This window comes from Streptomyces sp. NPDC002403 (assembly GCF_053593015.1).
On the sequence record NZ_JBSFBQ010000008.1, the window covers coordinates 113,828 to 169,390 of the forward strand.

The 55,563-nt window shown below is 71.7% G+C and carries 54 protein-coding genes and 7 tRNA genes (2 of these 61 only partly in view); 44 read left to right on the top strand and 17 right to left on the bottom strand.

All coding sequences use genetic code 11. The annotated features are described in order from the left end of the window. Positions 1 to 151 carry the end of an MFS transporter gene (locus tag ACWCPY_RS12480; protein WP_451264266.1) on the top strand. 1,394 nt of this gene lie to the left of the window's left edge, so the window shows 151 of its 1,545 coding nt (coding positions 1,395-1,545); its start codon lies off the left edge, out of view; its stop codon occupies positions 149 to 151. An 89-nt stretch (positions 152 to 240) separates the two neighbouring features. Here the strand turns inward: ACWCPY_RS12480 and ACWCPY_RS12485 are convergent, their stop codons facing one another. Further along, on the bottom strand, positions 241 to 912 hold the full coding sequence (locus ACWCPY_RS12485; RefSeq protein WP_451264267.1) for a lysophospholipid acyltransferase family protein: 672 nt from the start codon (positions 910 to 912) through the stop codon (positions 241 to 243). Positions 913 to 1,146: 234 nt separating this feature from the next. Between ACWCPY_RS12485 and ACWCPY_RS12490 the strand changes: the two genes are divergently transcribed. The 3 genes from ACWCPY_RS12490 to ACWCPY_RS12500 all read left to right on the top strand — a co-directional run bounded on the left by ACWCPY_RS12490 (position 1,147) and on the right by ACWCPY_RS12500 (position 3,520). Beyond that, entirely contained in the window at positions 1,147 to 2,319 is a 1,173-nt protein-coding gene (locus ACWCPY_RS12490) for a glycerophosphodiester phosphodiesterase (RefSeq protein ID WP_451264268.1), read from the top strand. A gap of 94 nt (positions 2,320 to 2,413) precedes the next feature. After that, positions 2,414 to 2,980 (top strand): sigma-70 family RNA polymerase sigma factor, encoded by a 567-nt coding sequence (locus ACWCPY_RS12495; protein ID WP_451264269.1) that lies wholly within the window; start codon positions 2,414 to 2,416, stop codon positions 2,978 to 2,980. A gap of 36 nt (positions 2,981 to 3,016) precedes the next feature. After that, positions 3,017 to 3,520, top strand: coding sequence for a GNAT family N-acetyltransferase (locus ACWCPY_RS12500; RefSeq protein ID WP_451264270.1), 504 nt, complete (start codon positions 3,017 to 3,019; stop codon positions 3,518 to 3,520). A gap of 4 nt (positions 3,521 to 3,524) precedes the next feature. Here the strand turns inward: ACWCPY_RS12500 and ACWCPY_RS12505 are convergent, their stop codons facing one another. Further along, entirely contained in the window at positions 3,525 to 3,962 is a 438-nt protein-coding gene (locus tag ACWCPY_RS12505; protein WP_451264271.1) for a hypothetical protein, read from the bottom strand. A 2-nt stretch (positions 3,963 to 3,964) separates the two neighbouring features. After that, positions 3,965 to 4,324 (bottom strand): hypothetical protein, encoded by a 360-nt coding sequence (locus ACWCPY_RS12510; protein WP_072484474.1) that lies wholly within the window; start codon positions 4,322 to 4,324, stop codon positions 3,965 to 3,967. 619 nt (positions 4,325 to 4,943) lie between these two features. Between ACWCPY_RS12510 and ACWCPY_RS12515 the strand changes: the two genes are divergently transcribed. From ACWCPY_RS12515 to ACWCPY_RS12550, 8 genes are all read left to right on the top strand, one after another. Further along, entirely contained in the window at positions 4,944 to 6,005 is a 1,062-nt protein-coding gene (locus ACWCPY_RS12515) for a methionine ABC transporter ATP-binding protein (RefSeq protein WP_451264272.1), read from the top strand. After that, on the top strand, positions 6,002 to 6,673 hold the full coding sequence (locus ACWCPY_RS12520; protein WP_451264273.1) for a methionine ABC transporter permease: 672 nt from the start codon (positions 6,002 to 6,004) through the stop codon (positions 6,671 to 6,673). Before ACWCPY_RS12515 ends, ACWCPY_RS12520 begins: the two co-directional genes overlap by 4 nt. A 75-nt stretch (positions 6,674 to 6,748) precedes the next feature. Beyond that, positions 6,749 to 7,615: a MetQ/NlpA family ABC transporter substrate-binding protein gene (locus tag ACWCPY_RS12525; RefSeq protein ID WP_451264274.1), complete on the top strand. Its 867-nt coding sequence runs from the start codon at positions 6,749 to 6,751 to the stop codon at positions 7,613 to 7,615. 140 nt (positions 7,616 to 7,755) lie between these two features. Beyond that, positions 7,756 to 8,403, top strand: a complete 648-nt coding sequence (locus tag ACWCPY_RS12530; RefSeq protein WP_451264275.1) for a GNAT family N-acetyltransferase — start codon at positions 7,756 to 7,758, stop codon at positions 8,401 to 8,403. 106 nt (positions 8,404 to 8,509) lie between these two features. Continuing rightward, the gene (cbiE, locus tag ACWCPY_RS12535; RefSeq protein ID WP_451264276.1) at positions 8,510 to 9,748 is read left to right on the top strand and encodes a precorrin-6y C5,15-methyltransferase (decarboxylating) subunit CbiE; all 1,239 of its coding nucleotides are present in this window, start codon (positions 8,510 to 8,512) and stop codon (positions 9,746 to 9,748) included. Between the two features lie 333 nt (positions 9,749 to 10,081). Further along, the gene (gene cobT / locus ACWCPY_RS12540) at positions 10,082 to 13,597 is read left to right on the top strand and encodes a nicotinate-nucleotide--dimethylbenzimidazole phosphoribosyltransferase (protein WP_451264277.1); all 3,516 of its coding nucleotides are present in this window, start codon (positions 10,082 to 10,084) and stop codon (positions 13,595 to 13,597) included. A gap of 237 nt (positions 13,598 to 13,834) precedes the next feature. Further along, the gene (gene cobA / locus ACWCPY_RS12545; RefSeq protein WP_451264278.1) at positions 13,835 to 15,091 is read left to right on the top strand and encodes a uroporphyrinogen-III C-methyltransferase; all 1,257 of its coding nucleotides are present in this window, start codon (positions 13,835 to 13,837) and stop codon (positions 15,089 to 15,091) included. A 102-nt stretch (positions 15,092 to 15,193) separates the two neighbouring features. Further along, on the top strand, positions 15,194 to 16,012 hold the full coding sequence (locus tag ACWCPY_RS12550) for a TrmH family RNA methyltransferase (RefSeq protein ID WP_451264279.1): 819 nt from the start codon (positions 15,194 to 15,196) through the stop codon (positions 16,010 to 16,012). A gap of 4 nt (positions 16,013 to 16,016) precedes the next feature. Here the strand turns inward: ACWCPY_RS12550 and ACWCPY_RS12555 are convergent, their stop codons facing one another. Next, on the bottom strand, positions 16,017 to 17,354 hold the full coding sequence (locus tag ACWCPY_RS12555; RefSeq protein ID WP_451264280.1) for a serine/threonine-protein kinase: 1,338 nt from the start codon (positions 17,352 to 17,354) through the stop codon (positions 16,017 to 16,019). 606 nt (positions 17,355 to 17,960) lie between these two features. On the opposite strand from ACWCPY_RS12555, the gene ACWCPY_RS12560 reads away from it, so the two are divergent. From ACWCPY_RS12560 to ACWCPY_RS12570, 3 genes are all read left to right on the top strand, one after another. After that, positions 17,961 to 18,167 carry a hypothetical protein gene (locus ACWCPY_RS12560; protein WP_451264281.1) on the top strand — a complete coding sequence of 69 codons (207 nt, stop codon included), beginning with the start codon at positions 17,961 to 17,963 and terminating at the stop codon, positions 18,165 to 18,167. Between the two features lie 208 nt (positions 18,168 to 18,375). Then, positions 18,376 to 19,338, top strand: coding sequence for a phosphotransferase family protein (locus ACWCPY_RS12565; protein WP_451264282.1), 963 nt, complete (start codon positions 18,376 to 18,378; stop codon positions 19,336 to 19,338). 68 nt (positions 19,339 to 19,406) lie between these two features. Beyond that, entirely contained in the window at positions 19,407 to 19,691 is a 285-nt protein-coding gene (locus ACWCPY_RS12570) for a TFIIB-type zinc ribbon-containing protein (protein WP_329817793.1), read from the top strand. A gap of 139 nt (positions 19,692 to 19,830) precedes the next feature. Here ACWCPY_RS12570 and ACWCPY_RS12575 read toward each other — a convergent pair. The 5 genes from ACWCPY_RS12575 to ACWCPY_RS12595 form a co-directional block, all read right to left on the bottom strand. Continuing rightward, positions 19,831 to 19,905, bottom strand: a tRNA-Val gene (locus ACWCPY_RS12575). A 23-nt stretch (positions 19,906 to 19,928) separates the two neighbouring features. Beyond that, positions 19,929 to 20,000: transfer RNA gene (locus tag ACWCPY_RS12580), tRNA-Val, on the bottom strand. 19 nt (positions 20,001 to 20,019) lie between these two features. After that, positions 20,020 to 20,091: transfer RNA gene (locus ACWCPY_RS12585), tRNA-Val, on the bottom strand. Position 20,092: 1 nt separating this feature from the next. Then, positions 20,093 to 20,166: transfer RNA gene (locus tag ACWCPY_RS12590), tRNA-Cys, on the bottom strand. A 39-nt stretch (positions 20,167 to 20,205) separates the two neighbouring features. Further along, positions 20,206 to 20,278: transfer RNA gene (locus tag ACWCPY_RS12595), tRNA-Gly, on the bottom strand. 163 nt (positions 20,279 to 20,441) lie between these two features. Here ACWCPY_RS12595 and ACWCPY_RS12600 point away from each other — a divergent pair. Genes ACWCPY_RS12600 through ACWCPY_RS12610 form a run of 3 tightly spaced genes read left to right on the top strand, consistent with a single transcriptional unit; the run spans position 20,442 to position 23,176 of the window. After that, positions 20,442 to 21,476, top strand: a complete 1,035-nt coding sequence (locus tag ACWCPY_RS12600; protein ID WP_451264361.1) for a chorismate-binding protein — start codon at positions 20,442 to 20,444, stop codon at positions 21,474 to 21,476. Then, positions 21,476 to 22,297, top strand: a complete 822-nt coding sequence (locus tag ACWCPY_RS12605) for an aminotransferase class IV (protein WP_451264283.1) — start codon at positions 21,476 to 21,478, stop codon at positions 22,295 to 22,297. Before ACWCPY_RS12600 ends, ACWCPY_RS12605 begins: the two co-directional genes overlap by 1 nt. Positions 22,298 to 22,339: 42 nt before the next feature. Next, on the top strand, positions 22,340 to 23,176 hold the full coding sequence (locus tag ACWCPY_RS12610) for a GNAT family N-acetyltransferase (RefSeq protein WP_451264284.1): 837 nt from the start codon (positions 22,340 to 22,342) through the stop codon (positions 23,174 to 23,176). A 12-nt stretch (positions 23,177 to 23,188) separates the two neighbouring features. Here the strand turns inward: ACWCPY_RS12610 and ACWCPY_RS12615 are convergent, their stop codons facing one another. Then, complete coding sequence (locus ACWCPY_RS12615; protein ID WP_451264285.1) at positions 23,189 to 23,704, bottom strand: DsbA family protein; 516 nt, start codon at positions 23,702 to 23,704, stop codon at positions 23,189 to 23,191. Between the two features lie 202 nt (positions 23,705 to 23,906). Here ACWCPY_RS12615 and ACWCPY_RS12620 point away from each other — a divergent pair, with 202 nt between their 5' ends. From ACWCPY_RS12620 to ACWCPY_RS12630, 3 genes are all read left to right on the top strand, one after another. Next, on the top strand, positions 23,907 to 24,362 hold the full coding sequence (locus ACWCPY_RS12620; protein WP_451264286.1) for a hypothetical protein: 456 nt from the start codon (positions 23,907 to 23,909) through the stop codon (positions 24,360 to 24,362). 115 nt (positions 24,363 to 24,477) lie between these two features. Beyond that, positions 24,478 to 25,488: a LacI family DNA-binding transcriptional regulator gene (locus ACWCPY_RS12625; protein ID WP_451264287.1), complete on the top strand. Its 1,011-nt coding sequence runs from the start codon at positions 24,478 to 24,480 to the stop codon at positions 25,486 to 25,488. Positions 25,489 to 25,627: 139 nt separating this feature from the next. Then, positions 25,628 to 25,783: a hypothetical protein gene (locus ACWCPY_RS12630; RefSeq protein ID WP_177328061.1), complete on the top strand. Its 156-nt coding sequence runs from the start codon at positions 25,628 to 25,630 to the stop codon at positions 25,781 to 25,783. Positions 25,784 to 25,787: 4 nt separating this feature from the next. Here the strand turns inward: ACWCPY_RS12630 and ACWCPY_RS12635 are convergent, their stop codons facing one another. Next, on the bottom strand, positions 25,788 to 26,375 hold the full coding sequence (locus ACWCPY_RS12635) for a CGNR zinc finger domain-containing protein (RefSeq protein ID WP_451264288.1): 588 nt from the start codon (positions 26,373 to 26,375) through the stop codon (positions 25,788 to 25,790). Between the two features lie 310 nt (positions 26,376 to 26,685). After that, positions 26,686 to 27,099: an SsgA family sporulation/cell division regulator gene (locus ACWCPY_RS12640; RefSeq protein WP_003959770.1), complete on the bottom strand. Its 414-nt coding sequence runs from the start codon at positions 27,097 to 27,099 to the stop codon at positions 26,686 to 26,688. 190 nt (positions 27,100 to 27,289) lie between these two features. Here ACWCPY_RS12640 and ACWCPY_RS12645 point away from each other — a divergent pair, with 190 nt between their 5' ends. Together ACWCPY_RS12645 and ACWCPY_RS12650 are read left to right on the top strand one after the other, a co-directional pair. Beyond that, positions 27,290 to 27,778: a TIGR02611 family protein gene (locus tag ACWCPY_RS12645; protein ID WP_451264289.1), complete on the top strand. Its 489-nt coding sequence runs from the start codon at positions 27,290 to 27,292 to the stop codon at positions 27,776 to 27,778. Between the two features lie 54 nt (positions 27,779 to 27,832). Beyond that, a tRNA-Val gene (locus ACWCPY_RS12650) sits at positions 27,833 to 27,904 on the top strand. A 370-nt stretch (positions 27,905 to 28,274) separates the two neighbouring features. On the opposite strand, the gene ACWCPY_RS12655 is transcribed toward ACWCPY_RS12650, so the two are convergent. Further along, positions 28,275 to 30,764, bottom strand: coding sequence for an SCO7613 C-terminal domain-containing membrane protein (locus ACWCPY_RS12655; RefSeq protein ID WP_451264290.1), 2,490 nt, complete (start codon positions 30,762 to 30,764; stop codon positions 28,275 to 28,277). Between the two features lie 83 nt (positions 30,765 to 30,847). On the opposite strand from ACWCPY_RS12655, the gene ACWCPY_RS12660 reads away from it, so the two are divergent. Both ACWCPY_RS12660 and ACWCPY_RS12665 read left to right on the top strand, forming a co-directional pair. Beyond that, entirely contained in the window at positions 30,848 to 31,294 is a 447-nt protein-coding gene (locus ACWCPY_RS12660) for an SRPBCC family protein (RefSeq protein WP_451264291.1), read from the top strand. A gap of 39 nt (positions 31,295 to 31,333) precedes the next feature. After that, positions 31,334 to 31,405, top strand: a tRNA-Val gene (locus ACWCPY_RS12665). A gap of 55 nt (positions 31,406 to 31,460) precedes the next feature. Here ACWCPY_RS12665 and ACWCPY_RS12670 read toward each other — a convergent pair. Beyond that, positions 31,461 to 32,186: an exonuclease domain-containing protein gene (locus tag ACWCPY_RS12670; protein ID WP_451264292.1), complete on the bottom strand. Its 726-nt coding sequence runs from the start codon at positions 32,184 to 32,186 to the stop codon at positions 31,461 to 31,463. 191 nt (positions 32,187 to 32,377) lie between these two features. Here ACWCPY_RS12670 and ACWCPY_RS12675 point away from each other — a divergent pair, with 191 nt between their 5' ends. From ACWCPY_RS12675 to thrS, 3 genes are all read left to right on the top strand, one after another. After that, positions 32,378 to 32,944, top strand: a complete 567-nt coding sequence (locus ACWCPY_RS12675) for a DUF4365 domain-containing protein (protein WP_329817750.1) — start codon at positions 32,378 to 32,380, stop codon at positions 32,942 to 32,944. Further along, complete coding sequence (locus ACWCPY_RS12680) at positions 32,944 to 34,218, top strand: hypothetical protein (protein WP_451264293.1); 1,275 nt, start codon at positions 32,944 to 32,946, stop codon at positions 34,216 to 34,218. Before ACWCPY_RS12675 ends, ACWCPY_RS12680 begins: the two co-directional genes overlap by 1 nt. 138 nt (positions 34,219 to 34,356) lie before the next feature. Beyond that, positions 34,357 to 36,333, top strand: a complete 1,977-nt coding sequence (gene thrS, locus ACWCPY_RS12685; RefSeq protein ID WP_451264294.1) for a threonine--tRNA ligase — start codon at positions 34,357 to 34,359, stop codon at positions 36,331 to 36,333. A 28-nt stretch (positions 36,334 to 36,361) separates the two neighbouring features. Here thrS and ACWCPY_RS12690 read toward each other — a convergent pair whose 3' ends face one another. Then, positions 36,362 to 37,039 (bottom strand): potassium channel family protein, encoded by a 678-nt coding sequence (locus ACWCPY_RS12690; RefSeq protein WP_451264295.1) that lies wholly within the window; start codon positions 37,037 to 37,039, stop codon positions 36,362 to 36,364. 66 nt (positions 37,040 to 37,105) lie between these two features. On the opposite strand from ACWCPY_RS12690, the gene ACWCPY_RS12695 reads away from it, so the two are divergent. After that, positions 37,106 to 37,666 (top strand): HIT family protein, encoded by a 561-nt coding sequence (locus ACWCPY_RS12695; protein WP_329817745.1) that lies wholly within the window; start codon positions 37,106 to 37,108, stop codon positions 37,664 to 37,666. Between the two features lie 81 nt (positions 37,667 to 37,747). On the opposite strand, the gene ACWCPY_RS12700 is transcribed toward ACWCPY_RS12695, so the two are convergent. Next, the gene (locus ACWCPY_RS12700; RefSeq protein ID WP_451264296.1) at positions 37,748 to 39,418 is read right to left on the bottom strand and encodes a hypothetical protein; all 1,671 of its coding nucleotides are present in this window, start codon (positions 39,416 to 39,418) and stop codon (positions 37,748 to 37,750) included. A 147-nt stretch (positions 39,419 to 39,565) separates the two neighbouring features. Next, positions 39,566 to 41,791, bottom strand: coding sequence for an elongation factor G-like protein EF-G2 (locus ACWCPY_RS12705; RefSeq protein WP_451264297.1), 2,226 nt, complete (start codon positions 41,789 to 41,791; stop codon positions 39,566 to 39,568). A gap of 265 nt (positions 41,792 to 42,056) precedes the next feature. Here ACWCPY_RS12705 and pgsA point away from each other — a divergent pair, with 265 nt between their 5' ends. The 15 genes from pgsA to ACWCPY_RS12780 form a co-directional block, all read left to right on the top strand. Further along, complete coding sequence (pgsA, locus tag ACWCPY_RS12710; RefSeq protein ID WP_451264298.1) at positions 42,057 to 42,725, top strand: phosphatidylinositol phosphate synthase; 669 nt, start codon at positions 42,057 to 42,059, stop codon at positions 42,723 to 42,725. Then, entirely contained in the window at positions 42,722 to 43,657 is a 936-nt protein-coding gene (locus ACWCPY_RS12715; protein WP_451264299.1) for a phosphatidylinositol mannoside acyltransferase, read from the top strand. The genes pgsA and ACWCPY_RS12715 overlap by 4 nt, the downstream gene beginning before the upstream one ends. After that, the gene (locus ACWCPY_RS12720) at positions 43,654 to 44,814 is read left to right on the top strand and encodes a glycosyltransferase family 4 protein (RefSeq protein WP_451264300.1); all 1,161 of its coding nucleotides are present in this window, start codon (positions 43,654 to 43,656) and stop codon (positions 44,812 to 44,814) included. Before ACWCPY_RS12715 ends, ACWCPY_RS12720 begins: the two co-directional genes overlap by 4 nt. Before the next feature lie 61 nt (positions 44,815 to 44,875). Continuing rightward, positions 44,876 to 45,421 (top strand): LemA family protein, encoded by a 546-nt coding sequence (locus tag ACWCPY_RS12725; RefSeq protein ID WP_072484505.1) that lies wholly within the window; start codon positions 44,876 to 44,878, stop codon positions 45,419 to 45,421. Between the two features lie 169 nt (positions 45,422 to 45,590). Beyond that, positions 45,591 to 46,511, top strand: coding sequence for a pyridoxal 5'-phosphate synthase lyase subunit PdxS (gene pdxS, locus ACWCPY_RS12730; protein ID WP_451264301.1), 921 nt, complete (start codon positions 45,591 to 45,593; stop codon positions 46,509 to 46,511). Positions 46,512 to 46,517: 6 nt separating this feature from the next. After that, positions 46,518 to 47,111 (top strand): pyridoxal 5'-phosphate synthase glutaminase subunit PdxT, encoded by a 594-nt coding sequence (gene pdxT / locus ACWCPY_RS12735; protein WP_451264302.1) that lies wholly within the window; start codon positions 46,518 to 46,520, stop codon positions 47,109 to 47,111. Between the two features lie 61 nt (positions 47,112 to 47,172). Further along, on the top strand, positions 47,173 to 47,925 hold the full coding sequence (locus tag ACWCPY_RS12740; RefSeq protein ID WP_072484508.1) for a YebC/PmpR family DNA-binding transcriptional regulator: 753 nt from the start codon (positions 47,173 to 47,175) through the stop codon (positions 47,923 to 47,925). A gap of 124 nt (positions 47,926 to 48,049) precedes the next feature. After that, the gene (gene ruvC, locus ACWCPY_RS12745) at positions 48,050 to 48,622 is read left to right on the top strand and encodes a crossover junction endodeoxyribonuclease RuvC (RefSeq protein WP_362442168.1); all 573 of its coding nucleotides are present in this window, start codon (positions 48,050 to 48,052) and stop codon (positions 48,620 to 48,622) included. After that, a complete protein-coding gene (gene ruvA, locus ACWCPY_RS12750; RefSeq protein ID WP_451264303.1) occupies positions 48,619 to 49,245 on the top strand; it encodes a Holliday junction branch migration protein RuvA in 627 nt (208 codons plus the stop codon). The genes ruvC and ruvA overlap by 4 nt, the downstream gene beginning before the upstream one ends. 83 nt (positions 49,246 to 49,328) lie before the next feature. Further along, positions 49,329 to 50,402, top strand: coding sequence for a Holliday junction branch migration DNA helicase RuvB (ruvB, locus tag ACWCPY_RS12755; RefSeq protein WP_451264304.1), 1,074 nt, complete (start codon positions 49,329 to 49,331; stop codon positions 50,400 to 50,402). Between the two features lie 165 nt (positions 50,403 to 50,567). Next, on the top strand, positions 50,568 to 51,047 hold the full coding sequence (yajC, locus tag ACWCPY_RS12760; RefSeq protein ID WP_451264305.1) for a preprotein translocase subunit YajC: 480 nt from the start codon (positions 50,568 to 50,570) through the stop codon (positions 51,045 to 51,047). Positions 51,048 to 51,193: 146 nt separating this feature from the next. Beyond that, the gene (secD, locus tag ACWCPY_RS12765) at positions 51,194 to 52,915 is read left to right on the top strand and encodes a protein translocase subunit SecD (RefSeq protein WP_451264306.1); all 1,722 of its coding nucleotides are present in this window, start codon (positions 51,194 to 51,196) and stop codon (positions 52,913 to 52,915) included. Between the two features lies 1 nt (position 52,916). Next, entirely contained in the window at positions 52,917 to 54,020 is a 1,104-nt protein-coding gene (gene secF / locus ACWCPY_RS12770) for a protein translocase subunit SecF (RefSeq protein ID WP_451264307.1), read from the top strand. After that, a complete protein-coding gene (locus tag ACWCPY_RS12775; RefSeq protein ID WP_451264308.1) occupies positions 54,017 to 54,568 on the top strand; it encodes an adenine phosphoribosyltransferase in 552 nt (183 codons plus the stop codon). Before secF ends, ACWCPY_RS12775 begins: the two co-directional genes overlap by 4 nt. 169 nt (positions 54,569 to 54,737) lie before the next feature. Next, positions 54,738 to 55,563, top strand: partial view of a RelA/SpoT family protein gene (locus tag ACWCPY_RS12780; protein WP_451264309.1) — the start only. Its footprint extends 1,754 nt past the window's final position; only the first 826 of its 2,580 coding nucleotides appear in the window; the start codon lies at positions 54,738 to 54,740; its stop codon lies off the right edge, out of view.

A 55,563-nucleotide genomic window follows, 5' to 3' on the forward strand; every position in this document is an offset into this window, starting at 1 on the left:
ACAGGCGCTGCTCGCCGCGGCGCAGGAATCGTTCGTCGAAGGACTGCGGCTCGCCGCGGGAGTCGGCGCGGCGGTCCTGCTGGCGACGGCCGTCGCCGCCTGGTTCCTGTTGCGCGGTCAGAAGCTGGAGGACGGCATCGTGCACCAGTAGCCGCCCGGACGCGCGAAAGGGCCCGTACCACCGGAAACCGGGGTACGGGCCCTTCCGTACGTCCTGCCGTCGGCGCCTCGCGCCTCAGCTCACGCGGCCTTGGCCTTCGTGGCGTACATGTCGACGTACTCCTGACCGGACAGCCGCATCACCTCGGCCATCACGGAGTCGGTCACCGCCCGCAGCACATAGCGGTCGCGGTCCATTCCCTCGTAGCGGGAGAACTCCATAGGCGTACCGAAGCGGACCGTCACCTTGCCGGGACGGGGCAGGCCGGCGCCGCCGGGCTGCAGCTTGTCCGTGCCGATCATCGCGAACGGCACCACCGGCGCGCCCGTCATCAGCGTCAGCCGGGCGATGCCCGTACGGCCCCGGTACAGACGGCCGTCGGGGGAGCGGGTGCCCTCGGGGTAGATGGCGAACGCCTTGCCCTCCTCCAGCACCCGACGGCCCGTCATCAGCGCCGCGACACCGCCGCGGCCGCCGTCGCGGTCCACCGGGATCATGCCGCAGCCGGTGAAGAACCAGGCCATCGCCCGGCCCTTGATCCCCTTGCCGGTCACGTACTCGTCCTTGCCGATGTAGAACACCGGCCGGTCGCAGCAGATCGGCATGATCATCGAGTCGATGAACGTCAGATGGTTGCCCGCGAGGATCACCGGACCGTCCCCGGGGATGTTCTCCACACCCTCCACCTGGGGGCGGAACATCAGGCGCAAGATCGGTCCGAGCACTGCCTTGATGAGTGCGTGTCGGGACAACGGTTCCTCCGGTGTAGTGGCCGGGCCGGCCGAGGAGCGGGATCGTGACGGTCCATGCAGGTGAGGACGATACTCGCGGGTTCTCGCTGATCGCACATCGGGTTCACGGAGCGGATACGCGGTGTTGACATGAGTTTCCGCCATGTTCGTCCAGGAGCTGCCCCCACGACGGTACCGCTGCCTACGCTCGGGCCTCGCCCGACAGGTGCCAGACATCACACGTGAGGAGCATTCATGACTGAGCGCGCGCAGGCCGGTCCCGGCCGCAGAACCATGCTGGGAGCGGGAGCCGCCGTACTGGGCACGGCCGCCCTCGGCCTGGCCGGCGGCCCGGCCACCGCCGACACCGCGGCCGGCGCCGCGGGACGCCACGGCGGTCACGGCTTCCGCCTCGACCTGCCGGTGCCCACCGTCATCGGACACCGCGGCACCAGCGGCTACCGGCCCGAGCACACCCTCGGCTCCTACCAGCTGGCCCTCGACATGGGCGCGCACATAGTCGAGCAGGACCTGGTGCCGACCAAGGACGGCCATCTCGTATGCCGTCACGAGAACGACATCACCGCCACCACCGATGTCTCCGAACACCCCGAGTTCGCGAGCCGCAGGACCACGAAGAAGGTCGACGGCGTCTCCCTCACCGGCTGGTTCACCGAGGACTTCACCCTCGCCGAACTGAAGACGCTGCGCGCCAAGGAACGCATCCCCGGCACCCGCCAGAAGAACACGCTCTACGACGGCCGCTGGGAGATCCCCACCTTCGAGGAGGTGCTGCGCTGGGCCGACCGCGAGGGCCGCAGGCGCTCCAAGCCCGTCTGGCTGTACGTCGAGACCAAGCACCCCACCTACTTCCGCGGTCTCGGCCTCGGCCTCGAAGAGCCGCTCGCCAAGCTGCTGCGCCGCTACAACCGGCACCGTCAGCAGTCGCCGCTCATCCTCCAGTCCTTCGAGCCCGGCAGCATCCAGCGGCTGGCGCGGCTCGTGGCGACCCCGCGCGTCGTGCTGCTCTCCGGCGCGGGCGAGCGCCCCTGGGACTTCGTCACATCCGGTGACCCGCGCACGGTGGCGGACCTGGTGAAGCCCGAGGGGCTGAAGTGGATGGCCTCCTTCGCGCAGGGCATCGGCCCGACCCTGGACCTGGTCATCCCCAAGGACACCTCGGGGCGGCTCACCACGCCCACCACCCTGGTCGCGGACGCGCACGCCCAGGGCCTGGTCCTGCACCCCTACACCATGCGCAACGAGAACACCTTCCTCCCCGCCGACTTCCGGCGCGGCACGGACCCCAACGCCTACGGAGACGCGTTCGGCGCGTTCCAGGCGTACTTCGCGACGGGCATCGACGGAGTCTTCTCCGACAACCCCGACACGGCCCTGCTCGCCGCGGCGGACTTCGCCGCGAAGTGACAACCGCGTCAGGACCCGGCCGGGGCGTGCCCCGGTCGGGTGGTGCTCGCCCGGTGCGGCAACCGGCCGCGGGCGCGGGCGCGTCGGCCGGGACATGACGCTTCTCGATCTCGTTCCCGCAGGACCCTCGCCCGCCCCCGCGTCCCTGGTCCGTGATCTGCACCCGCTGGTCAGCGCCGAGGCCACGGCGGAGGCGGCCGCCTCGGTCACGGGCGCGGCGATCGAACCGGCCGATCTCGAACAGGCCGTCTGGCTGCGGCTGCTGGAGCGGCTCGCGGGGGAGGGGCCACCGGCCGACCCGGCCCGCTGGGTGCGCGAGGCCGTACGGGGAGAGGCCCGCAGGGCCCGCCGCACCGCCCGGCGTGAACGTCCCTACCGCGACGACACCGCAGCGGACCCGGCCGGCTGCCCCGAGCGGCTGGCCCTCGGCGCCGACGAACGCCGGGCGCTGCGCGCGGCGGTGGACCGGCTGCCCGGCAGGTGCGCCCGGCTGATGACTGCGATGCTCGCGCCCAGCGATCCGACCTACCGGGAAATCGCAGGGAAGTTGGGTATGTCACAGGGGAGTTTGGGCCCGATCCGTTCCCGTTGCCTTGGATGTCTGCGCAGAATGCTCGCGGCGGAGGTTGCTGCTCCTGAACTGCGGGGAAAGGAGCGTTAGACAACCGGTGGATCAGGTGGGCGGAGGCATGCGCGGATGGGCATGAGCGTGATCATCTCGACGGCGACGGCACAGGACGCCGAACAGATCTTGAAACTCCAGTACCTCTGCTTCCAGAGCGAGGCGGAGCTGTACGGCAACTACCGGATCGACCCGCTCGTCCAGACCCTCGACTCGCTGCGCACCGAGATCGCCACCAACCTGGTGTTCGTGGCGCGGCTGGGTGACGAGGTCGTGGGCTCGGTCCGGGGAGCCGTCGGCACGGACGGCGCGGGGGAGATCGGCAGGCTCTGCGTCCACCCCCGGCTCCAGGGCCACGGCCTCGGTGCCCGGCTGCTGCGGGCGGCGGAGTCGGGACTCGCCGACGAGCGCTCGGCCACCCTGTTCCGCCTGCACACCGGTCATCGCAGCGAGAGCAACCTGCGGCTCTACCGCCGGGCCGGCTACGCCCCCGTGGGAAACGAGACCGGCCGGGACGGCGTCCGGATGATCCTGCTGGAGAAGGACGCCACCGAGCCCGCGTACGTGGCCAGCGCCTGAGCCGCTAGTCCTTCCTGGCCCGGCGCAGCCAGATCATCCCGGTGATCGGCAGGATCACCGGGATGAACAGGTACCCCATGCCGAAGTCGGACCAGACGGTGGCGTCCGCGAACGCCGAAGGCTCCGCCATCGTCCAGGTCCCGACGACCAGCACGCCCAGCAGCTCGGCGGCGCAGCACACCAGCGCGGTCCGGCGCGCCTTCTCGCCCCCGCGCACCAGCGAGTACGTGATGAACCCGTACACGAGCGCGGCAACGGCGGACAGTACATAGGCGAGCGGCGCCCTGCCGAAGTCCAGGATCATCTGGACGATCGAGCGGGAGGCGGCCGCGACGGTGAACACCCCGTAGAACCAGACCAGTACCCGGCCGGGACCCGTGCCGAGATCGAAGGGCTGCTTCTCGCCGGTGGCCGCCGCGGGAGTGCGTTCGGTGTCGGTCACGGTCAGTTTCCCCAGATGTCGTAGAGCCGTACTTCGAGGACGGCCAGCACGACCGCGCCCGCCGCCACCGTCACCGAACCCCACCGGGTCCGCTCGGTCAGCGACAGGAAACCGGCCGCGGGCACCGCGAGGAACGCCCCGATCAGATACGCGATGAAGATCGTCATGCCCTGCTCGGGCCGTTCGCCCCGGGACAACTGCACGATGCCCACCACCAGCTGGGCCAGCGCCAGCAGCGAGACCACGGCCATCCCGATGAAGTGCCAGTCCTTGGTCGGCTGATCGCGGTACGCGGCGAATCCGCACCAGGCGGCGAGGGCGAGCGCGGTCACGGCGACCGCGACCGTCAGGGCGTCAAGCATGAGCCGAGGGTATTACGGAGCGAACGCCCCCCTGTGTGCGCCCCCGTCCCCGTCCGTGTGCGCTCCCCGCCGCCGGGCCGCGAGGGCGGACGGGCGGCGGGGAGGAGGACCGTGGCCTTGGCCACAGCCCGGCGCCGCTCCGGACCGGTCGCGGATGCGGTCGTCGATGCCCTCCCTGCCGTATCGGTGCAGGTCACAGCGGTGCGTGCGGAAAATGCGACGACCGGCCGAGCCGGCTCGCGTCACCATCCACGTCTGTCCGCTATTCGGACAGACGGATCGGGCGGAACGTTACGTCTGTTTTACTTGGGGCATGACCACGACGAGCAGCCGCATCCTTGCGACCGAGGCGATCACGACGCCCGGTGCTCGTTGTATGTGTCGAATGCGCACCTTCTGAGGGCCCCCCGCTCCTCGCGCCCCGAAGCGAGACCGAGCCCGGCCGTCCGCATCCGGCGGAACGAGTCCGCCCCGCACCGCCGCCCGGCCGCCTGCCGCCCCGGCCCGTGCCGGGACTCCGCTCGGAACGTCCGATCGAAACGTCCGAAACAGTCTCATCAGACGAATGCCCCGTGCCCGGCGGACACCGCGCCGCGCACTCGACAGTGACGGAAACCCTGTGATCACCACTTCGGGCCTCACGAAGGTCTACCAGTCGCGCGGCCGGGAGGTCACCGCCCTGGACGGCGTCGACCTGCACGTCCGCGAGGGCGAGGTGTACGGCGTCATCGGACAGAGCGGCGCCGGCAAGTCCTCCCTGATCCGCTGCATCAACCTCCTGGAACGTCCCACCTCCGGCACCGTGACCGTGGCAGGCCAGGACCTCACCGCACTCGCCGGACGCGGCCGCCGGGCCGGCCGGGAACTGCGCGAGGCACGCAGCCGCATCGGCATGGTCTTCCAGCACTTCAACCTGCTGGCCTCCCGCACCGTCCAGGACAACGTCGAACTCCCGCTGGAGATCCTCGGGGTCTCCGGCCGGGACCGCTCCCGCAAGGCCCTCGAACTCCTCGGCCTGGTCGGCCTCGCCGACAAGGCCAGGGCCTACCCCGGTCAGCTCTCCGGCGGCCAGAAGCAGCGCGTCGGCATCGCCCGCGCCCTGGCCGGCGACCCCAAGGTGCTGCTCTCCGACGAGGCGACCTCGGCCCTCGACCCCGAGACCACCCGCTCCATCCTCCAGCTGCTGCGCGACCTCAACCAGCAGCTCGGCCTGACCGTCCTGCTCATCACGCACGAGATGGACGTCGTCAAGACGATCTGCGACTCCGCCGCGCTGATGCAGAAGGGACGCGTCGTCGAGTCCGGCACCGTCGGCGAACTGCTCGCCACCCCGGGCTCCGAACTGGCCCACGAACTGTTCCCCGTCGGCGGCACGGCCTCCGGCCCCGAGTGCACGGTCGTCGACGTCACCTTCCACGGCGACGCGGCCGGCCGGCCGGTGATCTCCCAGCTGTCGCGCACGTACAACATCGACATCTCGATCCTGGGCGCCGCGATGGACACCGTCGGCGGCAAGCAGATCGGCCGGATGCGCATCGAGCTGCCCGGCCGTTTCGAGGAGAACGTCGTCCCGATCGGCTTCCTGCGCGAGCAGGGCCTCCAGGCCGAGGTCGTGACGGACGGCGACCCCGCCGTCCCCGTACAGACCCCCGCCCCGCTCACCGAGGAGGTGGCGAAGTGACCTGGTCCGAAATGCAGCCGCTGCTCACCCAGGGGACCATCGACACCCTCTACATGGTGCTCTGGTCCACGGTCGTCACCGTGCTCGTGGGACTGCCGCTCGGGGTCCTGCTGGTCCTCACCGACAAGGGCGGACTGCTCCGGAACACCCTGGTGAACAAGGTCATCGGCGTGATCGTGAACATCGGCCGCTCGCTGCCGTTCATCATTCTGCTGATCGCGCTGATCCCCTTCACCACCTGGGTCGTCGGCACCTTCATCGGCCCGTCCGCGATGATCGTTCCGCTCTCCGTCGGCGCCATCCCGTTCTTCGCCCGGCTCGTCGAGACCGCCGTCCGCGAGGTCGACCACGGGCTCGTCGAGGCCGTCCAGTCGATGGGCGGATCCATCCCGACGATCGTCCGCAAGGTCCTGCTGCCGCAGGCTCTGCCCTCGCTCATCTCGGGCGTCACCACGACCGTCATCGTGCTGATCGGCTACTCCGCGATGGCCGGCGCGGTCGGCGGCGAAGGGCTCGGCTCCAAGGCCGTCACCTACGGATTCCAGCGCTTCGACAACCAGTTCATGCTCATCACCGTCGCGCTGCTGATCGTCATCGTGACCGTGATCCAGCTGATCGGCGACCTGGCCGTGCGCCTGCTCGCCCGCCGGGGCCGCACCGCCTCCTGAGACTTCCTCTCCCCTCACAAGCCCGAACTCCTTGTCCGGGCGCACCACCCTCACCACCGGAAAGAGGCACTTTTCGTGCGTAAGAACATCAAGATCACCGCGGCTGCCGCCGCCACCGCCGCCATCGCCCTCGGCCTCACCGCCTGCGGCACGTCGTCCGACCCGGGCGCCAAGGGCGAGACCGGTGCCAAGGCCGACACCTCCAAGGCACTCGTCGTCGCCGCGTCCCCGACGCCGCACGCCGACATCCTGGACTTCGTCAAGAAGAACCTGGCCGAGAAGGCGGGCCTCAAGCTGGAGGTCAAGGAGTTCACGGACTACGTCCTGCCGAACACCGCCACCGAGACCGGCCAGGTCGACGCCAACTTCTTCCAGCACCAGCCGTACCTCGACGACTTCAACAAGAAGAAGAACACCCACCTCGTCCCGGTCGGCACCGTTCACCTGGAGCCCCTCGGCCTGTACTCCAAGAAGGTCAAGGACCTGAAGGACATCAAGGCCGGCCAGACCGTCGCCGTCCCCAACGACACGACCAACGAGGGCCGCGCCCTCCAGCTCCTCGCCGAGAACGGTCTCATCACCCTCAAGGACGGCGTCGGCACCAGCGCCGGGCTGAGCGACATCACCGACAAGAAGGGCCTGGAGTTCAAGGAGCTGGAGGCCGCCACCGTGCCCCGCGCCCTGAACGACGTCGACGCCGCCGTCATCAACGGCAACTACGCCATCGAGGCCGACCTCAAGCCCGCCAAGGACGCCCTCGTGCTCGAAAAGGCCGACGGCAACCCCTACGCCAACATCATCGCCGTGAAGAAGGGCAACGAGCAGGACCCCCGCGTCCAGAAGCTCGTGAAGCTCCTGCACTCCGACGAGGTCAAGAAGTTCATCGAGGACACCTACCAGGGATCCGTCGTCCCGGCCTTCGGTACCGCCGCCAAGTCCTGACACCCGTACGGCATTTGTCCGAGGAGCCCCGCGCACCCCACCGAGGGGGCGCGGGGCTCCGTCGTGCGGACCCGACCATGCACGGCATCGGGCCGATGCTGCATGCTGTGCCTTTAACGGTCTTCGGTATGGAGCTGCGCATGACTTCCACCTTTCCGGACATCTCCATCAGCACGGATCGGTTGGTGCTGCGCCCCTTCGACATGGCGGACGTTCCCGCGTACATCGAGATGATGAACGACGAACTCGTCGTAGCCTGGACGGAGGCACCCCACCCCTACACCCAGGTCGACGCCGAACGCTGGGTCCGCAGGATCGCCCCCGCCCAGCGCACCACCGGTGACGGCATCGTCCTCGCCGTCACCGAGTTCCTCACCCAGCGGCTCGTCGGCTCGGTCCGGCTCCGCAACACCGACTGGCGCACCCTCTCCACCGAGGCCGCCTACATCACCGCCCCCTGGGCCCGCGGCGAGGGCTACGCCACCGAGTCCCTGCTGGCCGTGGCCCAGTGGCTCTTCCGCGACCAGGGCTTCGAGCGCATCGAACTGCGCACCGCCGCCGACAACACCGCCTCCCAGCAGGTCGCCCAGAAGCTCGGCTGCATCAGCGAGGGCGTCCTGCGCAACGCCCGCATAGCGCGCACCCGGACCGAGAACGGCACGGACGGCGGCTGGACCGACATCAGGACCGACCTGATCGTCTGGGGCCTGCTCCCCGAGGACCTCGAAGGCGTCGCCGAGCAGCTCGCCGACGCGGGCGGCTACGGCGCCTACAACGACTGGAACTGACCCCTGGAAGGGGCCCTGACACCCTTTTGGTAAGGACCGGGTACTCTCGCTCTGCCTCACCACGCTTCCATCCCCACCTGCGACGACTCCAGGAGACTGACGACAGATGGCCGATCGGGTCACCGTGATCGGCTGGGACGGCTCGCCACTGACCGGAGCGGCCACGGCCGCCCTCTCGGCCGCCACGCTCGTCGCCGGAGCCGCCCACCACCTCGCACTCCCCGAAGTCCCGGCGAACGCCGAACGGATCCGCCTGGGCTCCATCGACCTGGCCGCCCGCCGGATCGCCGGCCACCGCGGCAGCGCCGTGGTCCTCGCCGACGGGGACCCCGGCTTCTTCGGCGTGGTACGCAACCTCCGGGCACCCGAACACGGCCTGGAGGTCGAGGTCGTCCCCGCCGTGTCCTCCGTCGCCGCCGCGTTCGCCCGCGCCGGAATGCCGTGGGAGGACGCCCAGACGGTCGTCGCCCACCCCCGCACCCTGCGCCGCGCCGTCAACGTCTGCCGTGCCCACCACAAGGTCGCCGTGCTCACCTCGCCCGGCGCGGGCCCCGCCGAACTCGCCCTGCTCCTGGAAGGCGTCCACCGGACCTTCGTCATCTGCGAGGAGCTCGGCACCACCCGCGAGCAGGTCACCGTCGTCACCTCCGACAAGGCCGCCGACCACGTCTGGCGCGACCCCAACGTGGTCATCGTCATCGGCAGCGGCCCCGAACCGCAGGCCACCGGCGCCTGGATCGCCGGCCGCCACCCCGCCCTCCCCCATGGCGTACGCGGCTGGGCACTGCCCACGCAGGCCTACGCGAGCAGTGCCGCCGAGGGCGGCCGGGACAGCGGCGAGGGCGAGTCCCCAGGGCTGCGCGCCGCCCAACTGGCCCACCTGGGACCGCGGACCGGCGACCTCCTCTGGGACATCGGCTCCGGCAGCGGGGCCCTCGCGGTGGAGGCCGCCCGCTTCGGCGCGGCGGTCCTGGCCGTCGACAGCGACCCGGCAGCCTGCGCCCGTACCGCGGCGGCGGCGCGGGCGTTCGGAGTCCAGCTCCAGGTCGTCGAGGGCCGGGCCCCCCATGTGCTGGAACGGCTGCCGGAACCCGATGTCGTACGGATCGGGGGCGGCGGGGTCCCCGTCGTCACCGCCGTCACCGAACGGCGGCCGGAACGCGTCGTGACCCATGCCTCGACGCGGGACGAGGCCGAGGCACTCGGCGCCGCCCTGGGCGCGAACGGGTACACCGTCCGCTGCTCGCTCCTCCAGTCCGTCGAACTCGACACGGCCGCATGGTCGGAGCGTGAACGCTCGGTCGTGTTCCTCCTCTCGGCGCTGCGCTCCGACCTCGCCCCGTGACCCGGTCGGCGTACAGCGGGAGGTAGGCTGGCCGATCGTTGTACCGCGCCCGGACGTTCGTCGCTTCGTTCGTCAATGTCCGGAAAAGAGGACCGTTTTGGCCCCCGTTGTGGTACGGCGGAACCGGGGGATGCGCGACGTGGCGCAGTCCACAGCGGGCCGTGGCGAAATGAGCTGCCGCGGCGGCGAACGGCCGCGAGAATGCAGTATGTCCGCGACCGGTTCGTGCCGCGCGGCGAGCCCGCTCGTTCTTGTTGACGAGCGCCGGCGTGCCGTGTTCGGGCGTCCCGGGCGAAGGGCCGAAGGAGCACTGACGATGGGCGAGGGGTACGCATGAGTGACACCGGCCAGATCCCGGGTGAGGGACTGCCGGAGAACGCAGGCACGGTGGAGCAGCCGGGCGTCGCCGCCCCGGATGCCTACACCTACCTCGCTCCCTCCGAGCATGTCTCCGAGGACGACGACCTCCTCCTGATGCCGAGCCCGCAGGGAGCCTGGAGCGACCCGCAGGCCGTACCGGCCCCGGGCCAGTACCCCGAGGGCGTCGCCGCCCAGGCTCAGGTGCCCGGGCAGGCCGCCTACCAGGCCCCGCCCGCGGCACAGCCCTATGCCCAGCAGGCCGGCGAGACCGCCGCACAGCCCCAGGGGCCCGTCCAGGTCCAGGTGCAGGAGCTCCCGGTCCAGGCGCAGGCCGCGGACGTGTACGCGGCCCAGCAGGCGGTGGCGGAGCCACTGCCCGGGACCGGCCAGGGGACCCATGAGTCCGGTGGCCGCGACTCCGGTTCGGTCGACCTCAGGGGTGTCCGGATTCCGTCGCCCGCCCAGGCCCCCGCTCCGGCGGCCCAGCCGCAGCCCCAGGCCCCGGTGCGCCGTCCGCTGCACCGCGGCCCGGTCGCCGCCGACGGCTCGCCTTCGTACGGGGGCACGCCGACCGGCGGAGTGGTCCGTTCGCTCGCCGACCGCGGCCCGGCGGGCGCGCCCCAGACACAGGCCCGGCCCCAGGCCCCCGCGCGCCACGCCGGTCCACCGACCACCGGCCCGGAGTACTTCGAGATGCCGGCCGAGGACGCGTCCGCGCTGCCGGGCCCGCAGCTCGGGGAGATCCTGCCGCAGGGCGGCAGCCCTTGGGCGGCCCAGGCACCGCAGCCGGAGGCCGCACCGGTGGCGGCGGAACCGGCCGTAGCGGAACCGGCCGTCGTCGTCGAACCGGCCGTCGTCGCGGAGCCGGCCGTCCTCGCGGAGCCGGCCGTTGTGGAACCTGCCGTCGTGGAACCTGCCGTCGCGGAGCCGGTCGCTCCGGAACCCGTCGCCGAGCCGGCGCGGGAGGCCCAGCCGGTTCGGACCGCTCCGGTCGTGGAACCGGAGGCCGCGGCCGCCCCGGCCGCCGAGCCGGTACCGGCAGTGGCCGGAACCCCCGCCGAGGCCACCGCCGACCTCCCCGCCGGAGTTCCCGCCGGATCCGGGGCCCCCGCCGAAGCGATCGCGCCGCAGGACACCGCGGAAGCCGTTCCCATGGGCCAGTTCGTGCCCGTGGAGGGTTCGGTGCCGACGACTCCGCACCTGGCGCCGACGCCCGTCGTCGAGCAGACCGTCGAGGCGGAGCCCGCGACCGGACCCGAGCCCGAGGCCGAGCGCGTGCCGATCGCCATGGAGCCCGTGCAGGTGCCTCGGCCGGAGATCGCGGAGGCCCAGCAGGCGGTGGAGGCCGGGGAAGCCGTCGAGCCCCCCGTGCACGCCGAGCCCGTCGCGAACGCCGAGGCGGTCGAGGCTGCCGAGCCCGTCGTGCATGGCGACGCGGTCGCGGACGCGGACGCCGTGCCCGCGGAAGCCCCCGCGCCCGTCCCCGCTCCCGAGGCCGAGGTTCCGACGGTGCCCGAGCCGGAGGCCGGACAGGGCCCGGAGGTCATCGAGACCCCGGACACCACGGCCCCCGCGGACATCGCGGAAGGCGTGGAAGCCGCTCCGCTCGCGGAACCCGCAGCGGCGACGGCCGTGGCGACGGATGCCCCCGAGGCGCCCGGGGCCGGGCACACGGAATCCGTACAGCCCGGGGCAGAGCCCCAGGAGCCCGCCGAGGCGGACGCCCCCGAGGCGGCCGAGGCCGAGGTTCCCGCCGGCCCCCCGGCCCCCGGCTACGACGACGCCGAGCGCGAGGCGGTGCTCCGTGTCATGCGTGAGCGCCGCGACATCCGCAACGGCTTCCGCAGCGACCCCATCCCGCACGAGGTCCTGCTCCGCGTCCTCGAAGCCGCGCACACGGCGCCCAGCGTCGGCCACTCGCAGCCCTGGGACTTCGTCGTCATCCGCTCGGCGGAGACCCGTCGCTCCATGCACGAACTGGCACAGCGTCAGCGCGACGCCTACGCCAAGTCGCTGCCCAAGGGCCGGGCCAAGCAGTTCAAGGAACTGAAGATCGAGGCCATCCTCGACACCCCGGTGAACATCGTCGTCACCGCCGACCCCACCCGGGGCGGACGGCACACCCTCGGCCGGCACACCCAGCCGCAGATGGCCCCGTACTCCTCCGCGCTCGCCGTCGAGAACCTCTGGCTCGCCGCGCGCGCCGAGGGACTCGGCGTCGGCTGGGTCAGCTTCTTCGACGAGCGCGAGATGGTCCGTGCCCTGGGCCTGCCCGAGCACCTCGAAGTCGTCGCCTACCTGTGCGTGGGCTACGTCGACGAGTTCCCCGAGGAGCCCGAGCTGATGCAGGCGGGCTGGTCCAAGCGCCGCCCGCTGTCCTGGGTCGTCCATGAGGAGACGTACGGCCGCCGCGCCCTGCCCGGCGAGGAGCCGCACGACCTGCTCCAGGAGACCATCTCCAACATCCGCCCGCTGGACGCCAAGGCGCTCGGCGAGGCATGGGAACGCCAGAAGCGGATGACCAAGCCGGCCGGAGCGCTCGGCATGCTGGAGATCATCTCGGCACAGCTGTCCGGGCTCTCCCGGATGTGCCCGCCGCCGATCCCCGAGCCCGCGGCCGTCGCGATCTTCGCGGGCGACCACGGAGTGCACGCCCAGGGCGTCACCGCCTGGCCGCAGGAGGTCACCGGCCAGATGGTCGCCAACTTCCTCGGCGGCGGCGCGGTCTGCAACGCCTTCGCGGCCCAGGTCGGCGCCGAGGTGTGCGTGGTCGACGTCGGCGTGGCCATGGAACTGCCCGCGACACCCGGCCTCCTGCCCCGCAAGGTGCGCGCCGGAACGGCGGACTTCACGACCGGTCCCGCACTCACCCGCGAAGAGGTGCTCGCGGCGATCGAGGTCGGCATCGAGACCGCCCGCGATCTGGTCGCGGCCGGCAACAAGGGCCTGCTCACCGGTGAGATGGGGATCGCCAACACCACGGCGTCGGCCGCGCTGATCTGTGTGTACACGGGCATGGACCCGGCCGAGGTGACCGGACGCGGTACCGGCATCAACGACGAGATGCACGCCCGCAAGGTGGACGTGGTCCGTCGTGCCCTCGAACTCCACCGGCCCGACCCGGCCGACCCGATCGGTGTCCTGGCAGCGGTCGGCGGCCTGGAGCACGCCGCGATGGCCGGCTTCCTGCTGGGCGGAGCCTCGCTCCGTACGCCCGTCATCCTCGACGGCGTGAGCGCGGGCGCCGCGGCCCTGGTCGCCCGGGCGATCGCCCCGGAGGCCCTGGCCGCCTGCATCGCGGGCCACCGCAGCGCCGAGCCCGGCCATGTGGCCGCGCTCAACAAGCTGGGCCTGCGCCCGCTGGTCGACCTCGACCTCCGCCTCGGCGAGGGAACCGGTGCGCTGCTGGCGCTCCCGATCGTGCAGAGCGCGGCGCGCGCGATGCACGAGGTGGCGACGTTCGACTCGGCGGGTGTGACGGAGAAGTAGACCGGACCCCGCTCCTCAAGCGCCTCCGGCGACCGAGGAGCGGGGTCCGGGGCGGATCCCGGTTGTCGGGAAGGGGCGAGGAGGAGACGGCCCGTCGCCGACGCCCGCCTCCGCAGCGCCCGCCACACCCCCCGGCGCACCCCGTATCGTGGACCCGCACCCATAAAACCGCACGTCACAGCCGCTCCACCGTCGCAGCGGCCCGCACTTCGCATCGCACGAGGAGTCCGCACCGCCATGGCCGAGCACGCCGATCACCCCGCGTACCCCGTCGGACTGCGTCTGAGCGGGCGCCGCGTCGTCGTCGTGGGCGGCGGCCAGGTCGCGCAGCGCCGACTCCCGGCGCTCATCGCGGCGGGCGCCGACATCACCCTCGTATCGCCGTCCGCGACCCCGTCCGTCGAGGCGATGGCCGACGCCGGAGAGATCCGCTGGGAGCGCCGTCGGTACGAGGACGGCGACCTCACCGACACCTGGTACGCGCTCATCGCCTCCGACGACGACGCCGCGAACGACGCCGCGTCCGCCGAGGCCGAGCGCACCCGTACCTGGTGCGTGCGCAGCGACAACGCCGATGTGGCCACCGCCTGGACCCCGGCCACCGGCCGCAGCGAGGGCGTGACCGTCGCCGTCCTGTCCACCGACGCCCAGGGCCGCGACCCGCGCCACTCCGCCGCCGTCCGCGACGCCATCGTCGAGGGACTGCGCGACGGCACGCTCGCCGCCCCGCACCACCGCACCCGGCCCACCCCCGGTGTCTCCCTGGTCGGCGGCGGCCCCGGCGACCCCGACCTGATCACGGTGCGCGGCCGCCGTCTCCTCGCCGAGGCCGACGTCGTCATCGCCGACCGCCTAGGCCCCCGCGACCTGCTCGACGAACTGCCGCCGCACGTCCAGGTGATCGACGCGGCGAAGATCCCGTACGGCCGCTTCATGGCGCAGGAGGCGATCAACCAGGCGCTCATCGAGCACGCCAAGGCCGGCAAGGCCGTCGTGCGGCTCAAGGGCGGCGACCCGTTCGTCTTCGGCCGGGGCATGGAGGAGGCCCAGGCGCTCGCCGCCGAAGGCATCCCGTGCACCGTCGTCCCCGGCATCTCCAGCTCGATCTCCGTACCCGGCGCGGCCGGAATCCCCGTCACCCACCGCGGCGTCGCCCATGAGTTCACCGTCGTCAGCGGTCATGTCGCGCCCGACGACGAGCGTTCGCTGGTCGACTGGGCGGCGCTCGCGCAGCTGCGTGGCACCCTGGTGCTGCTGATGGCCGTCGACAAGATCGGCGCCATCGCGAAGGCCCTCGTCGCCCACGGCAAGTCCCCGGACACCCCGGTCGCCCTGGTCCAGGAGGGCACCACGGCATCCCAGCGCCGCGTCGACGCGACCCTGGCGACCGTCGCCGAACGGGCCGCCGCCGAGGACGTACGCCCCCCGGCCGTCATCGTCATCGGCGACGTCGTCGCGGTCGGCACCGGCGCCGCACCGCTCCCCGCCGAGTAGCCGGCCCGGACACCGCCCGCACCCCCCCGCAGAGTAACCAGCGGTAACGGATCTTCTCCCGAGCCGTTGGCACCACACACCGGACAAGGCAGTATCGAACCCGTGGCTGATCTCATCACCGTCGACGACCCCGACGACCCCCGCCTGAGCGACTACACCGGGCTGACCGATGTCGAACTCCGGCGCAGGCGGGAGCCCGCCGAGGGCCTCTTCATCGCCGAGGGGGAGAAGGTGATCAGACGCGCCAGGCACGCCGGGTACGAGATGCGGTCGATGCTGCTCTCGGCGAAGTGGGTCGACCTGATGCGCGACGTCATCGACGAGGTCCCGGCCCCGGTGTACGCGGTCAGCCCCGAGCTCGCCGAGCGCGTCACCGGCTACCACGTCCACCGCGGCGCCCTCGCCTCGATGCAGCGCAAGCCGCTGCCGACCGCCGACGAGCTGCTGACGACGGCCCGCCGGGTGGTCGTCATGGAAGCCGTCAACGACCACACCAACATCGGGGCGATCTTCCGCAGCGCCGCCGCCCTCGGAATGGACGCCGTCCTGCTCTCCCCGGACTGCGCCGACCCGCTCTACCGGCGCTCCGTCAAGGTCTCGATGGGCGCGGTCTTCTCCGTCCCCTACGCCCGCCTCGCCACCTGGCCCAAGGACCTGGAGACCGTACGGGAAGCGGGCTTCAGACTCCTCGCGCTGACCCCGGACGAGAAGGCCGGCAGCATCGACGAGGCGGCACCGCACCGGATGGACAAGGTGGCCCTGATGCTGGGCGCCGAGGGCGACGGCCTGTCCACCCGGGCCCTGGTCGCCGCCGACGAATGGGTGCGCATCCCGATGGCGCACGGCGTCGACTCGCTCAACGTGGGAGCGGCCGCCGCGGTCGCGTTCTACGCGGTGGCATCGGGCCGTCCGGAGAACTGACCGGCTACGGGAGCCGCGGGTCCTGGGGCGGGGTCTCGACCTGGGTCCGGGCGCTCGTCCCGTGCCGCCCAGGATCCGTACCCAGCCCGCGGGACGGCCCCTGGCAGCCCTGGGCCGCCGCGATGCCGAGCGCCACCAGCAGCGTCACCACCACGAAGACGACGAGCCGCTGCCGCAGCAGCCGCGGATTAGCGGGCCGCAGCCCCGCCGACGTCGGACGGGCCCCGGGCCGCGTGCCCGGCCGGCCGTTCGTCCCGTTCGTACCCTGCGGACGCCTGCCGGACCGGGTGGTGCTGCGCGGCTGCTGCTGACGGGGGCGCGAACCACCGGTCCGGGGCGCCCCGGACCGCGAGGACGAGGACGGCCTGCTGCCCTGGGGCTGCTTCTGCTTCTGCTGACGGGGCGCGGGAGGAGCCGCGCGCCGCGTCTGCTGCTCGGTGTACGGGCCGTCGAGGCGGCCGGTCGGCCGGTCCAGCTCCTGAGCCGAACGCTGCACGGGCGGCCGGCTCTCGTGCAGCCCCTGCGCCTCGCGTGCCGCGATCTCCTTGAGCCGCATGGAGAGTTGGAGCGTGCTCGGCCGCTCCTCGGGATCCTTGGCCAGACATGCGCTCACCAGCGGCGCCAGCGCGTCGTGCACATCGTGCAGCTGGGGCTCCTCGTGCACCACGCGGTACAGCATCACCTCGGAACTGCCGTGCCCGAAGGGCGAATCGGCCATGGCCGCGTACGCCAGCGTGGCGCCGAGCGAGAACACGTCGGTCGCGGGTGTCACGGCGGCGCCGCGGACCTGCTCGGGCGCGAGGAACCCCGGCGAGCCCACCGCCGTACCGACATGGGTGAGGGTGGAGGCCCCGGTCGCCCAGGCGATCCCGAAGTCGATGATCCGGGGGCCCTTGGGGGAGAGCAGGATGTTCGACGGCTTCAGGTCACGGTGGACGACACCGGCCTCGTGCACCGCCACCAGGCCCTCGGAGAGCGCGGCCCCGATCGAGGCGACCTCGGCGGCCGACAGCGGTCCCTCCTCGGCCACCTTGTCGTGCAGCGAGGGCCCCGGGACGTATTGCGTGGCGAACCACGGACGGTCCGCCTCCAGGTCCGCGGCCACCAGGCGCGCCGTGCAGCCGCCGCGGATCCGCCGGGCGGCGGACACCTCGCGCGCGAAACGGGAGCGGAACTCCTGGTCCTCCGCCAGATCCGGGCGGATCACCTTCAGTGCCACCCGCTGCCCCCGCCGGTCCGAACCCAGGTAGACGACACCCATGCCGCCCGCTCCGAGCCGCCGGTGCAGCCTGAACGAGCCGACGACACGCGGGTCCTCGCGCCGGAGCCGCATCATCGCCATGTCTGCCCATCCCCGCTGCCTGGTCCGCCTGACGAGGCACAGCTTACGTACCCGGCGCCCGGGGCGCTCAGAGGCCGCGCCCTCACCGGCCGATCGATTGTCGGTGCGCGGCGCGGCCCATGACGGGGCGTGCGGCCGGCACGGGTTCGGTGCCGGCCACGTCCGGACGCCAAGGCGGTTGCGGTGAAGGGGGGTTGGAGCCGCCCCGGCCGGCCGGCGGTACGGCGTGGACCCCGGCCCGGACGCCGGCGAGCGGCCTCCACGGGCACACCGGGACCGGCGCCCGGGGACCGGGGGAGCGGAGCGTGAGCGAGGTCACGGCGCCGGCGGCCGTACGCCTTGTGGACCGCGCCGTCCAACGACTCCGGTGCCGCGGGAAGTTCGCCGCACCCCCTCCGGGATGTCCCCGGGATCAGGCGGCCGGTCTCCACCCAGGGGAGTACATCCACGGCCCGGGGCTCATCCTCCGGGAGGCCCGGCAATCGGTACGCGGGCATGACGCCCCGCACCCCGCGCCTCCCTAATGTTGAGGTCAAGCGGCGGGCGCAGTACTCGTCCCCCGAGGTCACACGCCCGCCGCCCCACATACGAGTCAGGAGAGGAACCATGGCGGACACGGCAACGCGGACCATGAGCCGCACGGGACGCGGGGACCGTGCGGCGTTCGGCAGCCGCCCGTCCTCCGGCACCCGCCACCCACTGGTGGCGACGGCGATGGTTCTTCCTCTGGCGGCCCTGCTCGTAGTCGTCTTCGGCGGCTGGGACGCAGTGGTCACACAGGCGTCGTCCGTGGGCGTGATGCTGGGGCGCTGAGCGGCGCCCCGGGTCCGGAAGAGCGGTCCGGACCGGGACATCCGGCCAACAACCCCGTGGGGACGGGGGTGCGGCGGACGGCAGCGTTTGTCCGGTCAGCTGGGGAGCTGACCGGACATCGCGCTGTCCGGGCCCGTTCACGCCGTACGCTCATCGGCGGGCCCGGTGCGGACCGGCCGCCCGTACCTGTTCGCCACCGGGGGAGACCGTGACCACCGCAGTCGTACGCGCGCTGGGCGCCCTCGCCCACCGGGCCGCCCACGCCCGCCCCGGGGAACCCTGCGCCTGCCCGCCCCCGGCGGTGCTCGCGGACCGGACGGACGGCACGGTGGTCCGCAGCGGGGCCGTCGTCGCCAAGGCCCACGCCCCCGGCACGGACACCCCCGGCCTGCTCACCCGCCTCGGCCTCGCGAACGACCCGCGCCTCACCGGCATCCTGCTCGCCCCGCTCCAACCCCACCCCGCCGCACCTCTCGACGACCGCCCCGTCACCCTGTGGCCCCACGGCCATCCCGTCGACCCCGTCGACCCCGATGCCGCCCCGTGGGAAGAGGCCGCCGAACTGCTGGCCGGACTGCACCGGACCCCGGCCCCGCCCGCCCTCGTGCTCCCGCCCATGCGCGGCCCCGCGAAGGCCGCGCTCGCCGTCGCCCGGATGCGCACCGCCCGGCCGGCCGACCCGGCCACCGCCCCCGTACTCGAAGCCTGGCACCGCCTGCCGGCCTGGGCCCGCGACGAGACCACCGCACCCGCCCACCGTGCGCACTTCCTCTGCCACGGCGATCTGCACCTGGGCCAGCTCGTCCGCCACCCCGCCCCGCACGGACCCTGGCTGCTCATCGACATCGACGACGCCGGTCTCGGCGACCCCGCATGGGACCTCGCCCGCCCCGCCGCCTGGTACGCCGCCGGGATCCTGCCCCCCGAGGTCTGGCTCCGTTTCCTCGACGCCTACCGGGCGGCGGGCGGCCCCGCCGTACGTGCCGAGGGCGACCCCTGGCCGGAGCTGGATGTGCCGGCCCGCGCCCTGACCGTCCAGACCGCCGCGCTGGCGTTCGCCAAGTCCGCGACGGAGGACCGGACTCCGGACGAGGTGGAGCAGGCGATGATCGATGCCTGTGCCCGAATAGCATCCCTCCCGCCCGAGTTGGGTGCCGAACACCCGTCGTAGGCTGAACCGACCGTCGGCGGGCCCGATTTCCGGCGACGGCGACCCGACGGCGAGGAGTGAGCCGAACGATGCAGTGTCCCAAGTGCCACGCACAGATGCACACGTACAACCGCAACGGCATACAGATCGAGCAGTGCAGCGGCTGCCGGGGAATCTTCCTCGACTACGGCGAGCTGGAGTCCCTCACCCGTATCGAGGCGCAGTGGACGCAGCAGGCTCCGCCCGCCCCGCCGGCCCCGCAGGCCTACCCGGCCGCCCCGGCACCCGCCTGGGGCGCTCCGCAGTACCAGGGCGGCCACCACGGCGGTCACTACCGGCACAAGAGCTTCGGCCGCATGCTCTTCTCGTCCTGACCGGTGCGAATCGTCCTGAACGGGCCGGCACCGGCGAGTGCCTGACCGCGGGCCCGGACGCCTTCCGTCCGGGCCGTGCCGGTGCCCACGCGGCGGAGCACGACAGAGCCCCGGTCGTCGGAACGACCGGGGCTCTGGTTGGTGCGCGATACTGGGATTGAACCAGTGACCTCTTCCGTGTCAGGGAAGCGCTCTCCCGCTGAGCTAATCGCGCAGGGTGAACCTGCGTGTACTGCGTGCGCGATACTGGGATTGAACCAGTGACCTCTTCCGTGTCAGGGAAGCGCTCTCCCGCTGAGCTAATCGCGCGGGGATCCTTGCGGATCAGTGGACGATACTGGGATTGAACCAGTGACCTCTTCCGTGTCAGGGAAGCGCTCTCCCGCTGAGCTAATCGTCCTTGGAGGTGGAGACGGGATTTGAACCCGTGTAGACGGCTTTGCAGGCCGTTGCCTCGCCTCTCGGCCACTCCACCACGAGCGGGGGGTTCGGGAAGATCCCCCCACTTTGTGCGAGCGGACGACCAGGTTCGAACTGGCGACCTCAACCTTGGCAAGGTTGCGCTCTACCAACTGAGCTACGTCCGCTTGTCTTTCCCGGTCCGCTTGCGCGTCCCGGCGACGTGTTGAACTCTAGCGGATTCCGGGGCCAGTACAAAAACGCGTTTGTGCAGCGTGCTGAGGTGCGCTCGCCCCGGCGCAGGTCATCGCGCACCGCCCTAGACTCGACGACGTGCACGACCTAGCTCCAATGGCCCGCTTCGGCGGCCTCGTCGCGTCCGATCTGCAGGACGTGACCAGTGATCCCGCAGCCCTCGAATCGACCGGTTTCTGGGCCGTGTCCGCCGATTTCGAGGGCCGCCTCGTCTGCGCGCGCTTCGGCTCCGTACGTACGGGGGCGGTGCCCGCCCCCGTGCCGGGCGCCTGGCACGGACCCGCGGCCGGAGACTGGACCTCGTCGCTGGACCGCGCCGCGTACGTCGCGGGCGTACGGCGGATCCGCGAGTACATCGCGGCGGGCGAGGTCTACCAGGCCAACCTCTGCCGGGTGCTGACGGCGCCGCTGCCCGACCCGCGCGCCGCGGACGTCGACGCCCTGACCGCGCTGCTCGCCCGCGGCAACCCCGCCCCGTACGCAGGAACGATTCGGCTGCCGGGGTACGGCGTGGAGATCGCCACCGCGTCGCCCGAGCTCTTCCTGAAGCGGGACGGCCGGACCGTCGCGTCGGGTCCGATCAAGGGCACCGGCCGCACCGAGGCCGACCTGCTGGAGAAGGACCACGCCGAGAACGTGATGATCGTCGACCTGGTCCGCAACGACCTGGGCCGGGTCTGCGCCACCGGATCGGTCACCGTTCCCGGCCTCTGCGCGGTCGAGAAGCACCCCGGCCTGGTCCACCTCGTCTCCACCGTGCGCGGAGAGCTCGCCGAGGACGCCGGCTGGCCCGGACTCCTCGACGCGACGTTTCCGCCCGGCTCCGTCACCGGGGCACCCAAGTCCAGCGCCCTGCGGATCATCGAGGAGCTGGAGACCGCACCGCGCGGTCCCTACTGCGGAGGCATCGGCTGGGTCGACGCCGACCGCCGCACCGCGTCGCTCGCCGTCGGCATACGTACCTTCTGGATCGACCGCACCGGCACCGCCCCGGTCCTCCGCTTCGGTACCGGGGCCGGCATCACCTGGGGCTCGGACCCGGAACGCGAGTGGGACGAGACCGAACTCAAGGCGTCCAGGCTGCTCGCTGTAGCGTCGGGCGTGCACGAAGCAACCGGAAGGACCGCGTGATGATGATTTGGGTCAACGGCGGACTGCGCGACGCCGAGGACGCCAGGGTGTCCGTGCTGGACCACGGGCTCACCGTGGGGGACGGCATCTTCGAGACGGTCAAGACCGTCGGCGGCAGGCCCTTCGCCCTCACCCGCCACCTCGACCGGCTGACCCGCTCGGCCCGCGGCCTCGGACTCCCCGACCCCGACCCCGACGAGGTCCGCCGAGCCTGCGCCGAGGTCATCGACGCCAACCCGATGGCGCTCGGCAGGCTGCGCATCACCTACACCGGAGGGCTCTCCCCGCTCGGCTCCGACCGCGGCGCGAACGGCCCGAGCCTGGTCGTCGCCCTCGGCGAGGCGGCCCGCCGTCCCGACACCACCGCGGTGATCACCGTTCCCTGGACGCGCAACGAACGCAGCGCGCTCGCCGGGCTCAAGACCACCTCGTACGCCGAGAACGTCGTCGCCCTCGCCCGGGCCCAGGAGCACGGCGCGTCCGAGGCGCTCTTCGCCAACACGGCCGGGCAGCTCTGCGAAGGCACCGGGTCCAATGTCTTCGTCGTCCTCGACGGACAGCTGCACACCCCGCCGGTCGCCTCCGGCTGCCTCGCCGGGATCACCCGCGCGCTGGCCGTGGAGTGGGCGGGCGCGCAGGAGACCGAGCTGCCGTTCGACATCCTGGAGCGGGCCGAGGAGATCTTCCTCACCTCCACCCTGCGCGATGTGCAGGCCGTCCACCGGGTGGACGGGCGGGAGCTGCCGGGCGGGCCCGGACCGGTGACCGCCAAGGCCATGAGGATCTTCGACGAGCGCGCCGGCAACGACCTCGACCCGTGAATCGGGGTGACGGACCGGGCTCCAGCGGATAGAACATCTGCGATGACCACCACCCTCCGGCCGACCGGGCCGATCCAGCAAGGCGCCGACGGTGCGCAGTTCCGCGCGTACGACGTGTGCGACAACGGGCGGCCCGTAGGCGCCGTCGAGATCGGCACCGATCCGGGATTCGGCGCGAAGGCGGGGGTGCTGCGTTCCCTGCGCATCGACGAATCCCGCCGCGGGCGAGGCCGCGGCACCATCGCGGCGCTGGCGGCCGAAGAGGTGTTGCGCGGCTGGGGCTGCACCCGGATGTCCCTGTCGGTGCCGGCCGACGACGCGGCGGGGCAGGGGCTGGCCACCGCGCTGGGCTACACCGAGCGCAGCAGGAACATGGTCAAACAACTGGAGCGGACCTTGCCCGCGCTGCCCGGTGCCGTCACCGCCCGGCCGATGACCGACGAGGAATTCGCGCACTGGGAGCGCGGCGCGATCGCCGACTACGCGCAGACCTGGATCGAACGCGGCGTCCCCGCGGACCAGGCCATGCGGAAGGCGGAGACCGGCCACGCCCAGAACCTGCCGCACGGCCTCGCCACCGAGGGAACGCATCTGCACGTCCTCACGCACGAGGACGAGGCCGTGGGACAGGTCTGGGTGGCGCGGCACGAAATGCATCCGGGGATGCTGGTGAGCTACGTGTTCGACGTGGAGGTGCGCGCGGAGTTCCGGGGACGGGGGTACGGCCGGGCGCTGATGCTCCAGGCGGAGCGCATCGCGCTCGACGCGGGCGACGACCGGCTGGGTCTGCATGTGCTCACGTCCAATACGCCCGCCCTGCGGCTGTACGAGTCGCTCGGATACCGGACGACTCAGTACAACCTGGCCAAGAGCCTCTGAGGGCGGGCCGGCTCAGCCCCGCCCGGCGAGCAGCCGGTCGGCGATCTCCTCGATCCGTGCGCGCAGCCCGTCCTGGCTCCTGCCGCCGTCCAGTCGCTCGTCGCCGATCACATACGTCGGGGTGCCGGTGACCCCGATCGCCTTGCCCTCGGCCTGGTCGGCGTCGACGATCAGCATGTGGCGTCCGTCGATCAGCGCGGTGTCCATCTCCTCGGCGTCCAGGCCGAGTTCCCGCGCCACCTCGACGAGCAGCGGTTCGCCGGTGCGGGCGAGATCGGCGGTCCGGGCGAGCACCGCCTCGATGTACGGCCAGTCCTTGCCCTGGGCGGCGGCCTCCTCGGCGGCCTGCGCCGCGGCGTAGGCGTGCTTGTGCTTCTCCAGCGGGAAGTGGCGCAGCCGCACGTCCAGCCGGTCGCCGTACTTGGCCCGCAGGGCGTGCACATCGGTGAGGGCCTGGTGACAGTCGGGGCACTGGAGCTCGCACCAGACGTCGAGGACGACAGGGGTCGCAGGGGTGGAATCACTCATGCGGCCAGTCTCCCAGGGCTCGCGCGAGCCTCCCAATCGGCACCCGTTCCGCCACGGCCCGGTACGACCCGGGGCACCGCCGATCGGCACCTGGGGAGGATCCCGGCCCTGAAATGTCCCTGATGCGGTGGCGGATCGTGGCCTCCGGGCCGGTCACCGGTGCAGGATGGAAGGGACGTTTCCCCTGCGCCTGGAGGCACCGATGCTTGCCGAGACCATCTGCTCCGCGGTGTCCGCGGCGGGCCTGGGCATCGCCGCCGTCACCGCCTGGCGAAAGCGCTTCCTGGCCGCGACCCGGATCGCCGCCTACTCCCTGGTCCCGATCGCGCTGGTGCTGACCGGGATCGTGGACTGGGTCGCCGGGATCGCCTTCAAACCCAGTGTCTGGCTGGGCTTCGGGCTGCTGGCGGTGGCCTGGCTGCTGTTCGCGACCACGCGCGCGATCGAGCGCCGCGGCGGCGGCACCCGCAAGGAGCGCAGGGCCGCCGCGCGGGCGGCGCAGGGCGGGGCGGTCGCCCCCGCGGCCTCGGTGCCCTCGCTGAGGGCGGGGCTCCCGGAGTCCCCGGAGCGTCCGAAGGCGAAGTCCCGGCAGCAGTCCGCCGCCCCGGCCGAGGACTTCAGCGACATCGAGGCCATCCTGAAGAAGCACGGCATCTGATCCCCGCCTCCCCGCCCCGGCCCGCAGCGCCGTCCCCGGGTGCCGTCCGTACGATGGGGACACGTCGCGGACCGGTGCGGCCGAAGCCGTCAGTGGGGCAGGGCAAGTGGGGCGTGTGGCAGGGATCAAGGATGTGGCCCGGCGGGCCGGGGTCTCCGTGGGCACCGTGTCCAACGTGATCAACCGGCCCGAGGCGGTGCTGCCGGAGACCCGCGCCCGGGTGCTCGCCGCCATCGAGGAACTCGGTTACGTGCGCAGCGAGTCGGCGCGCCAGCTGAGGGCGGGCCGCAGCCGGATCATGGCCCTGCTCGTCCTCGACATGGGCAACCCCTTCTTCGTGGACGTGGCCCGTGGCGCCGAGCGCGCCGCCCGGGAGGCCGGCCTCGGCGTCATGGTCTGCAACAGCGACCAGAGCCCGGCGGAGGAGGCCGAGTACCTCGGACTCTTCGCCGAGCAGCGGGTCTGCGGCGTCCTGGTCACCCCGGCGGACGCGACCGGCCGGAACCTGGAGGCGTTCAGCCGCCACCGCATCCCCTTCGTCCTGGTGGACCGGGTGGCGCCCGGCGCGGGGACCTGCGCCGTCTCCGTCGACGACGTCCGCGGCGGCGCCCTCGCCGTGCGGCACCTGGTCTCGGCCGGGCACCGCTCGGTGGCGTACATCAGCGGCCCGGGCGACCTCCATCAGATCCGGGACCGGCGCGAAGGCGCCCTGTCGGCCCTCGCCGAGGCCGGGCTGCCGCCCGAGGCGCTCGTGGAGATCCCCTCCGGCCGGCTGGACGTGGCGGCGGGCCGCGATGCCGGGGCCCGGCTGCTCGGCCTCGTACCCCGGCCGACCGCGGTGTTCTGCGCCAACGACCTGCTCGCCCTGGGGGTGCTCCAGGCGCTGTACGCGGCGGGTGTCGCGGTGCCGCACGACATCGCCATCGTCGGCTACGACGACATCGAGTTCGCCGCCGCCGCTGCCGTGCCGCTCACCTCGGTCCGACAGCCCGCGGTCGTGATGGGCAGGATGGCCGCGGAGCTCCTGCTGGAGGAGTCGGACGACGAGGACGGCACCCATGAGCACCGCAGTGTGGTGCTCCAGCCGGAGCTCGTGGTGCGGGCCTCCAGTTCGACACCACGCTGAGACCGCGGAGCCGTACCGAATATCTGGCGGCCGATCGGACGCCGGAGCGAATTCCGGCTGTCCGGGACGGGTGAACTCCCGGTACGAAAAGGCGCGTTGATCGCCAACAGCCCCCCGAGTGAGTCATGATCGTCCCGAGATGGTGGACACCTCCCGGGGCGATGCCCCCGCAACCCCTGCCGAAGAGCCGCGCGGCTGCCTCTTCGCGCTCTCCCAGCCCCCTCTGATGATCTTCCTCGCGGTGGTCGGCAGTCTCCTGCTGATGGCCGCGTTGCATGATCTCTTCATGCTGTGAACGGTCAGCCGGCCGCTTCCTTGCGGCGTGCCCGGTACGCGGCCACATGCAGACGGTTGCCGCAGGTGCGGCTGGAGCAGTAGCGGCGGGAGCGGTTGCGGGACAGGTCGACGAAGGCGTGCCGGCAGTCCGGTGCCTCGCACCGCCGCAGCCGTTCCAGTTCGCCCGCCACCACGATGAAGGCCAGCGCCATGCCGCAGTCGGCCGCGAGGTGGTCGGCGATCGACGCGTCGGGCGCGAAGTAGTGGACATGCCAGTCGTAGCCGTCGTGATCGCTGAGCTGCGGTGTCGTGCCGGCTGCGGCGACGAGCGCGTTGACGAGCGCGGCGGCGGTCCGGGTGTCGTCCGTCGCGAAGATCTCGGCGAAGCGCGTCCGTACGTCCTGTACGGCTCGCAGGTCCTTCTCGTGCAGCTCGCCCACACCGCTGATGCGATGGCGCCGCGCGAAGTCGTACAGCGCTTCGATGCCGGCGAGGCCGTCGCTCCGCTCGCCTTCCGGCTGCCCGCTCGCCGGCGGTTCGCTCTCCGGGGCGGTGTTCAACAGGTCGACCACCGTGTCGAGGGCGATCCGGGTGTCGTGGGGGATCAGCACGCTTTCGCTCCCTGCCTCCGGCGGGCGGGTCCCCGCCGATGCGGGCTGACTCTACTGGCTCGGCCGCAGCGCGCAGCGGCCCGAGAGGGCCCAGGAGGGGCGGGGAGAGCGGATACCGGCCATGGGCGGGCACCCGTGGCCGGTGGCCGCCCGCCCGGGGCATGAGGGAGGCTCCAAGGGCTCCCGGGGCGCACGCCGGCGCCGTCACCACGGTGGATTCCGTGATGACGGCGCCGATGTCACCGTGTGGGGTTTTCCGCGCGGCGCCGTCTCCCCGAGTCGGACGGCGCCGTGCAGCTCTCGGCCTGGCTCAGCTCTCGGCCAGGATGTGTGAGAGCTCCGTGTCGAGGTCGAAGTGGCGATGCTCGGTGCCCGGAGGCACCGCGGCGTCGGTCCGCTTCAGGAACGACTCCAGAGCCCTCGCAGGGGCTTCGAGCAGGGCTTCGCCCTCTGGGGAGCTCAGCGCGATGCAGACGACGCCCTGGCCGTGACTACGGGATGGCCAGACGCGGACGTCTCCGGTGCCGGTGGGCCGGTGCAGCCCCTCGGCAAGGAGGTCGCGGGCGAATACCCATTCGACCGTCTCCTCCGCTCCGGTATGGAAGGTGGCGTGCACGGCATACGGATCGGCCGTGTCATACCGCAGGCCCGCGGGTACAGGCAGTGAGGACTCGCTCGACACAACGAGGCGCAGGTGCAGCTCGCAGCTGACCGTGGTGTTCATAAGCGCCAGGGCCTTTCGCTCAGTGTGCGCTCGGGGATTCGCACGTCGGCGAAATCGACATGCCACCTACGGTGGCGTTGTAAACCCCTCTGACCTTTTTGTGTTCCTTCAGGTAGCTCGTACGGCGGTGTGTAACTTTCGGTTATGCGGCCATTCCGGTGATGAAGACCGTTCCGGTAGGTTGGCTTCCATGAATGCGGAGCGTGACGCGCGGGACGGGGGCGCCGCAGCGGCGGTACCGGTGTCCGACGCGGGGGACAGGACGGACGGCGTGACGGGTGAGGTCACCGAGGGTGTGACCAAGGAGCGGGATCTCGGCTCCCGGGCGCCCGGGTTCATCAAGGCGTCCAGGACGCTGCACCTGAGCTGGCAGGTCGGTGTCTTCGTGGTCGGCCTCGCCGTGGTCGTGGCGGGCATCATCATGCTGCCGCTGCCCGGGCCCGGCTGGCTGGTGATCTTCGGCGGCATGGCGATCTGGGCGACCGAGTTCGTCTGGGCGCAGCTGGTGCTCCGCTGGACCAGGCGGAAGGTCACCGAGGCCGCCCAGCGGGCGCTCGACCCCAAGGTCCGGCGGCGCAACATCATCCTCACCTCGGTCGGTCTGGTGATCATCGCGGTGCTGGTGGGGATCTACGTCTGGAAGTTCGGCATCACCATGCCGTGGAAGATCCGCGAGTGACCCCGGGGTGGTCATGGGGCGCCGCTGACATGGGGTAATGTTTGGCCTGCGCCCGGGCGATTAGCTCAGTGGGAGAGCGCTTCGTTCACACCGAAGAGGTCACTGGTTCGAACCCAGTATCGCCCACCCGGACGGAAGGCCCGTGAGACCAAAGAGTCTCACGGGCCTTCCGTGTTTCCCGCGTCCGGCCAGGTTCCCCGGTTTCCGGCCGGACGCATCGAAGATTCACAAGCGCTTTCGCGAACGATTCCATCCGGGTGGCGTCCGGTGGGCGGGATCCGCTGATCGAGCAGGGGTATCCGGATATCGCTGCCGGGCGGACTCCGACGGCCACGGGAATTCCCGCGAACGGGTCGGTCTCCGCTATCCACGGGCAATGCTCCGGCGATTCGCGAACTCCCGCCGGAAAAGGCAGGGGAGCGGCCGCCGGCGTGAACTGCTCGATTTCTCGGGCGAGTTCGCCGGAGCCGCTCCCGGGCCGGCCGTACGAGCACCGTCAGTGCATCCGGCCCACGGTCTCCCTCAGCCGCCGCGCGTCGCGCAGCCGTTGCTCGTACGTCGCCCCGACCACCAGCAGCAGTACCCCGGCCAGCGCCGGCGGCAGCCAGCGGGGGAGCGCGCCGACGACCTGGACCACGTACGGCGCCAGTTCGTGCACGGCGTCCAGGGCCAGTACCGCGCCACCGAGCAGCAGCAGCGCCTGGAGCCGCAGCCGGGCGCCCGCCAGTGTGATCACCAGGGCCGCCACGCCGAGCAGCAGCGGGCGAGCCCAGTGCGGATCGGTCCAGGCCGCGAAGAGGCTCGGGACCAGCGTCGCCGCGAGACCCGCCCCGTACGCCGTCCAGGACGACGCCTCCGGGTCGCGGCGCCGGCGCAGGACACCGACCGCCAGGGCGGGCACCGTCACCGGCAGGGTGTACGCCTCCGGGGCCGACACCCCCGAGGCCGAGAGCCGCACCCAGCTCGCCAGGACGAAGAGCGCCACCGCCAGGTATCCGGCCACCGGCCGCCGCTCGGCACGTACGGCCGTGCCCGCCGCCAGCACCCCGTTCAGCGCCAGCACCAGTGCCAGGAACGGCAGGTCCGGCACTGCCATGACCACCGCCACCGCAGCCACCGCGGCTCCGGTCAGCTCGACCGGCAGAGCCACCGGGCGGCCCCGCAGCCGGGCCCCGAGGAGCACCGTCACCACGGGGACGAGCAGCATGAGCGGCGCCGCGCGGTCCCCGGCGAGCCCCAGCGACGCCCCGGCGGCGCGGGCGAGCACCGCCCCGCACACCACGGCCCCGCACGCCGGAACCGCCTGCGCGATCCCGAGCACCCTTGCCGTACGCGCCGCCCCGGCATCGAGCAGCACCGCGACCGCCCCGAGCACCACCAGCAGCACCGTGAACACCGCGTACGTCGCGGCCTCGGCGGCGAGCGAGAGGAACCCGGCGCTCACCGCGCCGGTCAGCCCGCACACCAGCGCAGTCGTCCCCATCGCGCCCGAACCGCGTCGCAGTGCCCGTACCGCCACCGCGAACACCGTGGCGACCAGCACCGACTGCACCGACACGGCCGCCGCGTACGACAGCCCCAGCACCGCGGGCGACGCGGTGAACCCCGCCCAGCAGAGGGCCACCGCGGTGGCGCCCGGCGCACTCCGCCCGGCCGTCCCCGAAGGGAGCACCGGCCCCGCCGCCCGTACCAGCCGCTCCCACGACCGGTGGGCGAGACCCAGCAGGGCGGCCGCCGTCAGCAGCACCACCGGCGCCGCGGCCAGGTGGGACCACCCGAGCCCCTCCGTACCCAGAGCGCCCCGGACACCGTCGGGAGCGCCGGACCACACGCGGGCCAGCCGCGACACCGTACCCATCAGTGACATGCCGGCCGCCGGCACCGCGGACAGCACCGCGGCCGCGGTCACCGCCGACGAGGCCCACACCACGCCCTGCCCGACCGGGCGCGGCAGCGGTGCGCGCAGCGCGGCCAGCAGCACCGCGCCGCACAGCAGATACACCGGCACCGACCAGCCCCATTCCATCCCGGCGCTCAGCACACCACCCACCGCGGCCACCGCGCACAGCCCGGCCAGCACTCCGCCCGCCACCGCGAGACCCGTGGGCGCACGCCACGCCCCGGCCAGCGCGAGCGCGGCACCCGCGAGCAGCAGCGCGGCCGGCGCCGACGCGTCCGGCGCCGATCCGGCGGACACCGACTGCGAGAGGGCCACCAGAAGTCCCAGCAGGCCCGTCGTCCAGCAGCCGACACAGGCCGTCACCCGCACCGCGAGGCCCGGACCCCACCACGCGATCGCACAGTCCAGCGCCGCCGTCAGCAGCAGCGCCCAGCCGAACACCGTGGCGCCCGCCCCCGCCGACCAGGCCCACAGCAGCAGCGGCAACTGTGCGCTCACCACCGCCAGGGGCAGCGGCAGCCGCAGCCGGCCGAGCAGCAGTCCGTACCCGCCCCACAGCACCGCCAGCACCGCCGAGGCGACCGCGGCGAAACCGGCGCCACCGGCCTGCGGCACCGCCACCCGGTGCAGCGCGTAGGCGTCGAGAATCATCAGCACGGACGCCAGGGCGCCGAGCGACTCGGCGGTCGCACAGAGCCCGCGGCGCAGCAGTACGGCGGGAGCGGCGAGCGCCGCCAGGGTCACCACGGCAAGCACCGCCGAGCGGCCGGAGATCCCCATGTGGCCCCAGCTGACCAGGGTGAACGCGATCGCCGCGATTGCCAGGAGCAGACCGCCCAGAGTGAGCAGCACATTCTGCGCACTGCGCGGACCGGCCTGCCCGGCGGGACGCGCGAAGGGAGCCGGCGGCCCGAACGGGGCGGCCGGCTGCGGCACCTGCGGCGCGGCCGGGGGCCCGGCGGGCGGCGTCAGCACACTCAGCAACCAGGCACGGCGGACCAGCAACTGGGAGCGGCGGGCGTCCAGTCGGGCCAGTTCGCGATCGAGGAGCGCCAATTCCTCGGCGGGTGGCGGCACATGTTCCATGGACGCGAGTGTGGTGCGAGCCACAGACTCGGACATGCGCTCGGATACTCAGTTCCCCGGCTGAGTACGCGCAGACTGGGGCCATGGACTGGAGCCACTACCGATTTGTGAGTATCTGGGACCTGCCTGCCCCGCCCGGCGCCGTGTACGAGATCCTCGAACGGGCCGACGACTACCCGCGGTGGTGGCCGCAGGTCCGCGAGGTCACGTCGGTCGACGGGACCAGCGCCACCACCCGCATCCGCTCCTTCCTCCCGTACGACCTCGTCATGACCGTCCGCGAACGCCGCCGTGACCCCGGGGCCGGGGTCATCGAGGCGACGCTCGGCGGCGATCTCGACGGCTGGGTCCGCTGGACGGTCACCCCGCACGGCGGCGGCAGCCGGGCCGTCTACGAGCAGGAGGTCGATGTGCGCAGGCGGCTGATGCGGCTCCTGGCGGTGCCCGGACGCCCGGTGTTCCGGGCCAATCACGCCCTGATGATGCGCGCCGGACGGCGGGGTCTCGTGGCCAGGCTGGGAGGAGTTTGAACCGGACCCGCCGAGCCCTGTATGGTTCAACCCGTTCCCGGGCGATTAGCTCAGTGGGAGAGCGCTTCGTTCACACCGAAGAGGTCACTGGTTCGAACCCAGTATCGCCCACCCGGAAGAGGCCGGTCCGTCAGCAGAATCGACGGACCGGCCTCTGCGTGTCCGCTCACGCCGCGGCGGGCAGATCCGGGCGCAGCGGCCACGCCGGATCCACCATCTCCGCCGTGCCGTTCTTCGCGAACCACGCCTGGAGTCCACGCGCCTGCGCCGCGAACCACACGGCCTGCAGGGTGTGCAGCTCCGGCGGGGTCAGCCGTTCCAGGCGGGACGAGAACCGCCGTCCCACCGCCCGTACCAACTCCAGCGAGGCCGTCGCGTCGGCCGCCGCGTCATGGGCGCCGTCGAGCACCACGCCGTACAGCTCGCACAGATCGGTGAGGGTCCGCCGCCCCTTGCGGTAGCGGTCCAGATGCTTGTCGAGCACGCGCGGATCCAGCACGCACAGCGGTGAGTTCTGCAGATACGCCCCGAGCGACGAGGCGCGATGGCGCTTCAGCTCGCGGTCCAGCAGCGTCAGGTCGAACGGCGCGTTCATCACCACCAGCGGGCGCCCGGCCGCGCACTGCTCGGCCAGCGCACGGGCTATCTCCTCCACGACCGGTGCGGGCCAGCGCCCGTTGCGCTGGAGGTGATCGTCGGTCAGACCGTGGATCTCGGTCGCCCCGACGGGCACCGGCACCCCCGGATTCACCAGCCAGCGGGTGACGCGCGTCCGCCCGCCCGCCGCGTCCTGGACGACCAGGGCGGCCGAGACGATCCGGTCCCCCTCGACGTCGACTCCTGTTGTCTCGGTGTCAAAAGCGGCCAGTGGCCCCTCGTACCAGTGCGTCATCCCCGAACTCCTCGTGCGCGAACGGCAGATGGTGTGATTCCCCTGCCCGGTTCGGTGATACCCGCGCCCTTTGCCTGGTACGCCGTTTGCGGGGCGTCCCGTGCGGTGACAACACAGGTGTGGGGAGCGGAAGTTGTCCGTCACCCCGCACCGGAGAACCGATCGGCACAGCCCGGAAGGCACACGCAGCCATGGCGCTCGCGCAGCCCGAACCGAGCGGGCTGCTGTCCCAGCGGACCGAACCGCTGCGCGGCACACTCGCAACCACCGCCTGCATGGAGACGCTCCAGGTGGGCTATCTGCACGCGGTCGCGGCCGCGGCGGGGTGCTCCCTGTCGCAGCCCTTCCCCGACAACGGAATCGACTGGCACGTCAGCCACGGCGCCCCCGGCCATGCCGTGGACGACGAAGTGACCATAAAGGTGCAGCTCAAATGCACCTACCAGATCCCGCCGAACCCGCCGGGACCGACGTTCGCCTTCACACTCGACAACGCCCACCTGGTGAAGCTCGCCCGGACCCCCGTGTCGGTGCACAAGATCCTCGTCGTGATGATCGTGCCGCGCAGCCAGGACGACTGGCTGCGCGCCGGGCACGACCGGCTCGACCTGCGGCACTGCTGCTACTGGACCAATCTGGCCGGCCACGCGGTGACGGGCCGGCACCGGACCACCGTGCGGATCCCGACCTCGCGCATCTTCGACGACCGGGCGCTCTGCGAGATCATGACCCGCGTAGGGGCGGGAGGGAGGCCCTGATGCACCGGCCGATGGATGAGCACGCCGACGGAGCGATCCCGAAGGCCACCCGCCCGCGCCCCGCCGAATCCGCGGGGCCGTGGCCCGACACCCCCCGGCCGCCCGGGGACGTCCCCGACCCCGCCCGCGTGGACCCCGCCGTCCTCGCCGCGCTGCTGGACCGGCACGGCTGGCAGCGCCGCGGCGGGGCGGCCGGGCGCTACAGCCGCTGGACCCCGCCGGGGCCACCGGCCCCGCCCGGGGGCGGGACCAGCCTCCTGGTCCCCGAAACCACCGCCTTCCCCGACAGCGAGGAGCTCCTCGGCGAGGCGCTGACCGCGCTCGCCCGAAGCGCCGCCCCCTCCGCCCGCGAGGTCCTGCTCTCCCTCGTGGTGCCCAGCGACGAGGTCCGCTGGTGGCGCGAGGTCCCCGAACCGCTCGCGGGCGCGGCGGGCGCGGTCGGCTGGACGGGTGCCGAGCGGCTGCACACCGCCGCCCGGCAGATACTGCTCGCCGGCGCACTCGCCGTACGGGGAAGCGCCGGCTACCACGGCGCCCGCCACCGCCGCAGGGCCCGGGCTGCGCTCGAAGGCATCCTGGTCGGGCCCGCTCCCGGCGGCCGTGAGCTGGCCGCGTTCGTGCCGGTGGAACCGGGCCGCGCCGTCGCGGTACGCCTCTACCACGCCCTGCACGCCACCCGCGAGGCCGTGGACTACCAGCGGGCCACCGGCGGCTTCGAAGCCTTCGACACGGCTGTCGGTGCGGGCGTCAGCCGGGAACTGACCGAGGCGGTCGTCGCGCTCGTCCGGGGCTCGGAGGGGGCGGGGATCGCCCTGGAGTGGGCGCCCGCCGCCGGAACCCCCGGGGGTTGCCCGGTCCGCCCCGAGCCGGTGGAGTTCTCGCCGGGCGACCTGCCCGCCCTGCGCCGGGCGGGCGCCCGCTACCTGCGCGACGAGCCCGCCGTGACCGTACGGATCACCGGCGCCGTCGTCCGTATGCGCCGCTCGGCACCGCGCGGCGCCGGGATCGTGCGGCTGCGGGTGCTGGCGGGCGCCGAGGTGCCGCACGTACGGCTGGAGCTGGACGAGGAGGCGTACCGGATCGCCGGCCACGCCCATCTGGTGGGGCTGCCGATCCGGGTGGAGGGCAGGCTGGAGAGCCGCGGCGGCTTCCGGCGGCTGACCCGGACCTCGCACGTCGTGCCCGTGCAGGTCGACGAGGCGGAGCGGGACCGTCTGATGAAGTCCCTCCAGGAGAACGTCGACCAGTTCGAGGAGGCGTGCACCGGCGAATAGGGCCGTGGGGGAGGAGGCCGCGGGGGAGCGGGCGGGCTTCGTGCTCGACCGTTTCGCAGAGGGGGCCCGCGGCTCGGTACGATTCGTATCGCACGTGCACCACGAACGCGTGCGTACCCCCTGAGTCAGGAGAGACCGGTGTCAGACGTCCGTGTGATCATCCAACGCGATTCCGAGCGGGAAGAGCGCGTGGTGACGACGGGCACTACGGCAGCCGAGCTCTTCCCCGGCGAGCGCACCGTCGTCGCCGCCCGGGTCGCCGGTGAGCTGAAGGACCTCGCGTACGCCGTCGCCGACGGCGAGGTCGTCGAGCCCGTCGAGATCTCCTCCGAGGACGGCCTGAACATCCTGCGGCACTCCACCGCGCACGTGATGGCCCAGGCCGTGCAGCAGCTCTTCCCCGAGGCCAAGCTGGGCATCGGCCCGCCGGTCAAGGACGGCTTCTACTACGACTTCGACGTCGAGAAGCCGTTCACGCCCGAGGACCTCAAGGCCATCGAGAAGAAGATGCAGGAGATCCAGAAGCGGGGGCAGAGGTTCTCCCGCCGGGTCGTGACGGACGAGGCCGCCCGCGAGGAGCTGGCCGACGAGCCGTACAAGCTGGAGCTCATCGGCATCAAGGGCTCCGCGTCCTCGGACGACGGCGCGGACGTCGAGGTGGGCGGCGGCGAGCTGACCATCTACGACAACCTCGACCCGAAGAGCGGCGAGCTGTGCTGGAAGGACCTCTGCCGTGGTCCGCACCTGCCGACCACCCGGTTCATCCCGGCGTTCAAGCTGATGCGCAACGCCGCGGCGTACTGGCGCGGCAGCGAGAAGAACCCGATGCTCCAGCGTATCTACGGCACCGCGTGGCCCACCAAGGACGAGCTGAAGGCCCACCTGGAGTTCCTGGAGGAGGCCGCCAAGCGCGACCACCGCAAGCTCGGCAACGAGCTGGACCTCTTCTCCTTCCCGGACGAGATCGGCCCCGGCCTCGCGGTCTTCCACCCCAAGGGCGGCATCATCCGCCGCGCCATGGAGGACTACTCGCGCCGGCGCCACGAGGAGGAGGGCTACGAGTTCGTCTACTCCCCGCACGCCACCAAGGGCAAGCTCTTCGAGAAGTCCGGCCACCTGGACTGGTACGCCGACGGCATGTACCCGCCCATGCAGCTCGACGACGGGGTGGACTACTACCTCAAGCCGATGAACTGCCCGATGCACAACCTGATCTTCGACGCGCGCGGCCGCTCCTACCGTGAACTGCCGCTGCGCCTCTTCGAGTTCGGCACGGTGTACCGGTACGAGAAGTCCGGCGTGGTGCACGGCCTGACCCGCTCGCGCGGCTTCACGCAGGACGACGCGCACATCTACTGCACCAAGGAGCAGATGGCGGAGGAACTCGACCGTACGCTCACCTTCGTCCTGAACCTGCTGCGCGACTACGGCCTGACCGACTTCTACCTGGAGCTCTCCACCAAGGACCCGGAGAAGTTCGTCGGCTCCGACGAGATCTGGGAGGAGGCCACCGAGACGCTGCGCCAGGTCGCCGAGAAGCAGGGCCTGCCGCTGGTCCCGGACCCGGGCGGCGCCGCGTTCTACGGCCCGAAGATCTCGGTGCAGTGCAAGGACGCCATCGGCCGCACCTGGCAGATGTCGACCGTGCAGCTCGACTTCAACCTCCCGGAGCGCTTCGACCTGGAGTACACCGGTCCGGACGGCACCAAGCAGCGCCCGGTCATGATCCACCGTGCCCTGTTCGGTTCCATCGAGCGCTTCTTCGCGGTGCTCCTGGAGCACTACGCGGGTGCGTTCCCGGTGTGGCTGGCCCCGGTCCAGGCGGTCGGCATCCCGATCGGCGACGCGCACATCCCGTACCTCCAGGAGTTCGCGGCCAAGGCCCGGAAGAAGGGGCTGCGGGTCGACGTGGACGCCTCCTCCGACCGGATGCAGAAGAAGATCCGCAACCAGCAGAAGGCCAAGGTTCCCTTCATGATCATCGCGGGTGATGAGGACATGGCCAACGGCGCCGTCTCCTTCCGCTACCGCGACGGGTCGCAGGAGAACGGCATCCCGGTCGAGGACGCCATCGCCAAGATCCAGAAGGCCGTCGAGGACCGCGTCCAGGTCTGACGGCACGGAGTGGGAGACCCCCGGAGAGCTACCCGCCCTCCGGGGGTCTCTTCTCGTCCTCCCGCCGGAAGACCTGCAGCAGCCACGACGAGAACGAACCCGTCACCGCCCCCAGCAGCGCCAGCCCGCAGGCCATCAGGCCCGAGGCCACGACCCGGCCGCCCGGCGTGACCGGCACCGTGTCCCCGTACCCCACGGTCGTCAGCGTCTCGCACGCCCACCACACCGCGTCGCCGAAGGTACGGATCGACGCCCCCTGCACCTTGTGCTCCTGGTTGTAGACGGCGAGCGCGGCGGAGAAGCCGAGCAGCAGGGCGGACGCGCCGGCGTAGCTGATCACGCGGGCGTACAGGCTCAGCCGCGGCCGCTCCCGCCGCTGCTGGACCGCGGTGTAGACCCGGATCAGCCGCAGCGGCCGCAGCAGCGGAAGCAGCAGCACCGCCGTGTCCAGCCAGTGCACCCGCACGAAGCGGGGGCCGAGGCCGCTGAGCCGGATCCGTACGGCGTAGTCCGCCGCGAAGACCAGCCAGGTGGCGCCGACCAGCGCGAGGGCGATGTCCCGCCAGGGTCCGGTGTTCTCGGGGGCCAGCACGCGGACCGCGTAGCCGAGCAGGAAGACCAGCGAGGCGCCGAAGAGCGGCACTTCCGTGCGTTGCTCCCAGCGCCGGAAGCGAGGAGGGGCGGAGTCGGCGGACCGGTCGCTCATCACCTCAGCATCGCCGTACGCCGGCGGGTGTGGCCCCGGCGACACGCACCCCGGGAGCGAAGCAATATGCTGATCGCCATGACGAGTGAGCCGGAGCAGCAGATCGGAGTGGGAACGCCCGACGCGTTCCAGCGCCTGTGGACGCCCCACCGGATGGCGTACATCCAGGGCGAGAACAAGCCGACCGGTCCGGAGGCCGGTGACGGCTGTCCGTTCTGCGGGATCCCGTCGAATTCGGACGAGGACGGGCTCGTCGTCGCGCGTGGCAAGCACGTCTACGCCGTGCTGAATCTGTACCCGTACAACGGCGGGCACCTGATGGTGGTGCCGTACCGGCATGTCGCCGACTACACGGAGCTGGACGGCCCGGAGACCATGGAGCTGGCCGATTTCACCAAGCGGGCGATGGTGGCTCTGCGGACGGCCTCGGGGGCGCACGGATTCAACATCGGCATGAACCAGGGCTCGGTGGCGGGGGCCGGCATCGCGGCCCATCTGCACCAGCACCTGGTGCCGCGCTGGGGTGGCGACACCAACTTCATGCCGGTGGTCGGACACACCAAGGTGCTGCCGCAGCTGCTCGCCGACACCCGCAAGATGCTGGCCGACGCCTGGCCCGTCGACTGACCCCGGCCGCCGCTCCACGACAGGGCCGCCCCGGCTTCTGCTTCCTGCCGGGGCGGCCTTCGCGTGTCCGAACGAAAGGTCCTACGCGTCGTAGACGTCGGCCTTGCGCGGGGTCGGGTCCTGGACCGCGCCGCTCAGCACCATCGAGCGGTTGTCGAAGCGCTCGGTGTCGACGCCGTTCTCATCGAGAACGCGCAGCGCGGCGCTGTGGACGGCACGCAGGACGGGCGTGGCGGCGCGCATCGCGTCGTCCGCCATGAAGCGGTGGCGCCACGGCTTCTCGGCCCAGGCGTGACGCAGGCCGAAGGGCTCGGGCAGGGCGATCTTGCCGCCCAGGTAGTCCAGCAGCGGCGGATACCAGGTGAACGGGGCGCGCAGGGAGAGGCGGACGACCTCACTGGGCTCGACCAGCGGGAGCGTGATGTCGCGGGTCTCCCAGAACCGGACGGTCTTGTTGACCGTCTTCGTCTTGGCCGCGGGCTTGCTGGTGAAGAGCGAGTGGACCGGGCCGAGCGCGTGTCCGGTGACCTCGATGCGCAGCGTTTCGTGGAGCACCGTGACCGTGATCATCATCGTGATGATCAACTGGCCTTCCCAGAGGGTGAACTGGACGCCCAGATAATGCCTGTCACCGCTGCCGAACTGCTGGTGGTTGCAGATCCGCTGTATCTCGTGCGGCTTGACCTGGAAGGTGGCGACGTCCTCGCCGGCGGGGCGGGAGACCGAGTCGGCGTTCTCCCCGACGGGGGACACGATCCAGTGGGTGACCGACGGGGTGGGGAACCCCCCGGTGTTCAGCGGACCGCGCTCCAGCACCTTGAGCTGGTCGTGGATGGCCCGCACCAGGTCCCAGCTGCGGAACTGGTGGAACTCCTTGCCCGGGTCCTTGGAGACCAGCTCCTCGGCGAGCTGCCAGCTGCCCCAGCGGGTGCCCATGCCCAGGATCCCCTTGGGGCCCGCGTAGAACACCGAGTTCGACTGCTGCTCGGCGGAGAGCTTCTCCAGACCCTGGCGGAGCGCCTCGCGGGAGGTCTCGTTGGGGTTCTTCGGCACGGCCTCGGGGATCTTGGCGATGACACCGCCGCCGGAGAGCAGCCCTTCCCACCGGGCACGCATGTCCTTGGCGGAGGACTCGGCGATCCGTTTGGCGATGAACCAGCCGATGACGGGGGCGACGATCATCGCGCGGAGGTAGAGCGCCAGGAACCCGTTGAGCGGCAGGCCGATCATGAGGACCAGCGCCACGATGCCGATGACCGGGAGCAGCGCGCCGCCCAGGGCGGAGAGCGCCTTGTCCTTGGTGCCGGCGAGGTAGTCGCGCAGGCGGAAGGCGAGGACCCAGAGGATCATGCCGGGCAGGAAGAGGAAGCCGAACAGGGCGGTGACGGCGGTGAGTTTGGTGTCGCGGCTCTTGCGGAGGCGGGTCGCGGACAGGCAGTGCTCGACGACGGTCTGCGGGTCGGTCCCGAAGGACTGGATGAGGGCCTTGCGGGCACCGCCCAGCATGCGTTCCTGGACGGCGCGGGAGAACGCCTCGCCGAGATTGGGCTTGAAGTAGTCGGCCTTGAAGAGCTTGGAACGGCCTGCCTTGACCTCGGACTTGTGCCATTCGCTGTTGGCTTCAAGGATCTTCTCGACCGGGCTGTCGCGGTACGCGGCCGAGGCGAGGGCGTTCGTCGCCACCGCCTGTCCGCCCGAACCCTGGATCGGGATCTGCGCTCCGGGAGAGAAATCGAATCCGTCGCTGGCCACTGTCGCCCCCACTCGCCGCCGAGGAACTGCTCCTGCGGCTGTTTCCCAACTGCCGTGCCCGGCACACCTTCTGAGCTGGGACCAAAGCGTATCGTCCGGATCGCCGCGCCGCCCGCCCCTGTGGACAAAGACGGGCGGCATGGCTGGTCATGAGTGGTCCGGGTCGTTCCTCTGCTCCTCCCGGATGCGTTCGGCGAGTTGCGGGGGCATGGCTTCGTGCCGGGCGTACGCCCGGTCGAAGCGGCCGGCGCCATGGGAGAGGGAGCGCAGGTCGACCGCGTACCTGCCGATCTCCAGTTCGGGAACCTCGGCCCGTACGAGGGTGCGGCCGGGGCCGGACTGCTCGGTCCCGATCACTCTGCCGCGCCGCCCGGACAGATCGCTCATCACCGGCCCGACATAGTCGTCCGGGACCATGACCTGGATCTCGGCCACGGGTTCGAGGAGCTGGATGCGGGTGTCCGCGGCGGCTTCGCGCAGGGCCAGCGCGCCCGCGGTCTGGAAGGCGGCGTCGGAGGAGTCCACCGAGTGGGACTTGCCGTCCCGCAGGGTGACGCGTACGTCGACGAGCGGATGTCCGGCCGCGACGCCGCGGGCGGCCTGGGCGCGCACGCCCTTCTCGACGGACGCGATGAACTGCCGGGGCACCGCCCCGCCGACCACCTTGTCGACGAATTCGATGCCCGAACCCGGCGGCAGCGGCTCCACGTCGATCTCGCAGATGGCGTACTGGCCGTGGCCGCCGGACTGCTTCACATGCCGGCCGCGCCCGCTGGACGGGGCGGCGAAGGTCTCGCGGAGCGACACCTTGTGCGGCACGGCGTCGACCTGGACGCCGTAGCGGCTGCGCAGCCGGTCCAGCGCCACGTCCTGATGGGCCTCGCCCAGGCACCACAGGACCACCTGGTGGGTGTCCTGATTCTGTTCCAGGCGCATGGTGGGGTCCTCGGCGACCAGCCGGGCGAGCCCCTGGGAGAGCTTGTCCTCGTCCGCCTTGCTGTGCGCCTCGATGGCGAGCGGCAGCAGCGGGTCCGGTGCGGTCCAGGGGTCCATCAGCAGCGGAAGGCCCTTGTCGGACAGGGTGTCCCCGGTCTCGGCGCTGCCCAGTTTGGCGACGCAGGCCAGATCGCCCGCGATGCACTCGGTGAGGGGGCGCTGCTGCTTGCCGAAGGGGGAGGAGAGCGCGCCGACGCGTACCTCGGCCTCGTGGAAGGGGCGGGTCTCGTGGCCGGGTTCGGTGAGGCCGTGGCCGAACACATGGACGGTCTCGTCGGGGCGAAGGGTGCCGGAGAAGACACGTATCAGCGAGACCCGGCCCACGTACGGGTCGGAGGCCGTCTTGACCACCTCGGCGACGAGCGGGCCGTCGGGGTCGCAGGTCAGGACCGGTCGCGACGCACCGTGCAGGGGTGTGACGCCGGGGAGCGGGCGCTCCAGCGGGGTCGGGAAGCCGCCGGTGATCAGATCCAGGAGCTCGACGGTGCCGATGCCCTGGCGGGCGCCCTCGGCGGCGGGGGCCGCGGCGAGGACGGGGTGGAAGGTGCCCCGGGCGACGGCGCGCTCGAGATCGTCGACGAGCGTCCTGACATCGACCTCGGCGCCGCCGAGGTAGCGGTCCATCAGCGTCTCGTCCTCGCTCTCGGCGATGATCCCCTCGATGAGCCGGTCGCGGGCCTCCCGGAGCGTCGTCTGCCCGGCGGGGGCGGGCGGGTTCTCCTGCCGCTCGCCCGAGGAGTAGTCGAAGACCCGCTGGGTGAGCAGGCCGGTGAGCCCGGTGAGCGGGGCGTGGCCGTCGGAGCCCTCGGGGCCGAGGACGGGCAGGTAGAGCGGGAGCACGGCGTCGGGGTCGTCGCCGCCGAAGATCTCGCCGCAGATCCGGGTCATCCCGTCGAACGAGGTGCGTGCCGTGTCGAGGTGGGTGACGACGATGGCGCGCGGCATGCCGACTGCGGCGCACTCCTCCCACACGGCACGGGTGGCGCCCGCGACCGCTTCGGCCTCCTGGGCCGCGGAGACGACGAACAGGGCCGCGTCCGCAGCCCGCAGACCGGCCCTGAGCTCCCCGACGAAATCGGCGTAGCCGGGGGTGTCCAGCAGATTGATCCGGTACCCGCCCCAGTCGACGGGGACCACGGAGAGCTGTACGGAGCGTTGCTGGCGGTGCTCGATCCCGTCGTAGTCGGAGACGGTGGCGCCGTCCTCGACCCGGCCGGCCCGGTTGACCGCGCCCGCCGTCAGCGCGAGGGCCTCGACGAGGGTGGTCTTGCCGGAGCCGCTGTGGCCGACCAGCACCACATTCCGTACGGATGAGGGCCGGCCGGCCGTCGCTGCCCTGCCGGCGGCCCCGGTGTGCGCGTATGCCTTGTCGCCCATGATGCGTGCCTCCCAAGCAAGGGGTGCGAAGCGGAGGGAATACCGACGCGATGTGGGGAATGTGCACGGGTACCGGTGAGCCGCCGCGGCGGCCACGGCGACGCCCGCGGTAATTCGAGCTTTCCACTCGGGCCAGGTCGCGTCCATACATGGCACGACGCCGCGCGAGGCCGGGTGCCCGGACGGTGGAGCCCGGCGGGCGTGACTACGATGGGCCAGCCGGTGGCCGAAGGGGCCGCTCGGCCCACCGACCCTCGGGAAGGCCATGCTGAACAAGTACGCGCGTGCATTTTTTACGCGTGTCCTCACACCGTTCGCCGCACTGTTGCTCCGTCTCGGCGTGAGCCCCGACGCGGTCACTCTGATCGGTACGGCCGGGGTGATGGCAGGTGCGCTGGTCTTCTTCCCGATGGGGGAGTTCTTCTGGGGCACCATCGTCATCACGGTCTTCGTCTTCTCCGACCTCGTCGACGGCAACATGGCCCGGCAGGCCGGTATCTCCAGCCGCTGGGGCGCGTTCCTGGACTCGACCCTGGACCGGGTCGCCGACGGAGCGATCTTCGGCGGCTTCGCCCTCTGGTACGCGGGCAACGGCGACGACAACGTGCTCTGCGCCGTCGCGATCTTCTGCCTGGCCAGCGGCCAGGTGGTCTCGTACACCAAGGCGCGCGGCGAGTCGATCGGGCTGCCGGTCGCGGTCAACGGTCTCGTGGAGCGCGCCGAGCGCCTGGTGATCTCGCTGGTCGCGGCCGGATTGGCGGGCCTGCACAAGTTCGGTGTCCCGGGGATCCAGGTCCTGCTGCCGATCGCGCTGTGGATCGTCGCCGTGGGCAGCCTGATCACGCTGGTGCAGCGGGTGGTGACCGTGCGCCGCGAGTCCGCGGAGGCCGACGCGGCCGAGGCCGCCGGCCGGAGGAGTGGGACCGCGCAGTGAGCGACGACCCCGGGGAGACGCGGACCGGCCTGCGGGACCGGCTGACCGACGGGCTGTACGGGCTCGGCTGGACGGCCGTCAAGAAGCTCCCCGAACCGGTCGCCCGGACGCTCTTTCGCACCATCGCCGACCAGGCGTGGAAACGGCGGGGCAAGAGCGTGCTGCGGCTGGAGTCGAATCTGGCACGGGTCGTGCCCGGGGCGTCACCGGCCCGGCTGGCCGAGCTCTCCAGGGCCGGCATGCGCTCGTACATGCGCTACTGGATGGAGTCGTTCCGGCTGCCCACCTGGAGCCCCGAGCGGATCAAGGCATCCATAGAGGTGGCCGACGCGCACCGGCTGACCGACGGCCTCGACACCGGCCGCGGCGTCATCCTCGCCCTGCCGCACCTGGCCAACTGGGACCTGGCGGGAGCCTGGGTCACCACCGACCTGGAGGTGCCCTTCACCACGGTCGCGGAGCGGCTCAGGCCCGAGACGCTGTACGACCGGTTCGTGGCCTACCGCGAGGGGCTCGGGATGGAGGTCCTGCCGCACAGCGGCGGCGCCGCCTTCGGCACCCTGGCGCGCCGGCTGCGCGCCGGCGGGCTGATCTGTCTGGTCGCCGACCGCGACCTGTCCGCCTCGGGCGTCGAGGTCGAGTTCTTCGGCGCCACCGCGCGGATGCCCGCCGGGCCCGCGCTGCTGGCCCAGCAGACCGGTGCGCTGCTGCTGCCCGTGACGCTCGGCTACGACGACACGACCGTGATGAAGGCGCGCATCCACCCGCCGGTGGAGACACCCGAGTCAGGCAGCCGCACCGAGAAGACGTCCTCGATGACACAGGCGCTGGCCGATGCCTTCGCCGTCGGAATCGCCGAGCATCCGGAGGACTGGCACATGCTGCAACGGCTCTGGCTCGCCGATCTGGAGCCCCGGAAGGACACGACGTGAAGATCGGCATCGTCTGCCCCTACTCCTGGGACGTGCCGGGCGGCGTGCAGTTCCACATCCGCGACCTGGCCGAGCACCTGATCCGGCTGGGGCACCAGGTGTCGGTGCTGGCACCCGCCGACGACGAGACACCGCTGCCGCCGTACGTGGTGTCGGCGGGCCGCGCCGTGCCCGTCCCGTACAACGGCTCCGTCGCCCGGCTGAACTTCGGCTTCCTCTCGGCCGCCCGGGTGCGCCGCTGGCTGCACGACGGCACCTTCGACGTGATCCACATCCACGAGCCGACCTCGCCCTCGCTGGGGCTGCTCGCCTGCTGGGCCGCGCAGGGGCCGATCGTCGCGACCTTCCACACCTCCAACCCGCGCTCCCGGGCCATGATCGCGGCGTACCCGATCCTGCAGCCGGCGCTGGAGAAGATCAGCGCGCGGATCGCGGTGAGCGAGTACGCGCGCCGCACCCTGGTCGAGCACCTCGGCGGCGACGCGGTCGTCATCCCGAACGGGGTGGACGTCGGCTTCTTCGACAAGGCCGAGCCCAGGCCCGAATGGCAGGGAGGGACGATCGGCTTCATCGGGCGCATCGACGAACCCCGCAAGGGCCTGCCGGTCCTGATGAGGGCGCTGCCCGCGATCCTCGCCGCCCGCCCGGACACCAGGCTGCTGGTCGCCGGCCGGGGCGACGAGGAGGAGGCCGTCGCCTCGCTGCCCGAGGCGATGCGCGAGCGGGTCGAATTCCTCGGCATGGTGAGCGACGAGGACAAGGCGCGGCTGCTGCGCAGCGTCGATGTGTACGTCGCGCCCAACACGGGCGGCGAGAGCTTCGGGATCATCCTGGTCGAGGCGATGTCGGCCGGCGCCCCGGTCCTCGCCAGCGATCTGGACGCGTTCGCCCAGGTGCTGGACCTCGGCGCGGCGGGCGAACTCTTCGCCAACGAGGACGCGGACGCGCTGGCCGAGGCCGCGATCCGGCTGCTCGGCGACCCGGAGCGGCGCGCGGAGCTGCGTGAGCGGGGCGCCGCGCATGTGCGGCGCTTCGACTGGTCGACGGTCGGGGCGGACATCCTCGCGGTGTACGAGACGGTGACGGACGGCGCGGCCTCGGTGGCGGCCGACGAACGCACCGGCCTGCGCGCGCGGTTCGGCCTGGCGCGGGAGTAGCGGTCCGGGCCCGCACCCGGGCCGCCACGCCGTCGGCGCCCCGACGGTAGCCTTGCCGCCCGTGATCGAAACCCTCATCTGGATCGCCGTCGCGGTCGTCGCGATCGGCATGTACCTCAGCTGGACCGCCGGGCGGCTGGACCGTCTGCACACCCGCATCGACGCCGCTCGGGCCGCCCTCGACGCACAGCTGCTGCGCCGTGCGTCGGTCACCCAGGAACTGGCCACCTCCGGTGTCCTCGACCCGGCCGCGTCCATCGTCCTGTACGAGGCGGCGCACGCCGCCCGCCAGGCCGAGGAGGAGCACCGCGAGGTCGCCGAGAGCGAGCTGAGCGCCGCGCTGCGGGCGGTCTTCGGCGAGACGGCACAGGTGGAGGCGGTGAAGGAGATCCCCGGCGGTGAGGAGGCGGCCTCCGAACTCGCCGCCGCCGTGCGCCGCGTCCCGATGGCCCGGCGGTTCCACAACGACGCGGTGCGCGCGGCGCGTGCGCTGCGCCGGCACCGCAAGGTGCGGTGGTTCCGGCTGGCCGGGCACGCCCCGTTCCCGTTGGCCTTCGAGATGGACGACGAACCTCCGGTGGCCCTCGCCGACCGCCCCGTCAGCTGACCGGACGTCCGTATTCACGCGTGACGGGGGCCACATCCCGTCACGTACGCGTTCAAAACGATCCACCGGCCTCCCATTGGCCCTTGCAGTGGACTGTTCCCGGAGAGTTTGCTCGGCACTGTATCAACCAGTGCTTTTCAGCAACTTTTTCTCCGAGTGAGGTCGATCCATGTCCACGCTTCCCACCACCCCGCAGTCCGTCGACTCCCCGGCCACGGGCACCGCGCGCGTCAAGCGCGGCATGGCCGAGCAGCTCAAGGGCGGCGTGATCATGGACGTCGTCAACGCCGAGCAGGCGAAGATCGCCGAGGACGCGGGCGCCGTGGCCGTCATGGCCCTGGAGCGGGTGCCGGCCGACATCCGCAAGGACGGCGGCGTGGCCCGGATGTCGGACCCGAACATGATCGAGGAGATCATCGAGGCCGTCTCCATCCCGGTGATGGCGAAGTCCCGTATCGGCCACTTCGTCGAGGCCCAGGTCCTCCAGTCCCTCGGGGTCGACTACATCGACGAGTCCGAGGTCCTCACCCCGGCCGACGAGGTCAACCACAGCGACAAGTTCGCCTTCACCACCCCGTTCGTCTGCGGCGCCACCAACCTGGGCGAGGCCCTGCGCCGGATCGCCGAGGGTGCGGCCATGATCCGGTCGAAGGGCGAGGCCGGCACCGGCAATGTCGTCGAGGCCGTCCGCCACCTGCGCCAGATCAAGAACGAGATCGCCCGTCTGCGCGGCTACGACAACAACGAGCTGTACGCCGCCGCCAAGGAGCTCCGCGCCCCGTACGAGCTGGTCAAGGAGGTCGCTGAGCTCGGCAAGCTGCCCGTCGTGCTGTTCTCCGCGGGCGGTGTCGCCACCCCCGCCGACGCCGCGCTGATGCGCCAGCTCGGCGCCGAGGGCGTCTTCGTCGGCTCCGGGATCTTCAAGTCCGGCGACCCGGCCAAGCGCGCCGCCGCGATCGTGAAGGCCACCACCTTCTACGACGACCCGAAGATCATCGCGGACGCTTCCCGGAACCTGGGCGAGGCCATGGTCGGCATCAACTGCGACACCCTGCCCGAGGCCGAGCGCTACGCCAACCGTGGCTGGTAATCACTGATGAGCGACACCCCTGTGATCGGAGTCCTGGCCCTCCAGGGCGACGTACGGGAACACCTGATCGCCCTGGCCTCGGCTGACGCCCTGGCCAGGCCGGTCCGGCGTCCCGAGGAACTCGCCGAGGTCGACGGCCTGGTCATTCCCGGTGGCGAGTCCACCACGATGTCCAAACTGGCTTCCCTCTTCGGCATGCTGCAACCGCTGCGCGAGCGGGTCCGGAACGGAATGCCGGTCTACGGCACCTGCGCCGGAATGATTCTGCTCGCCGACAAGATCCTCGATCCGCGCTCCGGTCAGGAGACGGTCGGCGGGATCGACATGATCGTGCGCCGCAACGCCTTCGGGCGGCAGAACGAGTCCTTCGAGGCGGCCGTCGAGGTCGCCGGCATCGAGGGCGGCCCCGTGGAGGGCGTGTTCATCCGCGCTCCCTGGGTGGAGTCGGTCGGTGCGCAGGCCGAGGTGGTGGCGGAGCACGGCGGTCACATCGTCGCCGTACGTCAGGGAAACGCCCTGGCCACGTCGTTCCACCCGGAATTGACCGGAGACCACCGCGTTCACGCGCTGTTCGTGGACATGGTGCGCGCAGTCGGCTGACTCGATCCCGGTAGGATCTCTCGGGTTCGAATCGTTTTTGGTGACGCGAAGGAGAAGGCAGATGTCCGGCCACTCTAAATGGGCTACGACGAAGCACAAGAAGGCCGTGATTGACGCCAAGCGCGGCAAGCTCTTCGCGAAGCTGATCAAGAACATCGAGGTCGCGGCCCGCACCGGCGGTGTGGACCCCGAGGGGAACCCGACCCTCGTGGACGCGATCCAGAAGGCGAAGAAGAGCTCCGTACCGAACAAGAACATCGACTCCGCGGTCAAGCGCGGTGGCGGTCTCGAAGCGGGCGGCGTCGACTACCAGACGATCATGTACGAGGGTTATGGCCCGAACGGTGTCGCGGTGCTCATCGAGTGCCTCACCGACAACCGCAACCGTGCCGCCTCCGACGTGCGTGTGGCGATGACCCGCAACGGCGGCTCGATGGCCGACCCGGGTTCGGTCTCGTACCTCTTCAACCGCAAGGGCGTCGTCATCGTCCCCAAGGGGGAGCTGACCGAGGACGACGTCCTGGGTGCCGTGCTCGACGCGGGCGCCGAGGAGGTCAACGACCTCGGTGACACGTACGAGGTCGTCAGCGAGGCCACCGACATGGTCGCGGTCCGCACCGCGCTCCAGGAGGCGGGCATCGACTACGACTCCGCTGAGGCCAACTTCCTGCCCACCATGCAGGTCGAGCTGGACGAGGAGGGCGCGCGCAAGATCTTCAAGCTCATCGACGCGCTGGAGGACAGCGACGACGTGCAGAACGTCTTCGCCAACTTCGACGTCTCGGACGAGGTCATGGAGAAGGTCGACGCCTGAGCCGCGCCCAGCGCAGCCTTCACGGACGGGCCGACGGGGACACACCCCGTCGGCCCGTCGCATTGTCAGTGCGAGCCGATAGCCTGCGGGAACAGTTGACCGATCGGTACGGAGGGGGCGTCCCATGCGGGTGCTGGGCGTGGACCCGGGGCTGACCCGGTGCGGTGTCGGCGTCGTCGAAGGCGTCGCGGGCCGCCCCCTGACGATGCTCGGCGTGGGCGTCGTCCGCACCCCGCCCGACGCGGAGCTCGGCCACCGGCTGGTCGCCATCGAGCGCGGCATCGAGGAGTGGCTCGACGAGCACCGGCCCGAATTCGTCGCCGTGGAGCGGGTGTTCAGCCAGCACAACGTCCGTACGGTCATGGGCACCGCCCAGGCCAGCGCCGTCGCCATGCTCTGCGCGTCGCGCCGCGGCATACCCGTCGCCCTGCACACCCCGAGCGAGGTCAAGGCGGCCGTCACGGGCAGCGGGCGCGCCGACAAGGCGCAGGTCGGCGCCATGGTCACCCGGCTGCTGCGGCTCGACGCCCCGCCGAAGCCGGCCGACGCGGCCGACGCCCTGGCCCTCGCCATCTGCCACATCTGGCGTGCCCCCGCCGTCAACCGCCTCCAGCAGGCACACGCGGCAGCCGCCGCGGCCGGCACCCGGCGCGTTCCCCGTACCCCCGCAGTTCCCGTCCGGAAGGTTCCCCGATGATCGCCTTCGTCAGCGGCCCCGTGGCCGCACTCGCCCCGACCACGGCCGTGATCGAGGTCGGCGGCATCGGCATGGCCCTCCAGTGCACGCCGAACACCCTCGCCGGCCTCCGGATCGGCCAGGAGGCCAGGCTCGCCACCTCCCTCGTCGTCCGGGAGGACTCGCTCACTCTGTACGGCTTCGCCGACGACGACGAGCGGCAGGTCTTCGAGCTGCTCCAGACCGCCAGCGGGGTCGGGCCCCGGCTCGCCCAGGCCATGCTCGCCACCCACAGCCCCGACGCCCTGCGCACCGCGGTCGCCACCGGCGACGAGAAGGCGCTCACCGCCGTCTCCGGCATCGGCAAGAAGGGCGCGCAGAAACTCCTCCTCGAACTGAAGGACAGACTCGGCGAGCCCGTCGGCGCCCACATCGGCCGGCAGGGCATCGGCGCCGCCGTCACCTCCTCCTGGCGCGATCAGCTCCAGGCAGCCCTGATCGGCCTCGGCTACGCCACCCGCGAGGCCGACGAGGCGGTCACCGCCGTCGCGCCCCAGGCCGAGGCGGCCATCGCCGAGGGCGGGCAGGCCCCCGTGCCGCAGCTGCTGCGTGCCGCACTGCAGACCCTCAACCGCGCGCGCTGACCGGAGCGCGACACCCCGGGGAACACCCCGACGCCGGGCCGGGCACCGCACGGCTCCGAAACACCCGAGGCGGGACAGACTGAATGAACTGGGACGAGACCGGACCCGACACCGACGAGCGGCTCGACGAGCGCCTCGTCCAGGCCGACGCGGACGGCGAGGACACCGCCGTCGAGGCGGCGCTGCGCCCGAAGGACCTCGACGAATTCGTCGGCCAGGAGAAGGTGCGCGAACAGCTCGACCTGGTCCTGAAGGCGGCCCGGGCCCGCGGTGCCACCGCCGACCATGTGCTGCTCTCCGGTGCCCCCGGCCTCGGCAAGACCACCCTCTCCATGATCATCGCGGCCGAGATGGGCGCGCCGATCCGGATCACCTCCGGCCCCGCCATCCAGCACGCGGGCGATCTCGCCGCGATCCTCTCCTCCCTCCAGGAGGGTGAAGTCCTCTTCCTCGACGAGATCCACCGCATGTCGCGGCCGGCCGAGGAGATGCTCTACATGGCGATGGAGGACTTCCGGGTCGACGTCATCGTCGGCAAGGGCCCCGGCGCCACCGCCATCCCGCTGGAACTGCCGCCCTTCACCCTGGTCGGCGCCACCACCAGGGCCGGACTGCTGCCGCCGCCGCTGCGCGACCGCTTCGGCTTCACCGGCCACATGGAGTTCTACGCACCCGCCGAGCTGGAACGTGTCGTCCACCGCTCCGCCCGCCTCCTCGACGTGGAGATAGACGCGGACGGCGCCGCCGAGATCGCCGGCCGTTCCCGCGGCACCCCCCGCATCGCCAACCGGCTGCTGCGCCGCGTCCGGGACTACGCCCAGGTCAAGGCCGACGGACGGATCGACCGCCCGGTCGCCGCCGCCGCCCTCGGCGTCTACGAGGTCGACGCCCGCGGCCTCGACCGGCTCGACCGCGCGGTGCTCGGCGCCCTGCTGAAGCTTTTCGGCGGCGGGCCCGTCGGGCTGTCCACCCTCGCGGTCGCCGTGGGGGAGGAGCGCGAAACCGTCGAGGAGGTCGCGGAGCCCTTCCTGGTGCGGGAAGGACTGCTGGCCAGGACACCACGTGGCCGGGTCGCGACGCCCGCGGCCTGGACCCACCTGGGTCTCGTGCCTCCGCAGCAAGGCGGAAAGGGACAACAGGGCCTGTTCGGGGCGTGATGTGTCACAGGTTGACCGGAGCAGGAACCACACGGCGGCTCCGGGCGTTGTTCCATCGATGCGGACTCGCTTAGACTCCGCCGATGCCGCCCTTACAGGTCGGTGTACCCACCCCCGTAGATACAGGCCGCCTTCCAGCGCGGTCGTGCGAAGGAAACTCGTCCCGTGAATCCCGTGACTCTCCTCCCCTTCATCGTGCTCATCGGGGCCATGTTCCTGATGACGCGGTCCGCCAAGAAGAAGCAGGCGGCCGCCGCCCAGATGCGCAACGAGATGCAGCCCGGCACCGGCGTCCGGACGATCGGGGGCATGTACGCCACCGTCAAGGAGCTGCACGACGACACGGTTCTCCTTGAGATCGCGCCCGGCGTCCACGCCATCTACGCCAAGAACGCCATCGGCGCCGTCCTGGACGACGCGGAGTACAACCGCATCGTCCACGGCGACGACGAGAGCGGCCTCGACCTCGACGGCACGGTCGTTCCCGACGACGCCTCCTCGCTGACCGAGGCCGGCACCGACGAGGACGACGCGGACGACGCCCGGATCGACCTGGGCAAGAAGGCCGACGAGGCCGAGCCGAAGGACGCCGAGTCCGGCAAGAAGTCCGAGGGCAAGGACGACGGCGAGGCCGACGCGAAGTAAGCCACGCCCGGGGAATGCCGTGAGCCCACCGGCGTCCGGCACTCCCCGGTCCGTGCGATCTTCTGCGGGGGCGGGTCCCCACTACACTTCGTGGCCGCTCGGGCGCGTACCCGGCGCGGGGCGGTTGGACAGGGAGAAACGAGAAGGTGGCAGCACCGAAGAAGAGCCGGGGACCGGCCGGCGGTCAGGGCAGGCCGGGGCGTTCCCTGGCCCTGATCCTGATCGCCATGGTCGCGCTCACCGGCGGGATGTTCCTGGCCGATCAGCCGACCCCACGGCTCGGCATCGACCTGGCGGGCGGCACGTCCATCACGCTGGAGGCGAAGAGCGAGCCGGGGCAGGAATCGGCGATCAACAAGACCAACATGGACACGGCGGTCCAGATCATGGAACGCCGTGTCAATGGTCTTGGTGTCTCCGAGGCCGAGGTCCAGACACAGGGCGATCGCAACATCATCGTCAACATCCCCAAGGGCACGAACTCCGCCCAGGCCCGGGAGCAGGTCGGCACCACGGCCAAGCTCTACTTCCGGCCGGTGCTGACCGTCGCCCAGGGCACGCCCACCCCGACGCCCAGCGCCTCGTCGTCCGGCAAGCCCACCCCGTCCGGCAGCCCGAGCACCCCCACCGCGGACAAGGGGAAGGCCTCGTCGACCCCGAGCCCGAGCGCCACCACCCAGGGCCGCGCGGTCACCGGCGCCCTCAAGGCCGACTCCACGCCCACGCCGAAGGCGAGCACCACGCCGTCGGCGTCCGCTGCCGACGAGGCCGCCGCGGCCAAGCTGCAGAAGCAGTTCGCGGCGCTCGACTGCTCCAGCAAGGCGTCCCGCGCCGAGGCCGCACGGGGGGCCAAGCCCACCGACACGGTCGTCGCATGCAGCTCCGAGGGTGACGCGAAGTACGTCCTCGGCCCGTCCGAGGTGTCCGGCACCGAGGTCGACAACGCCAAGGCCGGCTTCGATCAGCAGCGCGGCATGTGGATCGTCAACATGGAGTTCACCAAGCAGGGCTCCAAGCAGTTCCAGACGATCACCAAGAAGCTCTCGGCCCAGCAGTCCCCGCAGAACCAGTTCGCCATCGCGCTGGACGGCGAGGTCGTCTCCGCGCCCCAGGTGAACACCACGCTCAGCGGCAGCGCCGAGATCTCCGGCAGCTTCACCCAGCAGTCCGCCGAGGACCTGGCCAACGTGCTCTCCTACGGTGCGCTCCCGCTCTCGTTCAAGGAGCAGAGCGTCACCACGGTCACCGCCGCGCTCGGTGGCGAGCAGCTCCAGGCCGGTCTGATCGCCGGTGCCATCGGTCTGGCCCTGGTGGTCATCTACCTGGTGGCCTACTACCGGGGGCTCGCGCTCATCGCGCTCCTGAGCCTCCTGGTCTCCGGCATCCTGACCTACACGATCATGTCGCTGCTCGGCCCGGCCATCGGCTTCGCGCTGAACCTCCCGGCGGTCTGCGGCGCCATCGTGGCCATCGGTATCACCGCGGACTCCTTCATCGTGTACTTCGAACGGGTCCGTGACGAGATCCGCGAGGGCCGCACGCTCCGCCCGGCCGTCGAGCGGGCCTGGCCGCGCGCCCGGCGCACCATCCTGGTCTCCGACTTCGTGTCGTTCCTCGCCGCCGCGGTGCTCTTCGTCGTCACCGTCGGCAAGGTCCAGGGCTTCGCGTTCACGCTGGGCCTCACCACCCTGCTCGACGTGGTCGTGGTGTTCCTCTTCACCAAGCCCGTCATGACGCTGATGGCCCGTACGAAGTTCTTCGCCAGCGGTCACCCGTGGTCCGGCCTGGACCCGAAGCGGCTCGGCGCCAAGCCGCCGCTGCGCCGCTCGCGCCGTGTCAACGCCCCCACTGACCCGAAGGAGGCGTGAGATGTCGCGACTCGGCAGTCTCGGCGCCCGTCTCTACCGAGGCGAGGTCGGCTACGACTTCATCGGCAAGCGCAAGATCTGGTACGGGATCTCGATCCTGATCACCATCACGGCCATCGTCGGTCTGGCGGTCAGCGGCCTGAACATGGGCATCGAGTTCAAGGGCGGCGCGGTCTTCACCACCCCGAAGACCAGCGTCACCGTGGCCAAGGCGGAGGACCTGGCCACGGAGGCCTCCGGCCACCAGGCGATCGTCCAGAAGCTCGGCAACGGCGGTCTGCGCATCCAGATCACCGAGGTCGACACCGCGAAGTCCGACGAGATCAAGAACAAGCTCTCCAAGGACCTCGACGTCCCGGCGGAGAAGATCGCCGCCGACCTGGTCGGCCCCAGCTGGGGTGAGCAGATCGCCAACAAGGCCTGGACCGGCCTCGGCATCTTCATGGTCCTCGTGGTGATCTACCTGGCCATCGCCTTCGAGTGGCGCATGGCCATCGCGGCCCTGGTCGCGCTGATCCACGACATCACCATCACCGTCGGGGTCTACGCCCTGGTCGGCTTCGAGGTCACCCCGGGCACCGTGATCGGTCTGCTGACCATCCTCGGTTACTCCCTCTACGACACGGTCGTCGTCTTCGACAGCCTCAAGGAGGGCACGCACGGGATCACGAAGCAGACCCGGTGGACGTACAGCGAGATCGCCAACCGCTCCATCAACGGCACACTGGTCCGCTCCATCAACACCACCGTGGTGGCCCTGCTGCCGGTCGCCGGTCTGCTGTTCATCGGTGGTGGCGTCCTGGGCGCCGGCATGCTGAACGACATCTCCCTGGCGCTCTTCGTCGGTCTCGCCGCCGGTGCGTACTCCTCGATCTTCATCGCCACGCCGCTCGTCGCCGACCTCAAGGAACGCGACCCGCAGATGAAGGCCCTGAAGAAGCGGATCCTCGCCAAGCGCGCGGCAGCCGCCGCCAAGGGCGAGTCCGCCGAGGACGACCCGTCGGACGACGGCTTCCCGCAGGACGCCGCTCCCGCCGCCGCGGTGGTCGGCCAGCGCCAGCAGCCCCCCAGGGGCCACGGCCGGACCCCGGGGAAGCGTCGATGACCAGCACCACCGACAGCACCCGCGAGCTTCTGCTCAGCCGGATCCGCGACGTGCCGGACTACCCGAAGCCGGGTGTGCTGTTCAAGGACATCACCCCGCTGCTCGCGGACCCGACGGCGTTCGCGGCCCTCACCGACACCCTCGCGGAGCTGTGCGTACGGCACGGCGCCACGAAGGTCGTCGGCCTGGAGGCGCGCGGCTTCATCCTGGCCGCCCCGGTCGCGGTACGGGCCGGGCTCGGCTTCGTACCCGTCCGCAAGGCGGGCAAGCTGCCCGGAGCCACGCTCAGCCAGGCGTACGAGCTGGAGTACGGCACCGCCGAGATCGAGATCCACGCGGAGGACCTGTCCGCCGACGACCGGATCATGGTCATCGACGACATCCTCGCCACCGGCGGCACCGCCGAGGCATCGCTGGAGCTGATCCGGCGGGCCGGTGCCGAGGTCGCGGGCGTCGCGGTCCTCATGGAGCTCGGTTTCCTGCCCGGACGGGCCCGGCTGGAGCAGGGCCTTCGCGGCGCGCCGCTGGAGGTTCTGATCACGGTCTGAGCAGCACCGGCCGTACGCGGCAGCGGATCGTGCGAACAGGACGGGCACCCGGGAACAACCGGGTGCCCGTCCCGCGTTCTCAGGAGTCTCATCGGTCCCCGGGGGAGGACGGGCCGCAGGGTCGATACGATGGCCTCTCCGGGTATCCGGATCCGCACGAGGAGCGCTCTTGCCAGACGAGGCCCAGCCAGTCGCCGCCCCGCAGCCCGACAAGCACGCGGCGGCCCCAGCCACGCCCGGGAAGAAGCAGCCCGCGGACAAGCCGAAGCCCCCGGCCCCCGAGCCCGTCAACGGCCCGGAGCGGGCGGGCGACCCGGCGGCCGGGGGAGCGCCCGCTTCCCCCGCACAGCCGGCCGAACCCGCCTCCCCGGCAGCGTCCGCCCCGAAGCCTCCCGCGAAGCCCGCGGCCAGGCCGGTGTCGCCCAGCGCCCCCACGTCCCGGTCCGGCGGCTCGTCCAACCGGGTGAGGGCCAGACTGGCCCGCCTCGGCGTGCAGCGCTCCAGCCCGTACAACCCGGTGCTCGAACCGTTGCTCCGTATCGTCCGCGGCAACGACCCCAAGATCGAGACCGCCACGCTGCGCCAGATCGAGCGCGCCTACCAGGTCGCCGAGCGCTGGCACCGCGGCCAGAAGCGCAAGAGCGGCGACCCGTACATCACGCACCCCCTTGCCGTCACGACCATCCTCGCCGAGCTGGGCATGGACCCGGCGACGCTGATGGCCGGCCTGCTGCACGACACGGTCGAGGACACCGAGTACGGCCTGGACACGCTGCGGCGCGACTTCGGCGACCAGGTCGCCCTGCTCGTCGACGGCGTCACCAAGCTGGACAAGGTCAAGTTCGGCGAGGCCGCCCAGGCCGAGACCGTACGCAAGATGGTCGTCGCCATGGCCAAGGACCCCCGCGTCCTCGTCATCAAGCTCGCGGACCGGCTGCACAACATGCGCACCATGCGCTACCTCAAGCGGGAGAAGCAGGAGAAGAAGGCCCGCG

Coding starts and splice junctions, on each gene's coding strand:
- ACWCPY_RS12670 (WP_451264292.1), bottom strand. CDS start 32,186: ATGACGCACTGGTACGAGGGGCCACTGGCCGCTTTTGACACCGAGACA.
- ACWCPY_RS12610 (WP_451264284.1), top strand. CDS start 22,340: ATGACCACCACCCTCCGGCCGACCGGGCCGATCCAGCAAGGCGCCGAC.
- ACWCPY_RS12490 (WP_451264268.1), top strand. CDS start 1,147: ATGACTGAGCGCGCGCAGGCCGGTCCCGGCCGCAGAACCATGCTGGGA.
- ACWCPY_RS12690 (WP_451264295.1), bottom strand. CDS start 37,039: ATGAGCGACCGGTCCGCCGACTCCGCCCCTCCTCGCTTCCGGCGCTGG.
- ACWCPY_RS12675 (WP_329817750.1), top strand. CDS start 32,378: ATGGCGCTCGCGCAGCCCGAACCGAGCGGGCTGCTGTCCCAGCGGACC.
- ACWCPY_RS12695 (WP_329817745.1), top strand. CDS start 37,106: ATGCTGATCGCCATGACGAGTGAGCCGGAGCAGCAGATCGGAGTGGGA.
- ACWCPY_RS12495 (WP_451264269.1), top strand. CDS start 2,414: ATGACGCTTCTCGATCTCGTTCCCGCAGGACCCTCGCCCGCCCCCGCG.
- ACWCPY_RS12705 (WP_451264297.1), bottom strand. CDS start 41,791: ATGGGCGACAAGGCATACGCGCACACCGGGGCCGCCGGCAGGGCAGCG.
- pgsA (WP_451264298.1), top strand. CDS start 42,057: ATGCTGAACAAGTACGCGCGTGCATTTTTTACGCGTGTCCTCACACCG.
- ACWCPY_RS12605 (WP_451264283.1), top strand. CDS start 21,476: ATGATGATTTGGGTCAACGGCGGACTGCGCGACGCCGAGGACGCCAGG.
- ruvA (WP_451264303.1), top strand. CDS start 48,619: ATGATCGCCTTCGTCAGCGGCCCCGTGGCCGCACTCGCCCCGACCACG.
- cobA (WP_451264278.1), top strand. CDS start 13,835: ATGGCCGAGCACGCCGATCACCCCGCGTACCCCGTCGGACTGCGTCTG.
- ACWCPY_RS12630 (WP_177328061.1), top strand. CDS start 25,628: ATGGTGGACACCTCCCGGGGCGATGCCCCCGCAACCCCTGCCGAAGAG.
- ACWCPY_RS12615 (WP_451264285.1), bottom strand. CDS start 23,704: ATGAGTGATTCCACCCCTGCGACCCCTGTCGTCCTCGACGTCTGGTGC.
- ACWCPY_RS12500 (WP_451264270.1), top strand. CDS start 3,017: ATGGGCATGAGCGTGATCATCTCGACGGCGACGGCACAGGACGCCGAA.
- ACWCPY_RS12680 (WP_451264293.1), top strand. CDS start 32,944: ATGCACCGGCCGATGGATGAGCACGCCGACGGAGCGATCCCGAAGGCC.
- ACWCPY_RS12510 (WP_072484474.1), bottom strand. CDS start 4,324: ATGCTTGACGCCCTGACGGTCGCGGTCGCCGTGACCGCGCTCGCCCTC.
- cobT (WP_451264277.1), top strand. CDS start 10,082: ATGAGTGACACCGGCCAGATCCCGGGTGAGGGACTGCCGGAGAACGCA.
- secF (WP_451264307.1), top strand. CDS start 52,917: ATGTCGCGACTCGGCAGTCTCGGCGCCCGTCTCTACCGAGGCGAGGTC.
- pdxS (WP_451264301.1), top strand. CDS start 45,591: ATGTCCACGCTTCCCACCACCCCGCAGTCCGTCGACTCCCCGGCCACG.
- ACWCPY_RS12620 (WP_451264286.1), top strand. CDS start 23,907: ATGCTTGCCGAGACCATCTGCTCCGCGGTGTCCGCGGCGGGCCTGGGC.
- ACWCPY_RS12600 (WP_451264361.1), top strand. CDS start 20,442: ATGGCCCGCTTCGGCGGCCTCGTCGCGTCCGATCTGCAGGACGTGACC.
- ACWCPY_RS12775 (WP_451264308.1), top strand. CDS start 54,017: ATGACCAGCACCACCGACAGCACCCGCGAGCTTCTGCTCAGCCGGATC.
- ruvB (WP_451264304.1), top strand. CDS start 49,329: ATGAACTGGGACGAGACCGGACCCGACACCGACGAGCGGCTCGACGAG.
- ACWCPY_RS12555 (WP_451264280.1), bottom strand. CDS start 17,354: ATGGCGATGATGCGGCTCCGGCGCGAGGACCCGCGTGTCGTCGGCTCG.
- pdxT (WP_451264302.1), top strand. CDS start 46,518: ATGAGCGACACCCCTGTGATCGGAGTCCTGGCCCTCCAGGGCGACGTA.
- ACWCPY_RS12530 (WP_451264275.1), top strand. CDS start 7,756: ATGACTTCCACCTTTCCGGACATCTCCATCAGCACGGATCGGTTGGTG.
- ruvC (WP_362442168.1), top strand. CDS start 48,050: ATGCGGGTGCTGGGCGTGGACCCGGGGCTGACCCGGTGCGGTGTCGGC.
- ACWCPY_RS12560 (WP_451264281.1), top strand. CDS start 17,961: ATGGCGGACACGGCAACGCGGACCATGAGCCGCACGGGACGCGGGGAC.
- ACWCPY_RS12740 (WP_072484508.1), top strand. CDS start 47,173: ATGTCCGGCCACTCTAAATGGGCTACGACGAAGCACAAGAAGGCCGTG.
- ACWCPY_RS12570 (WP_329817793.1), top strand. CDS start 19,407: ATGCAGTGTCCCAAGTGCCACGCACAGATGCACACGTACAACCGCAAC.
- ACWCPY_RS12655 (WP_451264290.1), bottom strand. CDS start 30,764: ATGGAACATGTGCCGCCACCCGCCGAGGAATTGGCGCTCCTCGATCGC.
- ACWCPY_RS12645 (WP_451264289.1), top strand. CDS start 27,290: ATGAATGCGGAGCGTGACGCGCGGGACGGGGGCGCCGCAGCGGCGGTA.
- cbiE (WP_451264276.1), top strand. CDS start 8,510: ATGGCCGATCGGGTCACCGTGATCGGCTGGGACGGCTCGCCACTGACC.
- ACWCPY_RS12660 (WP_451264291.1), top strand. CDS start 30,848: ATGGACTGGAGCCACTACCGATTTGTGAGTATCTGGGACCTGCCTGCC.
- ACWCPY_RS12640 (WP_003959770.1), bottom strand. CDS start 27,099: ATGAACACCACGGTCAGCTGCGAGCTGCACCTGCGCCTCGTTGTGTCG.